The following is a 57,452-nucleotide window of genomic DNA, read 5'->3' as shown; positions in this document are numbered from 1 at the left end:
TGCACGATGGAAAGCGAAAGAACAGAGCTTCACCCGAAATGATCTCCAGCGGAGGCGCGCTCGAAAAGCTGCGGTTCGTGCAAAAGGCCTCGCAGGGCTGATCAGCGATTCGCAATCCAATTCGTGATCAGGCGGGCGAGTGCCAGCCCGGCCACGAGCGCGCAAACCGCGATGACGATGGTCGCGAAGTGGAGCATGGGAAACCTTCGCCATGCGGATTCGCGCGGTCAAGTCGCCCGGAGCTGTTTTTCGAATCGCCAACCGGCCTTGATTTTTCAACATTAGCCTGTCGCCCATGAAGATCGTTTTCCGCCTGAATTACCACACCGTTCCCGGCCAGTCGCTCTGGTTGAAATACTCAACCGTGCTGGATGAAAAGGGCGTCCGTTTTGACCAGATCGTTCCACTGCATTGGCTCAACGATGGACAATGGGAAACCAGCGTGAACGTGCGCGGTGCCGGATGTTTCCGGATCGAATACAACTATCAGCTTCGTCAATCCAACAACGGCGTCGAACTCGACGAATGGGAACCGGCGAGAGTCGCGGAGATCGATCTCGACACCCATGAGGCGGTCGTCCTTCTCGACTCGTGGTGTTCCCCCGGGACTGTGGATTATGCCTTTGAAACCAAGGCCTGCGTGGCGGTCCGCCCGCTTCACGAATCTTTTACCCAATCTGTTATTCCGGAGAGTGCGAATCACACGTTCCAACTCCGCATGGCCGCCGTGCCCGAGGGCAAGGTTCCCTGTTTGACCGGCAGCGTGAGCGAACTCGGCAACTGGGGTTGGCACTCCGCCGTCCCGCTCGAGGAAATCGCTCCGGACGTCTGGCAGAAACATGTCTATCTGCCCGCGGATTGGATGATCGATTACAAATACGGTTTGTTCGACTTGAAATTGAACTGTGTGGTCAGCATGGAGTTGGGTGAAAACCGCAGGCTGACTTCGCACTCCCATGCCTCCCGCCAATGGACTCATATCCATGATGAATGCTATCGCCGGGATACCGCCGGGCTGTTCCGCGCGGCGGGTGTGGCGATGCCGGTGTTCTCGTTGCGCAGCGACAAAAGCCTCGGCGTCGGCGAGTTCGCGGATCTCAAGCCGTTCGCCGATTGGGCGCATGACGTCGGCCTGAAGCTGATCCAGATCCTGCCGATCAACGACACCACCTCGTCCCACGACTGGACGGATTCCTATCCGTATTCGGCGATCAGCGTTTTCGCACTGCATCCGATCTATCTGCGGATCGAGGACCTCGGACTCGCCATGCCGGCGGCGTTCGCGCAGGAACTTAAGTCAGCTTGCGAACTGTTGAATCCTCTCCAGCAGGTGGATCACGAGGCGGTGATGAAGTTGAAGACCAAACTCACCCGCAAGATTTTCGAAAAACACCGGCTCGCGATTGTTGCCAGCGCCGCCTTCAAGGATTTCCTAACAACCAATGCCGCGTGGGTCGTTCCCTACGCCTTGTTCTGCGTCAAACGCGACCATTTCGGCACCGCCGATTTCTCCCACTGGGGCGACTGGGCGATCTTCGACCGGACACGGGTCGATGAACTCACCGAGGCGGCCCATCCCGAGTGGCCCGAAATCGCCTATCATATCTGGCTCCAGCACGAGCTCGACAAACAACTCGCCGACGCCGTCGCCCACCTGCATTCGCGCGGACTCGCGCTCAAGGGAGATCTGCCGATCGGCATCGACCGTCAATCGGTGGACGCATGGTCCGCGCCCCATTTGTTCAAGATGGACGCGCAGGCCGGAGCGCCGCCGGACGCCTTCGCCGTGAAAGGCCAGAACTGGGGATTTCCCACTTACAACTGGGAGGTCATGCAAAAGGACGATTACGCCTGGTGGCGTTCGCGGTTCGCCCAACTCAGCCATTACTTCGACGCCTATCGGATCGATCACATCCTCGGCTTCTTCCGCATCTGGCAGGTGCCGTTCGACCACGTGGAAGGCATCATGGGCTTTTTCGATCCGGCGATGCCGATCCAAATCGATGAAATCCGCAAGCGCGGCATCGACTTCGATTACAATCGCTACTGCCGTCCCTACATCCGCTGGAATGCGCTGAAGGAACGCTTCGGCGATGCGGCGCAGTATGTGAAGAACAGTTTCCTGCATGATTGTGAAAACGGTTATTTCCAACTCCGCGAGCAGGTTCTAACGCAACGGCGCATCGATGATTATTTCAAAGAACATCCGCACGATGATTTCATCCGCGAAGGCCTGATGGACTGCGCGAGCGACGTGTTGTTCTTCGAGGTGAAGGGTTCGAACGGCACGCAGTATCATCCGCGGATGTCGATGCAGGCGACGCATTCCTACCAGGACCTCGATCCCGACATGCGCTGGCGGGTGGAGGATCTCTACAACGACTATTTCTATCGGCGTCAGGAGGATTTCTGGCAGGGCCAGGGCTACGCGAAACTTCCTGCTATGCGCCGGGCCAGCCCGATGCTGCTCTGCGGCGAGGACCTCGGCATGGTGCCTGCCTGCGTGCCGGGCGTGCTGAAGGAGCTCGGCATCCTTTCGTTAGAAATCCAGCGCATGCCGAAGACGCACGAGATCGAGTTCTTCAATCCGCAGAACGCACCTTACATGAGCGTCGTCAGTCCATCGACCCACGACATGTCCACGCTGCGCGCGTGGTGGACGGAGGATGCGCAAACGACGGCCCGGTTCGCGTGGCAGATGTTCGGCATTTCATTTCCCGAGTCCGAACTCTCGGGCGAGGTGGCGACCAAGATCATCTGGCAACACCTGCAATCGCCCGCGATGTGGGCGATCTTCCCGCTCCAGGATTTGCTGGCGATGGACGAGGCGATCCGCCATCCGGATCCGGAAGAAGAGCGGATCAACGTGCCGGCGATCATCCCGTTTTATTGGCGCTACCGGATGCATCTCCGACTCGATGAACTGGCCGCCGCGGATGGATTCAACCGCAAGTTGAAGCGATTGATCGAGGCCGCCCGCCGCTGAGAGGCCGTCTTAAAATTTTCGGAAGTCGGTTCAAATTCTATCGAAGATAGTCAAATTCTATCGAAGATAGATGACTCGCGCGGAGCCGCAGGGGCGCAGAGTCAGAAGTTTATTGATTTTGCGGGGATTTTCTCTTCCCCAAAAAACATCTGCGTCCCTGCGGCTCTGCGCGAGAACAGGAATTCATCATTTTTCAGGCAGCCGCTGAGGGGGCTTTATCGCTCACCTGAGCGGGATTCATCCGCATTTTTCAAGACGTGCCTTGACCCCGCAACGCCGGGGGGAATACCGTCCCGCCGATTTCCCCGTGTCAGCGCACGATTCCCGATCGCCATCATGAACATTCACGAATACCAGGCCAAAGAGCTTTTCGATCGTTTCCAAGTCCCTAGCCCCAGCGGCCGGGTTGCCAGCACTCCCGAAGAAGCCGCTGCGGCTGCCAAAGAATTCGCCGGAGCGAAATTGGTGATCAAGGCGCAGGTCCACGCCGGTGGCCGCGGAAAGGGTCATTTCAAAAACGGCTTCCAAGGTGGCGTCCATCTCATCGAGTCACCCGAGCAAGCCGCCGAGTTCGCCGGAAAAATGCTCAATGAAACTCTCGTCACCGTGCAAACCGGTGAAGCGGGCAAACTGGTCAGCAAGGTGATGATCGCCGAGGCCGTGGACATCACCCACGAATACTACCTCGCCATCCTGATGGACCGCGCCACCTGCCGCCCGGTCATCGTCGTTTCCACCGAAGGCGGCATGAGCATCGAGGATGTCGCGCACAACACGCCGGACAAGATCGTCCGCCAGTTCATCCATCCGCTGCTAGGCCTCCAGTCTTATGAAGTCCGCAAGCTAACAGCCGCACTCGGTCTGACCGGCGACATCGCCAAGCAGTTCGCGAAACTCCTCGGAAACCTCTACAAGCTCTTCATCTCCTGCGATTGCGCGATGTTGGAAATCAATCCGCTCGTTACCACTCCCGACGGCCGCGTGCTCGCGCTCGATGCCAAGTTCGGCTTCGATGACAACGCGCTCTACCGCCACCCGGACATCGTCGCCATGCGCGACAAGTCGGAAGAAGATCCTCGCGAAGTCGCCGCCTCCGAATTCGAGCTCAACTACATCGGCCTCGATGGAAACATCGCCTGCCTCGTCAACGGCGCCGGTCTCGCGATGGCCACCATGGACATCATCAAGCACTTCGGTGGCGATCCTGCCAACTTCCTCGACGTGGGCGGCGGAGCTTCCAAAGAGCAGGTGACCGCCGCGTTCAAGATCATCCTCGGTGATCCGAACGTGAAGGGCATCCTGATCAACATCTTCGGTGGCATCATGGACTGCAACGTCATCGCGGAAGGCGTCATCGCCGCCGCCAAGGAAACCGGCCTGCCGATTCCGCTCGTCGTCCGCCTCGAAGGCAACAACGTGGAAATGGGCAAGGCCACCCTCGCCGCCTCCGGACTCAACATTGTTTCCGCCGACGACATGGCGGACGGAGCGAAGAAAATCGTCGCCGCAGTCGCCTGAAAACTTCAAACTGAAATCTAGCAACTTTTTCTTATGGCCATCCTCATCGACGAAAACACCACGCTCCTGGTCCAGGGGATCACCGGCAGCTTCGGCGCGCGTCACGCCTCCCTCTCACTCGCCTACGGCACCAAACTCGTCGCCGGCGTCACTCCCGGCAAGGGCGGACAGAAGTTTGAAAACGTCGTGCCGATCTTCAACACGGTCTCCGAGGCCGTGAACGAAACCGGAGCCACCGCTTCCGCCATCTTCGTGCCACCTCCATTCGCCGCCGATGCCATTCTCGAAGCGGCTGATGCCGGCGTGGAACTCATCGTCTGCATCACCGAAGGCATTCCCGTCATGGACATGATGCGCGTCAAGGAGGCCCTCCGCGGATCCAAGTCGCGCCTCGTCGGCCCTAACTGCCCCGGCCTCGTCACTCCCGGCCGCGGTGAGAAATCGCACGGCGGCTGCCGCATCGGCATCGCTCCCGGCTACATCCACAAGCGCGGCAACGTCGGCGTCGTTTCCCGTTCCGGCACGCTCACCTACGAAGCCGTTTTCCAACTCACCCAGCTCGGGTACGGCCAGAGCACCTGCGTCGGCATCGGTGGCGATCCGATCAACGGCACCAACCACCTCGAAGTGTTGGAAATGTTCAACAACGACCCGGAAACCGAAGCCATCATCATGATCGGCGAAATCGGCGGCAACGCCGAAGTGGACGCCGCGCGTTGGGCCAAGGAAAACTGCAAGAAGCCCATCGCCGGATTCATCGCCGGAGCCACCGCGCCTCCGGGCCGCCGCATGGGCCACGCCGGTGCCATCGTCGGGGGTGAGGAAGACACCGCCCAAGCCAAGAAGCGCATCCTCGCCGAGTGCGGCATCGCCGTCGCGGAAACTCCTTCCGACATGGCGAAGACCCTGCTCGAGCGCTGGGGCAAGTGAGCTGACATTCTATCAAAAAGGGCGGGGCGCAAGCTCCGCCTTTTTTTGTTGGAGTACAACCAACTGGAGCGCGGAATTCATTGCGCGCGAGTCTCTTCAAAGTAGCTGTGGGCGTCTCGCCCCAGACCGTTGCGGGAGCGTCTCGCTCCCAGCCTTTCCGTTCCGAAAAGAGTTCACCGCAGAGCCGCAGAGCCGCAGAGCCGCAGAGCCGCAGAGGTCGCGAAGGGACGCAGAGGAAGAAGAGAGTGGATGTTGATAGTGGATCGTTGATGGAAAGAGGAACCATTCTTCACTTCGACGTTCGATGTTGGGCGTTCGATTTTCGATGTTCAACGGGCCTGTAGTGCACGGTCTGCGACCACCGCACTTCACTCTCTTCCATTCCACGATCATGTCTTCCAAGTGCTTCTCGGTCGCGAGTTTTGAAAGGGTCAGCAGTTCGGGCTTGGTTCCGACTTTCCAGATGGCGTGTTGGATGGGCATGGCAAGAGGCTAAAATCAACGGAAGTGCTACAACCGATCCATCGACCAAAATTTCAAACCGGCTTGGCCGCTTGGAGTTTTTCAAGAATCGCTTCGGCCAGAAACCGGAAATCGCTCTCGCAATCCTTAACGCTGGCATTGTGTGCACCGATGGCTCCATCAGCCGCTTTCAGGTGAAAAATTGGCTTTCTCGCCTCCATCGCCATCGGCATTAGACTTCGATAATGCTTCAGAAGGCCCAGACAATGTTCATCAAGACCATAATCTAGAGGCAATTGATTGGTTCCACCAATCACTGAGGTATTGAACGTCTCCGGAATTCTCTGCGACCATTTGTCGTATGCTTTCACCGGACGGCTGTCCCTGATTCCAAACTGAAGCACAACGTATCCCAGTGGAGTCATGCTCCCCACCGGAAGGTCGAGAGACGGCTCTGGATTCTTCAGTCTTCGCTCGCCCCATTCTTCTCGCCACCGCCTCAAGGTCGGCCCGAGGTTTCTTAGACCTTGGATGGAAAACAGATCGGGTGCCAGTGGCACCACCACCGCATCTGCGGAAATGAGCGCGGAACGATTGATCGCTCCAAAGTTCGGCCCGACATCGATCAGGATGATATCCGCACCAAAATCCGCGGCGGCCGTTCGAGTGAGACGGTGGAACGCACTCGTCACCCGGAAAGCCGCTTCGTCACGGTCCAGGCACTTGATCCACGATTCCGACAGTTTTGATTCGAAACTGGAAAGGTTCAGATCTCCCGGAATCAATCGCAACCTGCTCGTGATGGACTGCACGGGAGCTGGTCCGATGTCTCCCAATCCCCGGATCAGCGGGCTAATTGAGGCCATGATACTTTTTTTGCTATCAAAGTCAGGATCCCAGAGTTTCTCCAACTCGGATTCCGAAAGAAACATCGAGGTCACGTTCGCCTGCGGATCGAGGTCAGCCACCAACACTTTTCTGCCCATATCGGCAAACATCCATGCGAGGTGATAGATTAACGTGGTTTTCCCCACGCCTCCCTTGTTGTTGAAAAATGCCAGGGTTTTCATCGGTGTGGGTGCTTGGGGATCTCCGCCAGGAAATGATTGATTTCGAATTGAAATGACGGCTCCGGACTGCAGTTCTCTTCCATCGCGCGTCTGGCGCGGGCGATACCACGGCCGAAGCGGTTGACATAACCCAGCACATGCATGGCCTCCGCGATGATAGGGTTTCGGTAGGCATTCACCTGCGGGAAATTCTCAGGCGAAGCATCGCCATACAAGCCACCGGGATTCTGAATCTCAATCCGGTCGCTGAATTGATAGAATCGCACCGGGCTCGTCGATTGATAGTCGCGGTGCAGTACCGAGTTCATCAGAAGCTCGCGAACCGCCTCCGTCGGATAGTCAAAAACCGCCTGCTCGCGCAGTTCTGATACCACAACGGGTTTCTGCGTGAAGCGGCCCTTGAGGAAACTGTCCATTTCCGAGAGCACCGTGATCAGACTCCCCGTGAAGGTTTTTTCAGCGACTACCTCGTCAGCCAAACCGGGACCATCGTATTGAACAAACTGAATCTTCGCACCGGGAAAAAGATCCAGTGGGTCATAGGCGAACACCAGCATCCCGGCGTTTGTTGGGCAGTTTCGTTTCAAATTGTAAAACCGCAGGGCCGCCAGTTGTTCTTCCAAAGTCCGGTGATTCTCCGCAATGACCTCCGCCGCCACCGCTTCCGGGCGGTAGGTTTGACGGAACGTTTCCAAATCCAACCGCTTCAAGTCGCCTTCCGGGCATGGGGTGGCATCGAAGGTCGGGAAATTCGAGGTGCGGCGCTCCATCATTACCCTTTCTTCCGCCTCGCTGGCAGTGTCTTTGCGAGGTCCCACCCGGATATGGACCCGTCCCTTGTAGCGGACAGGAGGCATATCCTGCGGACGCACTTCCACCACGAGGACATCTCCGTTTCCTCCTGGGTGCGGAACTTTCGATACGTTCAAGACCGGCATCGGCATGATCTGCCCGTCGGAACGGAAGGACGCGAACTTTTGAAGCAGCTCGTCGGTGATCGAGAGACGGAATGACGGATCTTTCTCGTCGATTCCGATCAAGAGGTAGCCGGGCTCGCCCCGTCCCGGCATGTCGTTGGAAAACGAACAGATCGCTTCCCGGAATTTGTCCAGATCCGTTGTCGAACGGGTCATCTCGACGCGGTCCAGTTCGCCACATTCGAGCAGGGATTTAAGAAATTCGGAATTCATGGACGGGCAGACTCTTTCACGGAGGCGATGCGATTGGAAGGCTTCCGTGATCTTTCCCCCTCAACCCGATTTCCAGCGGTCAGTTCCGCCACAACTGCTTCGAAGAGATGGGTGGCGGAGGCGCGGGCGGTGGCGAGTTGGGTTTCCAAGGAGTCCACCAAGGTCATCGGCCACGATCCGCCGTTGTTCGGCAAGGGGAGGTATTCCCAGTATCGTTGGATAAACTTTGCCACCGGAAATCACTGGTTGAGCAGTGGTGTTGTCACGCTCTCTGAGATCAGTCGTCTTTAGCAACCAAATCAAGAAATCCATCGAAACGTGCTTTTCATCAAAAGTTGTGATGAACGCATTGTCAGTCATGAACGACCATGGGCTTCGGCGGATCGGAGTCCGCCGCTCCATGGGGCGAGCTTGCACGGTTTTTTTCACCGGGCAGCGTCGGAAAGCGCTCACACAGAATTTTTTACACCCCCCGAACTGGAGCGAGACGCTCCAGCCACTTTGCGGAAATGTATCCGTGTTGCGAACTGGACAGATGACGGAGCCTTGATAGGTTATCCAGTCATGAAAGATTCCGCCCATCGAGATGCGAAAAGCGGCAGCGCATTGGCCGACTTCGTTCTCATCGTGGTTTGCCTCTTCGGAATTGGCGGATTTTTTGCTTTCGAAAGTGTCCACAATGATTGTCATCTCAGAAAACTCCAGCCACTTGCCACTGCCACCGCACTCGAACAGGCAGCGAATTATTTTTATACGGAATATGGAAAGTTGCCGGATGTTGGAGAGCGGATGACAATCGATTCGCCGGAAGGCGTGAAGCTGCTGACTGTTCTGCTAGGACTAGAAGGCCAATCGGCGAACAAGCAGAATGCCTGTGACATCAAGTTCCTGTCCGTCAGGGAAGGCAAAAATCACAAAAACGGCCTGATCCACCATGCCACGGGAACCTCCGTCGAAGGACTCTATGACCCGTGGGGAAATCCCTACACCGTGGTGCTCGATACCGACTACGACGAAAAGCTCCACTTCAGCGTCGGTTCAAGAACCGTTGATCTGCAAGGCCGCCGCTCCGCCGCTTTCTCGCCGGGGGCGGATGGGAAACTTGGGACTGCGGATGATGTGAAAACCTGGTGAGATTCGATCACGGGGGTTCGGGAGAACTGCTAGAGCGGGTTTTCGGAATGCGAAGTTACAAGGAGCGGCGGACTCCGATCCGCCGAAGCCCATGAAGTGGCGATGGCCAGAGGAGAACCGCGATTCATCGGCTCCCATGGGCTGTGGCGATTCGGAGATCGCCACTCCTTGTTCTCGCGTTGCGGCGAGACGCCGCAACCACGTCCGTTGTCCGCCAGATTCGTTAGAAGACGCTCCGCACGAGGCCGCCTTCGGCGCGGATGCAGGAGCCGTTGATGACTGCGGCGCGGGGGCTGCAGATGAAGGTGACGATGTCGCCGATTTCCCGAGGGTTGATGAGGCGGGCGATCAGCGAGGTCGGACGGTTTTCCGCCATGAACTTCTGCTCCGCTTCCTCCAGCGAAAGACCGGGGAAAACATTCTGCATGAATTTCTCCACGCTCTCGGTGCGGGTGGGTCCGGGCAGCACGGAGTTCACCGTGACCTGCGTGCCTTTGGTCAGTTCCGACAGCGAGCGGGAAATGCCGAGCTGCATGGTTTTCGTCGCGCTGTAGTGCGCCATCTCGGGTGCCGGGCTGACTCCGGATTCGCTGGAAATGAAAACGACGCGGCCGTGACCGCGCTCCAGCATTCCTGCCAGATAGTGGCGGGCGAGACGGACGCCGCTCATGATGTTGATTTCTATCAGCTTTTGCCAGGCCTCGTCGGTTTCGTCGAAGAAGCCGACGGCTTCGTAAATGCCGAGGTTGTTGACGAGGATGTCCACTGCGGGCAGTTCGCGGATGGTGGTGGCGCAACCTTCCGCCGTGCCGTTGTCGGCGACCGATGGCACGAGATCGGCATCCGGCACTTGGGACCGGATTTCAGCGATGGCCTTTTCCACGCTGGCGGATGTCCGGCCGTTGATGACGACCTTAGCTCCTTCCGCCGCGAGCGAACGGGCGATTTCCTGACCGATTCCTCCGGAGGCTGCGGTGACGAGGGCGACTTTGTTTTTGAGATCGAGATTCATGATTGGATTCAGGGTCACTACACTACTGAGAAGTCGTCAGAGAAAGGAGAAATTAACCACGGATTTCACGGATAAGAAAGTTTGGATTCCAGCGTTTGGAGCCTTTGCTCCGATTTCCGTTCTCACAATGATCAAATCCCATCTAATCCGTAAGTCTTATCTGTGTTAATCCGTGAAATCCGTGGTTAAAAATCTTTGATTCTCCCTAATGCTGGGACGACACTCCTGCCACTTTTTTCCGCGTAAACCGCGGATAAGGGACCCCTAAGTTTCAAGGAGCGGCGAGACGCCGCAACCACGTGGGCTGTCCGATGGTAGAAATGGACGAGGGCGTCCATTCTCCTTATTTCAGATCCGCATCCGGTCTCAAGGCATGCCTTCCGAAGAGCAGCAGCGGGATGCCGACCGCCAGCGAAAGCAGCGCCACGACCGGCCACGCGCGGGCCGGCTGCAATGGAAAGGGGCCTGCCCTGAGAGCGGCCATGTATTCGCCATAAAGCGCGCCAGCCTCGTCCTCGTCGGTCTCATCGACGGCCACCCGCACGCCGCCGATGGCGTTGCTGTAATACCAGAAGAGCTGCACGAAATGCTCGTCGAGCACGAAGGCCTCCATCCCCCGCGATTCGAGGAAGGACCGGAACAGGTGCGCGTCTTCCGGCACGGTGAAGGTGGTGATCGTTTTCATGGTTTCATCCGATAGAGTCCGGTGAGTGGGAAATTGAAGAGCATGTCCTGCTCCGCCGCGCCGCCGCCGATGTTGTGAATGACGAGCGGCACTCCGCCGTCGGTCTTCCTGTCGCTGACGATCATGACGTGGGGCAGGTTCGGCGGAACGGTGCAGGTGACGATGTCGCCGGGAAGGAATTTCGCGGAATCGTTAGGCGCGGGCAGCGGCAGTTGCCAGCCCTGGCGCTTGAGCCAGGTTTTCAAATTGGGAACGCGGCGGTGGTCGATGTTCTTGTCCGGTTTTGACAGGCCCCAGTCTTTCGGGTAGGCGGAGAAATTTCCGGCCATGTCCTCGTGAACGAGTTTCTGGAGATCCTTCGACAAGCCGTCGCGCATGGCGCGGATGACGACATCGGTGCAAACGCCGCGGTCGGAAGGAACATCGCCGTTAGGGTATTCCAGCGTGGTGTAGTGGGAATCATAATAAAGCGTGACACCGATCTGCTTGCGGGCCGAGGCAACGAGTTTGTCTCCTGTCTGCGCGTGAAGCGGAAGCAGGGTGAGCAGCAGGAAGAGGAAAGGTTTCATGACGCGGGATCCGAACATTTTCACACGGCTTGTTTTTTCGCGAAACGGGGAAACACCCGATAGATGGCCCAGACGAGAAGGATGAATCCGGCGTCGTACCAGATCCAATCCTCGGAAGGAATATAATAGCGCCCCACCACATCGTCGCGCCATGGGTAGAGCCACGCAATTCCGCCGGAGATGGCATCCGCCGCGAGGTGCAGCGCGTAGGCGATCCAGCAGGCGATCGCCACCGGGATGCGGGAGCCCTTTTTGCAGGTGTATCTCGTGAGGGGCACGAGGAAGGCGATCGCGATCGCCGCCCAGACCGTGTGGGACCAACTGCTTTGGCGGGATTCCAATGACAGGTGCGGAGAAAGGATGTCAGGGAGAAACCCGAAGGTCCCGATGGCAACGAGGTTCCAACCGGAAAACATCCGCGGGCGACCGGCGGCCATTGAGATCCTATCAGCGAGCAGGCAGCCGCAGACCGGCAGCAGGCTGTGGGTTCCGATCATCATGTTTCCATGGATGCCCTATCCGATCGCGTGATGCACGCTCAAACTTTCAATCACCCGGCTTGGTCATCTCCACCTTGCGGAACTCAACTTCGGTGCCTTCCGCCTGAAGCGCGATTTTGCCGGAGCTGGCGGTGCAGTTCGTCCCGTGGTTCACGAGGACGCCGTTCACATGGACGATGATTTCCGCGCCCTTGCACTGGATGGTCATGGTGTTCCATTCGCCGAGGGGTTTCTCGGAGTCGTCGGTGAGGTTCTTGATGTTGCGTGCGTCATCGGGACCGCCGCCGAATTTCTGGCCGTCCTTTTTCGGCCGGCGTTTCTCCATGTCCGGGACCTCGATGTTTTCCTGGATGCACCAGAAGTCGCCGGCGTTGTCATGAAGCATCTGGACTTCGATGGACTGCGGAAACATGTCGTAGAGGGCGCGCGGCTTGGACGCATGGACCAGGACCCCGCAATTTCCTCCGTCCTTGGGGAAGCGGTATTCGACGGTGAGGGTGTAGTCCGAGTAGGTTCTGTTAGAAACAAGATGGCCTTCCGGTTTGCCCATGCTGACGAGCATTCCGTCGCGGACGATGAAGCTGGGAGAAATGGCGGGGTCCTTGTCGGCCTGCGGGACATCGGGGGTCCAACCGGCGAGGTCCTTGCCGTTGAAGAGGGAAACGGGACCTGCGGCGGCGAGGGTGATGGTGGCGAACAGGCAGAGGATGGATTTCATGGAGGTGGGAAATTACGCGGTGGATCGAGGGACTATTGCGGCGGGATGAAGAACATGGACGAGACGTCCATTCCCCCTATCAGTCCAGGCCGAGGTGGGCGCGGGCGGCGGCGAGGATGTTTTCGCTTTCTTCCTCGGTGTAGGGTTGTTTCCCGTCGAAGGCCCAGACGGTGCCGGGCCACGCGGGATCACCGGTCGAGCGGCCGATGATCTGGATGTGCATTTGCCGGACTTGGTTGCCGATGCAGCCGATGTTGAGTTTTTCGGGCTGGAAATGACTGGCGATGAATTCGCAGACCTTCCGCTGGGCGAGCATCACCTCGACGTATTGCCCGGGCTCAAGCTGGTGGAGATCCTCGATGCCCTCGACTTCGGGGATCAGGATGAACCAGGGAAACAGCGCGTTGTTTTTCAAAAGCAGCCGGCAGCCGCCGATTTGTCCGATTTCAAACCCGCCGGAGGCAAGGCGCGGGTGGATTTCAAATGCCATGGGGAGATCAAGGCAGATGGATCGCGGGTTGTCACTCCTTGAGCCACGCGCCGTTGGGGGCTAACAGCATATCGAATGCGTTTTCCGACGCCTCGTCTCAAAAGCAGGCATGAAGATTCCCAAGCATCAACAACACCGCGATCCATCCGACTTCCTGCGGGTCCGCGTGGATTCCACCAACTGATCCAAAGAAACGTTCCCTGTGTCATCGGTGGAAATCGAGTCCCGCCTCCCCAATAAAGGGGCGGGACTTCTCCCCGTTCCGATTCCTAGAATGAGAAGGCCAGTCCACGCTCGCTTCTCCCCTTGACGGCGGGCACTGAAACGATTTGCTCAGTCGTCTGAAACCCACCCGCGGACGCCCGCCTTTCCCTACATGAAACCCATTTGTCACACGCTTCCGGCGGTGCTTTTGTTCGCCTGTCTGCTGCCGGTTTCGGCGGTGCCGGTCATTTCCGCGATCAGCCCCACGCCGGGTAGCCAGGTCGCCGGGCTGACATCGTTGCAAATCACCTTCAGCGAGCAGGTCGGCGGCGTGGACACCTCCGATTTATTCATCAACGGCGCAGTCCCCCAAACGGTCGGCGGCACCGGCGCGGGTCCCTACACCTTCACGTTCAACCAACCACCACCCGGCACGGTGGGCGTGGAATTCGCGGGCGACACCGGCATCGCCGGTATTTCCGGATCAGGACCGTTCGTTTCTCCATCGTCTTGGAGCTACACGCTGGTGGATACTCTTGCGCCGACGACACCGTCGCAGTTTCCGTTTCCGGGTTCGACTGCCGGCACTCTAACACAGGCGGAGGTGGCATTCAGCGAGCCCGTCACCGGCGTGGATGCCGCCGATTTCAAGGTCAACGGAGTGGCGGCGACCTCGGTGACCGGCTTTGGCTCCGGGCCCTACACGTTCACATTTTCCCAACCGGCGGCCGGTGCAGTCAATTTCACTTGGGCAGCAGGCCACGGCATTGCGGACCTCGCGGGAAATCCATTCGGCGGTGCCGGCTGGAGCGTTACCCGCAGCGCGTCCGGCGCGGGGAATCTGATCATCAACGAGTTCACCGCCATCAATTCCTCGACCTATCTGGACGCCGAAGGTGACAACGAATCGTGGGTGGAAATTCAAAACACGGGTGCCTCCACCGTCAATCTCGGCGGCTGGGCGCTGACTGACAACCCTGATGCGCCGGGTAAATGGATCTTCCCTAACCGCACGCTGGCGGCCGGTGCCTATCTGGTCGTGTTCACGTCCGGAAAAGACCGACGGCCGGTTTCGGGCGAGTTGCACACGAATTTCAAACTCGGCGTCAACGGCGGCGATCTCGCGCTCGTGAGTCCCGACCGCCCCGTCATGTTCGCGACAAATTTCGCCGGATACCCGGCGCAACGGTCGGGCTTCAGCTACGGCCTGTCCGGTGGCGTCGGCCGCTATTTCACCCCGCCGACACCCGGAGCTGTTAATTCCGCAACCACTCTAACGGCGGTGGCGACAACTCCGACCTTCACCAGCGCCCGCGGATTTTACGATGCGCCCTTCCAGCTCATGCTCGGCACGGCGACCGTCGGCGGGTCCGTACGCTACACCACCGACGGCAGTGAACCGACGGCCACCACGGGCACGGCTTACAGCGGGCCGATCACCATCAGCGCGACCACGGTGTTGCGTGCCGCCACATTCGCGGCGGGATTCGTGCCCAGCGCCACGGTCACGCATACCTATATTTTCCAGAATCAGGTGATCAACCAGTCCAACACGCCGGCCGGATTCCCGACGACCTGGGGCACCAGCAGCGGATTCACTAACAACATCGTACCAGCGGACTACGGCATGGACCTCGATCCACTGCGCGTGACCCCCACTAACTCCGCCACGGCCCAGGATCCGGTGAAAGTCCAGCGCTACAATGACGGACTGCGCGAACTTCCATCGCTTTGCATCGCCACTCCTAACAAAAGCATGTTCGAGTCGACCGGCATGTATCACTCCAGCCACGTGACGGACAAGAATTTCGCCGCTCTTCCCTGCTCGGTGGAAATGATCCTGCCCGACGGCACGACCGCGTTCGCGACCACATCCGGGCTGGGCATGCATGGCAATGCGAGCCGCGAGCCGGTGAAAAATCCGAAGCACGGATTCAAGATGAAGTTCAAGCCCGAGTTCGGCCCGGGAAGCCTGGATTACCAACTCTTCCCGGAATCCGCTGTGAAATCCTATGATGACATCGTCATTCGCGCGGAGTTCGGCACGAGCTGGCGGCACTGGTCGGATGTTAACGGAAATGCCAACGGCTCCTTTCAACGCAGCCGCTCGACCAGCATTCGCGACCAGTGGATGAAGGACACGATGTTGGAAATGGGAGGGGTCGCGGGCCACAGCCGGCTCACCCACCTTTACATCAACGGATTGTATTTCGGCATCTACGATCTCACGGAAGATCCGTCCTCGGCATTCGGCGAGAATTTTCTGGGAGGCCAAAAGACGGACTACGACGTTTACGATCAGGGCGTGCTCGCGGAAGGCACGTCAACGGTTTATACGGCGATGACATCGCTGCCGAACGCGACGTTGAATTCAACTTACGAGCAGTTCAAAGGCTATCTCGACATGCCGGCGTTCATCGACTACACGTTGCTGCATTTCTACGTCGGCCACCAGGACTGGGGCCTGAACAAGAACTGGTCCGCCATCCGCCAGCGGTCGGGCGGGACATTCACCACGGAAGGCAAATTCCGCTACATCCCGTGGGATCTCGAATGCATCCTGCTCAACACCGACATCAACCGCGTCCCTAACGGAGGAACCGGAAGCAGCACCGACGTCCCCAGCGGCCTGCACACCAAGCTGGATAACAACCCCCAATACCTCCTCGACTTCGCCGACCGCGTCCATCGCAACATGATCGCTCCGGGCGGGGCTCTAACGATCGCGAAAAACACCTCCCGCTGGCTGAAATGGCAGGCGATCGCCGACAAGCCCATCGTCGCGGAAAGCTGTCGCTGGGGCGACTACCGGCGCGACGTGCATCCGTATGCCGAGGGCACCTACGCGCTCTACACCCGCGAGTCGCAATGGCTGGCCGAAAACACCCGCGTCACCGACACTTATTTCCCGACGCGCCCCGCCATCGTCATGGGACAACTCAGTACGGCCGGTCTCTATCCGACCCTCAACGCGCCGGAAATCCGCAATGCCGGTGTCGCCGTGGGAACGTCGCTGGTGTCGCCGGGCTATCAGATCACTATGGCACTCCCCGTGGCGGGCAGCGGAACGACCAGCGCCGGAATCATTTATTACACCACCGACGGCACCGACCCACGCATCATCTACAGCGGCGCGGTGAGTTCCGGCGCTTTGCCCTACACAACAACTCTAACCATATCGTCCGCCACCACGGTGAAAGCCCGTGCCCTGAACGGCACGACCTGGAGCGCGCTCAACGAAGCCACGTTTTCCACGGACAACTCGCCACCATTAGTTAGAATCACCGAACTGATGTATAACCCTCCCGGCGGTGACAACCACGAGTATCTGGAAATTTTCAATGCCGGTCCGCGGACCGTCGATCTGAACGGCTGGTATTTTGCCGGTGTCTACTACGTCTTCCCGCCCGGTTCGTCGATCGCGCCGGGCAGCCACATGATCATCGCGGGTAACGGCAGCCCGTCCGGTTGGAGGACTAAATACACAGGCGCGACACCGGCGGCTTACTACAGCGGCACCCTTTCGAACGGCGGGGAAACCATTTCCCTACTGGACGCCGCGGGCAACGTGATTTCCTCGGTCAACTACAAGGACAAGTCGCCGTGGCCGGTCAGCGCTGATGGCGGTGGCTATTCATTGGAAATCGTCGATCCGCTCGCCGATGCGAACAACGGAACCAACTGGCAGCCGAGCGCGGCATTGGGTGGAAGTCCGGGCACGGCCAATTCCGCACCCGTCGCTCCGGTCATCACGACCCAGCCACTCGATCAGATCGTTCTCCAAGGAACTCCCGCGTCATTTGTCGCGGCGGCCAGCGGCAGCGGTCTCGGCTACCTATGGAAATTCGGTCAAACGGAAATCCCCGGAGCAAACTCACCCACTTTTACAATTCCGAGTGTGCTTCCTGGTAACGACGGAGTTTATCGCTGCGTCGTCTCGAATGCCGGCGGCTCGGCCACCACGAACTTTGCCGCGCTCGTCGTCAAGCAGACGTATTCACAATGGATCGCGGACACCGCACTTATCGGCCCCGACACGACCGCAAACGGGGATCCGGACCACGACGGCATCGTCAATATCGTCGAGTTTTACCACCACCTCGACCCGACCGTGCCGGATACCGGATCAGGGCGCGCCGCCATTTTCAACCTGGATAGCAATCCCCTGCCCGGCAACTCCACGGTCCGGTTCGCCTGGCGCGAGAATCTCCGCGCGAGCCTTGGCTCCATGGTCTTTGAGAAAAACTCCAACCTCAATAATCCTTGGTCCGCAACGACCCCATCCCTGCTGGAAACGATTTCCACCGATCCTGTCACCGGTGACAAACGGCTGCGTGCCACGTTTCCGATCGCGCCGGAAGAGATTCGCAATTTCTTCCGCATGAAGCTGAGCCATTGACCTCGTATCCCTTGATTCCGTGATAGATCCGCCCGTCCGAACAGGTAGGATGGGGCCGATGAAATCAGGTTTCTTGTGCGCCTCCGGGCTGTTCCTCACTGCCGTATCCGCCTCTGCTGCCACCCGTGTGCTCCAGGCCTTCGAAGGCGATGGCTTCGGAGATTGGAAAGTCGAAGGCGATGCATTCGGTCTGGCGCCGGTCCCCGGAAATTTCGATGGCTTGACCGCGAACCTGACCGGCTATTCCAACGACTCGCTGGCCTGTTCAGCCCATGGCGGAGACCCCGCGACCGGCTCGCTGACTTCGCCGGATTTCAAGATCACGGAAAATTTCATCGGCTTCCTCATCGCAGGCGGAAATCACCCCGGCAAGACGGGCGTGCGGTTGATCGTGGATGGAAAAACCGCGATGGAGGCGACTGGCGCAAATTCGCTGCAATGCAAACCCGTCATCTGGGATGTCTCCGCACTGAATGGGAAAACCGCGAACCTGCAACTCTTCGACACGGTGACCGGATCATGGGGCGTGGTCGCCGCCGACCATTTTATCCTAACTGATTCAAACAAGCCCACCTTCCCTTCGACCACCAGCGGCGGACTGCCCGATCTGATTTCCAGCGACACGATTCCCGGCCTCACAATCCCCGAAGGCACCAAGGCGACGGTCGTCGCGGATTTCAAAAACCAGCAACTCACCTCCCCCACCGCGCTGACCTTTGGACCTAACGGCGAAATCTACGTTGCCGAGACGCACCGTTTCCGCCATGGCGTGCCTGATAACCGCGACCACCTCTATTGGTATCTCGACGACATTTCCTCCCGCACCACCGCCGACCGCCTCAAGATGTATGAGAAGTGGCAGAACAAGGAGGCGAACACCTCCATGAAGTTCCTAACGGAAGAAGAGGATCTTGTCCGCGTCCTTTCCGATCCGGATGCGAACGGCGTGTTTCAAAAGCACGGAGTGTTCGCCGGGAAATTCAATGACGCTCTGGACGGTCCCGCAGCCGGGGTTTTCGCTTACGAAGGCACGGTGTTCCTCGCCTGCATTCCGAAAATCTACGCGCTCCGCGACAAGGATGGAAACGGCGAAGCAGAGGTTCGCGATGTGATCGAGGACGGCTTCGGCATCCACGTGTCATTTTCCGGTCACGATCTCAACGGCTTCGCGCTCAGCCCTGACGGCCGGATCTACGGCACGCTTGGCGACCGCGGCATGAACATCGTGACCAAGGAGGGCAAACACTATGAATTGCCGGATGAAGGCTGCGTGTTCCGTTTCGATCCCGACGGTTCGAATTTCGAAGTCGTCCACTCTGGCCTGCGCAATCCGAAGGAAATCGCGTTCGATGAATTCGGCAACGGCATTTCGGTGGATAACAACTGCGACCAGGGAGACAAGTCGCGTGTCGTCTATGTTGTCGATGGCGGCGACTCCGGCTGGAACATGGGCCATCAAGGCCTTCTGGTTCACCACAACCAAATGGGCATGGAGGAACGCCCGCCCGCCCGCTGGCTGGCCGAGCGCATCTGGGAGATGCCCAATCCCTCGCAACCCGCCTACATTCTGCCACCGGTCGGCCACATCACGTCCGGTCCTTCCGGCCTCACTTATCACCCCGGCACCGGATTCCTCGAAGCCGAAGCGGGGCGCTTCCTCGTTTGCGATTACAAGGGAGGCGCGGCCAACTCAGGGATCTGGTCTTTCAAGGTCGAGCCATCCGGTGCCGGCATGAAAATGGTTGCTCCCCGCAAACTTAACTGGGGCGCGGCCGTCACCGACGTTGAATACTCGTGGGATGGAAAGCTAACAGTCACCGACTTCATTGGCGGTTGGGCATCGCATGACGACGGCCGCGTTTACTCGGTCGCCGCGGACAAGCCATTCCGCGCCGAAGAATCCGCCGGAGTTCCAGCATTGATCAAAGAAGGATTTGAAAAACGCACCGCCAACGAGCTTGCCGGCCTGCTGTTCCACCCGGATATGCGCATCCGTGTCCGTGCGGAACTCGCCCTTTCCCGCAAACCGGAAGGCCTCCCACTGTTCACCAAGGCCGCCACGCAAACCAAGAACCGCCTGACCCGTCTCCACGGAATCTGGGGCCTCGGAATCATCGCCCGCCGCGGAGCCGCCGTGCTTCCGGGCGACGCTAACAGCAAAGCAGGCGATCCCGTCCTTCGTGAAATAGCCCGCAGGGCACTATTTCCGTTTCTCGCCGACAGCGACATCGAAGTTCGTGCCCAGACCATCAAGGCACTCGGCGAATCCGGCCTGAAAGCCGATGGCATTCCGTTTGAAAAACTCATCGCCGACAGCTCGCCACGCGTCCAGCTCTTCGCCGCGATCGCCGCTGGACGGATGAAATCCACCAGCTCGGTTCCCGCCATCCTCGCGATGTTGGACAAATCCCCCGATCTCTATCTGCGCCATGCCGGATCGTTCGCGCTGTCATTGCTGGAAACACCTGCGCAACTCGCCGCATTGAAAACCAATGCCAGCGCCAGGGACCGGATGGCCGCCGTCATCGCGCTCCGCCGCTCGAAATCTCCCGAGCTCGCCGGATTTCTAACCGACTCCGACCCCGCCATCGTCGATGAAACCATCCGCTCGATCAACGACCAGAATATCGTCGAAGTCCGCCCCCAGGTTGGAGCCATGCTGGATCAGGCCGTTAACAGCCAACATACCACCATGATCTGGCGGCGGATGCTGCACAGCGCCTTCCGCGCCGGTGACGAGGTGAACGCCCGCCGCATCCTCAAGGTCGCCCTCGATCCAAAAACTCCGGAAGACTCCCGCAAGGAGGCATTCCGCCTGCTCGGCGAGTGGACCACGCCGCACCCGGTCGATCAATCCACCGGCCGGATGGCCCCGCTACCCGCTCGTAATCCAGAACTGATCCGCAAGGTGTTAGGAGGTAGCATCACCCCGCTCGTGCAAACCGATGGAAAATTCCTCGAAGCCGCGCTGTCACTGATCCAGAAGAATAAGCTCGATCTCTCCACCGTTCCTGACGACGCCCTCCGCTCGCTCGTGCTCAATGAGAAGGTTCCGGGCCTGGCCCGGGTCGAAGCGCTGAATCTCTACTCGACGCGCAAACCGGCAGGCTTTGACGCACTGCTCGCCACACTCGCCACCGGCAAGGATGACGACCTCGCCATCGGCGCGCTCGCCAGTCTCGTGAAATCCTCTCCGGATGCCGCGCTCGAAGGATTGGCGAAATCCACCGCCAGCGGCAGCGCCCATCGCAAGCAGGAAGCATGGAAACTCGCCGGCGGAATCACCTCGCCCGCGGCTGCGAAACTTTTCGTCACCGGACTAACGGATTTACAAAAACAAAACGGAGTTTCCCCCGCCGCGCTCGAACTGCTCGAGGCCGCAGGAAAACGGAACGAGTCCGAGGTCAAAACCGCACTCGCCGCATTCACCGCCGCACAGGCCGCATCCACCGATCCGCTGGCTCTCTATCTGCCATCACTCGAGGGTGGCGATGCGGAAAAGGGCGGCCAGGTTTTCGAATCCCATCCCGCCGGCCAATGCATGCGCTGCCACGCCAGCGGTCACGGCGGCGGAGATGCCGGGCCGAATCTATCAGGCGTCGGGCTTCGCGGGGACCGGAAGTATTTCCTCGAATCACTGATCAATCCCGGAGCCAAGGTCGCCATGGGATACGGCATCGCCAGCGTCACCCTCAAAGGCGGGAAATCCGTTGCGGGCATCCTCATCGCCGACACTCCCGACCACGTTGATTTCGACAGCAGCGGCAAGGTCCTTCGCGTTTCCCGGTCCGACATCGACACGATGACCGTACCGATGTCCGCCATGCCGCCGATGTCGGCCATGCTCTCTGCCGGGGAAATGCGCGACGTCATCGCCTGGCTTTCCGAACAGAAAAAAGACAATCGGGAAGAGAAAAAACGTCCGGCTCCGGAGAAGGTTGTCCCTTGATTTCCATCGGTCGCTTTCGGGTGATTTGAAAAACTTCTAAGAAAAAAGGTTCTCGGGAGTCCTTACATGGACAGCCGACCCCGACCTTTTTTCCCGATGAATCCGACACAAGACCCACGAGACTTCGCGACTGAAATCCAAATTCCGCGGAAGCGTTCGTTCTGGCAGAAACTCGGCGGCGGCTCGTTGTCGATTTCCCTGTTTCTCCATGTGATCCTGCTGGCCGTCGGCGTCATTTGGGTATTCCAGATCATCCCGGAGGAGCAGGATAAAGTGATCCCTTTCATGCCGAAGTCCGGTGGAGGTCCTCCGGCCTCCGAGTCCCAGGTAAAGAAACAAAACGCCCGGATGATGCAGGCGAATTTGTCGCGTCTGGTAGCCAACGGCACAGTCAGTCCCATCGTCCTTCCCGAAATTGAGAACTCCTCCCAAATGACCTCAATGGGCTCAATCAGCCCCGAGGGAATTTCCGGCCGTCTCGAAGGAACTCGCGGCGGAGAAGGAAACGACCACGGCCCGGGAGTCGGTAACGGCATGGCTCCGGGAATGAGCAATGGCACCGGATCGAAAAATCCCTTCGGAGCGCTTGACATGACCCCCGATGCACTGGTCGGCACCTTCTACGATCTCAAGCAAACCAGCAACCGCGAGCAGACCAACATGACCGACGACGAGATGCGGGTGGAAGTCCGCGACATCGTGAGACGCGGATTCAAGGAGAAGACCTTTGAGAAATATTTCAAGGCTCCGTCCAAACTCTATCAGACAAAATTCCAGATCCCGATCATGAGCGCCGATGGAGCGCCCGCCGCCTTCGATGTGGAAAAGGAAGTGCAGCCGAAGCGCTGGGTCGTCGTCTATCGGGGATCGGTGAAGGCGCCTCATTCGGGCAAATTCCGTTTTGTCGGAGCCGCGGACGACCTGTTGGTGGTGAATTTCAACAACCGCCCGGTATTCGATTACGGATACACGCTCGCCAGCACCGGCACCCACCTTTTCAACCGTGGCAGAGACATGGATGGCACCACCGAGAACAGGGAGCTCGCCAAGGAAGTCCGCAGGCTGAGCCCGATGAGGATTCCCATCACGTTCTACAAATACGCACAGACCCCCAAATACAACGAGAACATCGGTGGCATGGCGGTTGGTCCGGAGTTCGAAGCGAGAGAAGGCCAGACGTATCCGATAGAAATTCTCATCGGCGAGATTCCCGGTGGTTACTTCTCCGTTTCACTGCTGATCGAGGAAATCGGAGTACACTATCAGAAGGACCCCGGCGGCGCGCCCATTCTGCCGCTGTTCCGCCTTGATCAATCTCTGCCGAATCCCGAGATGAAAGGTGAGGCACCGCCTTTCGACCCGAGCGGCCCTATCTGGAAATCGATGGGCAGCGCTGTAAAGCAGGATATCTAACATGTTATTCCTCCGGCTTGCCGAGGGCGAGCAGGATGATCGACGGCACCGGAATCGGCTTTTCCACCAGCAAGTCCTGCAGGAGATTCCGCAACCAAGGCCGTGACGCGGTGATGCTTTCAACGACGATCGCATGCTCGCCTGATTTTCCGATGATCCGATAGCGCTCGATCTGAATCGTGACGAGCAGCTCCTCCCCCTCCAACAGGAGTTCCGCTGAAATGGTTTTCTCGCGGCTGCGGATTCGGAGATCGGTGAGTTTCCCATAGCGATCCATCCGTGAGGCGAGCAGCGATTTCGCGGCGGTGGAGGTGAGGCTGTCTTTGATGCCACTGAACATGAGCTGAAATTAGGCGGTTCCGGCGAGGTTTCAACAGGGATTCATTGCCAGAGACCTTCCGCAGTTGGTAGAAGCAGTCATGAGCGAATCCCCCGCCTCCCCGCAGATGCCCGCTTGGACGGAGCCGCTCATCAAGGCGCTGGAACTGACCCATCACCAAAGCGCGGAAGAGGTGCTCCAGCGCGCCGAGCTCGCGGCGAACCGGCTCGCACCCGACACGCGGCGGATTTGGAAATGGATCCTGGCGATGGAAGGATTCGCGGTGCTCGCACCGATCGCCTGGCTATTGGTGGTACGGCTCGGCCTGCCGATTTCCTACGCGGCCTATTCGGTGATCGTCTGCACGGTCCTGGTGGTGGGCATCTGCTGGTGGCTGCGGTGGCGGGGAATGCAGCAAACCTGGGCACGGGCTCGGATGATGGCTGAAATCGCCCGCTCCGCGATGTCCACGACGGGCCTCGCCGGCGATGTCACGGTCGATGCTCTGGGTGGCGCACCGGCATTGCAACCGATCGCAAAATGGATTCTCGGCGATCATCCGCTTCCGGAAATTTCTCCCGACGAGGCGAAGGCGCGGTATCTCACCACCCGCATCAATGATCAGCTGAATTATTATCGGAGGAAACACGATGAAGCGATCCGCGACCGCAGACGGCTGAGCGGTTATGTCACGCTTTCTCTCGACGGGGCCTTGTTCCTCGCCGTAGCGGGCGTCGCACTTTCACTGAGCCACACCGCGGAGCGATGGCTGCGTCTGTCGGGTTCCGATTACATTCTCGGCGTCGTCGGATCCTCGCTGCCGCTGGTGGCGATCCTGATGCAATTGTTGGGATCTTACCTCGAACTCAACCGCCGGGCCGGACGCTACGCCCAACAAGCCGAGTTTCTGGATTCGGTCAAAAAAAGGTTCGAAGATCCGATGACTGCGGACCAACTCCGGACCGCGATGCAGGAAGTCGAGCGGGTTCTGTTGAGCGAGGTGGTCGAGTGGTTCTATCAGGCACAACATTCGGAGCCCTATTACCGGTCGAAGAACAACGCGCTCGAAGCATCGGAAATCCGCGACGTGCTCGCGGCGGGTCCGCGGTCGTGGAAACAGAAACTCATGGTGTGGTTCGGAATCAGCGCGGGATTCATCGGCCGGGTGGTGTTCGGCCGCGTGCTGGTGGTGGCGCTTTCCGTGGTGGTCACCACGGCCTTCATCGCGTTCTGCATTCCCAAGGATTCGGCGGAACTGAGCAAGCTGCGGCTCGAAGACGGGCGCCTGCTTTCATCGCCCGGAGCGGACGGCTGGCAACCCGTTCCCGAACAAGCGGAGAAGGGATTCATCCTGATCGCCCACGGCCTTCACGATGGAGTCGATACCTCGGGCAAACTTGGCACCAAGCCTCACTGGATGACCCGGATGGAGGACACCCTGCGGCAACACCTTGGACCTAACACACCCGACATCTGTCTCGTGGACTGGCATCTGGCAGCCATCCCGGCGGTTTTCTCGGGATTCGGATTTGAACCCGACCGTGCCAGCGCCGGTCAGGACCATCTGATCCCTAGCAGGCCTCAGGCGTGGTTGCAGGATGTGGCGGCGATTCGCCCACAGGCAGAGGAAATCGGCGAACTGGTGGGCTTCAAGCTCGCCAGAGCGTTGCGCGCCGGAATTCTGAAACAAGACCAACCGATGCATCTGATAGGCCACAGCGCCGGAGGCTTCGTCGTCCTCCAAGCCGCGCTGGTCCTCAGACAACTCGGCCTCGCTCCCAAGGACCTCCGCATCACCATGCTCGACACCCCGATGCCGGTGATGCTGGAACAACTCAAGCTCCTGAGTGACGACGTGCCGGTCGATTTCTACTGCACCTCCGCCTTCACCACCGGCATTCCTGAATCCGGCTTCGGCCGCTATTTCACCAAGTTCAATATCACACCACCCGCAGGGACCGATCCCTACACCGGCGCCCACTCCTTCGCCCACCAGTGGTATATCGACTCGATCACCGCAGGTTCAAAAATCGGATTCGGACTCTCGCCGTTCTCGGTGAAACGTTGACTTTGCCCGGACTATCCTCCTGATCCAACCGCTTTCCATTTTCCCACGCGCGTTTCTGTTTTGCAGCCATCCGCTCTTCTTGATATAGAACCACGATTGGTCCGCTTCTTGCAGATTGTATCCCCTCCCCTTCCCCATGCCTGATCCCCTCAATAAACTCAAAAGGCATCTGGCGGACCACGTCACGGACGACGCTCGCGAGTATGACTTCGATGTTGACGACAAACCCGAAGCCGAAGTCATTGCCCCTTTCATCACGCTGAAGATGGCGTTGGGCGAACTGGACCGGAAGATCAACCAGAAATGGGCGGACGCCGATCAGGAAGCGATCCGCCGGCAGCGCTTTCACCGCCGCAGTGCCACGGTCGCAATCGTATTCGGACTGGCCGCGGTATTTCTGGTGTTGATCCAACTCGGCCTCCAGCTAACAGACGAGTCGCTCGTTTCAGTCGCCAAAATTTTGGAAATGATTGCCGTGATCGTCGCCACCATCGCCGCGGTGCTCGGGATCGGCATCAAATCCGACACCAAGTGGTTCATTCAGCGCCATATCGCCGAGCGCCTGCGGGCGTTGCGGTTCCGGGCGCTCGGCCATCCCGACCTCTGGTGTTCCAAGCCCGGCGATTGGGGACAGTGGATCGACGGCGAAGTGAAAGCCATCGTCAACACCCGGACCATCAAGGAGGTGAAGGCCTGGGCCGGCACCCTTCACGCGGCACCGGAAGACACGCCCCCCACGACCTGCGTGCCGGATGCCGACAACATCAAGGCATTGGAATACTACTATCTGTACAAACGGGTGATCTATCAGGCCAATTATTTCGGCGAGAAGTGCGGGCCTTCCGCAGACCACGCCAAACATCAATCGGCACTCAGCCAGTTCATGCACCGCCATCACGGATTCGCCCTTTTCCTGACTTCGGTTATCATGGTGGCCATCCACATTTTCGCCGAACACAGGGCCCCGCATGAATCGCCTCCGGTTAGGCACACCGAAGTCGCCTCCCATGAACCGCCGGCCCCGAAAATATTAGATTTCCGTGAAGCGGAAAAAAACCTGCTCACCACCTTGCCCAAGGCGGATTCATCGTCTCCGGCAGAAGCGATTTCATCTTCTCCACCAACGCACAAATCCGGATGGGAAATCCTCGCGGTGTGGTCGCTTGTGCTTGCCGGAATGATTCCGCTTTTGAGCTTCGGTATCAAAGTTTGGAAATCCGCCTTCGAACCTGCCCGCAGTTTGGCGCTGTGCGTCGCCAAGGAGTCATCGCTCCGGCGTGAAGCCATCATCCTGGACACTCAGGACATCAACTTCCCACAACTCCTCGAAAACATTGCCGACATCGAACACTTCTTCGCCCACGAGCACGCCGAATGGCTCCGCCTCATGCTGGAAACCGACTGGATGCCGTGAGGCGGCCCGCGGGCCAAACCTTGCAAAAGGAGTGGAAGCCACCCACGATGCATCTGCCAATGCATCGGTCCCTCCATGAGCTTTGACACCTTGGCTCCGTTCTACCGGGCGATGGAATTTTTCACCGCAGGTGGAAAACTGCAGCGCTGCCGGGTGGCGTTTCTCGGGGAAATTCCGATGCCGCGCAAGATCCTCATCGCCGGCGAGGGTCACGGCAGGTTTCTACCGGAATGTGTGAAGCGCTTTCCGGACGCCCGGATCGTGGTGGTGGATTTCAGCGCGAAGATGTTGGAAATCGCGAGGAGCAAGGTGGCTTCGGACCGCGTCGAATTCGTCCACGCAGATTTCCTGGAGCTGGTGGGCCCTAGCGGCGAGTTCGACCTCATCGTCACGAATTTCTTTCTCGATTGTTTCGTTGGGAAGGATCTCGCGTTGGTGGTGGCGAAACTCGGAAAAATGGCCGCGCCTCGTGCGGACTGGCTGTTAGCCGACTTCGAGATTGCTCCTGAAGGAGCCGCCCGATGGCGCAGCCGGATCATCGTGGGGATGCTCTATCGGTTTTTCCGCGCCGTCGCCGGGCTCCGGGCAAACCAGCTTTGCCCACCGGATGAGGAAATCACCAAAGCCGGATTCGCCCGCTACCAACGCGAGACCTACGACTGGGGCCTACTGAAAAGCGAGTGGTGGCGGCGTGGATCTTAACGGGGCGCGAAATCTCCCGGCAGATCATTTCGCGGCTTTGATGTCCATTACCTTGTCAGTGGGTATCCAATGATCGTAGTTCCCTTCATTCACGACCAGCCAGTTCGGTTGCATGGCGATCAGGGTGCCGTTGATCTTGAATGCCGGCTGCGTGCTCAGCGGCCAGGTAATCACCGTAACATCTACCAACTTTCCAATCGGCGGGGCTCCGGGATCCGAGCCGGGAGCCGCAGCCGCAGCAACCTTTTCCGTATTCATCAGGAAACCGACGCACAGGGCGCCCCCAACAACCGCAGCGTAGATAAGATTTGTTTTCATGGCCTTCGAAGATCACCCGCGTTCCAGCCCTTGTCATCTTGAAAAATCCGGCTTCACCCCGCACCGCCACGCCACCTATAACCATGGTTTGTTGAAAAAAAGTGGTGGGCCGGCGGAAAATGTAATGGCGGTCTGTGAGCGTCGCCTCCTTGGCATTGTTCCTTCCCTCCGACCGCTACTCCTGTTACTGATTCCATCGGTTATCTGAATCCTAAGGCACCGGCATCCTCCCATGCACCCTCCCAAGATCTTCATTTCCGCCACCAGCGGCGATCTGCGTTCCATCCGCCAGATCGTCAAGGAGGCATTGCTCACCATTAACTGCCACCCGGTCGAGCAGACGAACTTCGAGCCGGACGCCCGCACGGTGGAGAACATGCTGCGGGGAAAAATCGGCGATTGCCAGGCACTCATCCACATCTGCGGCATACGTTACGGGGCGGAGCCGGACATCGCCACCTTGCCGCCGGGCACCCCGCGCCGGAGTTACACGCAGTTGGAATATCACATCGGCCGCCAGCTTCAGGAACAGCGCGGTGACGACCACTTCCGCGTCTATACCTTTATCTGCCTCGAGGATTTCCCTTATGATGAGGCACCAGACGCCGAGCAGCAGGAAAAGCGCGATCTCCAAAAGGCCCACCGCTCCCGCCTCTTCGATGATCCCCACCTCCGGGAAAAACCCAAGGACGGCGACGATCTCAAGCTTCGAGTCCTCGCGCTCCAAGAACAGGTCTTCGCTCTCCAGCAGGAACAAGCCGAGGTGAAAATCGAAGTCCTCCGCAACCGACACCTCGGCCTCAAGATCGCCACCGTTTTTCTGCTCCTCCTAGGCGGCATCTACGGTGGCATCCGGCTCCTTCAGCGAGGACAGGAAATCGTAATCGCCAAGCAGGACCGGCAAACCGGAATGCTGGAGTTTCACGCCGACCTCCTCAAGGAAGCCGTCGTCCAACTCGAAAAACTCACCGAGGAAAAAAAACTGCTTGGCATTAGGATCAACAATCTGCCCCGCGAAGACGTTGAGAAAGAACTTGCCGTTCGCGTCGGAGTCTCCGCCGTGGAACTCCGCCTCAATATCGAGGCCGGGAAGCGAAGCCACGACGCCCTCGTCCGCGCCCGCGCCAACCTCTTGGCTGGCAAACCCGCCGACGCCATCACCGCCGCCGAGGAAGTCGAAAAGGCCGACTCCGCCGCCATCGCCCGCTTGCTGGAAGCACTCAACATCAAGGCCGACGCCTTCTATCAGACCGCGGAATATGAGAAATCCCTCGCCACCCACCGGCGGATCTCCGGACTAGCTGATCAAACCGCCGATCCGCTTGCCTGGGCCGATGCCCAGCACGGCGTGGCCATCGACCTGAGAGAACTGGCCCGCTATTCCGAAGCCGCACCCTTGATGGAGCAGGTCATCACCATCAAGGAACAGGAACTTGGCCCGGACGATCCCTCCGTTGCCATGTCCGTTCGCAATTTGGCCGAAATTTTGCAAATGCAGGGAAAACTGGCTGAATCCGCGATTCTCTGTCGCCGCGCACTGGAAATCGACGAGACGAAGTTGGGCAAGGACGACCCGGCTGTCGCCAAAGATCTCAACCAACTGGCGAGTGTGCTTCAGGCCCAGGGCAAGCTGCCGGAAGCGGAGCCACCGCTCCGTCGGGCCCTGGAAATTGCCGGGGCAAAGCTGGGAAAGGATGACCCGGACGTCGCCAGAGGCCTCAACAATCTGGCAGGCTTGCTGAAAGCCCAGGGCAAGCTGGTGGAAGCGGAGCCCCTCTTCCGTCAGGCACTGGAAATCAGCGAGGCCAAGCTGGGCAAGGAGCACCCGGATGTGGCCGTCGAACTCAACAATCTGGCCGACCTGCTGGAGGCCCGGGGCAGGGCGCGTGAAGCAGAGCCGCTCTTGCGGAGATCCTTGGAAATCGGCGAGGCGAAACTGGGCAAAGACCATCCGGACATTGCCACCCGACTCAACAACCTCGCGACTCTGCTGCAAAGCCAAGGGAAACCGGCGGAGGCGGAGCCACTCTTCCGCCGGGCCATCGCAATTGATGAGTTGAAACTGGGAACTGCCCATCCAGGACTTGCTACTGATTACATCAACCTGGCTTCCTTGATGCATGCCCAAGGCAGATTGACCGAAGCCGAACCCCTTTTCCGACGGGGGCTGGAGATCAACGAGACGGCTTTGGGAAAGGACCATCCGAGCGTGGCCAAAAGCCTCAATAATCTGGCGAATTTGCTGAGAGTCCAAGGCAAACCCGCGGAGGCGGAACCGCTCTTCCGCCGGGCGATCGAAATTGGCGAGGCCAAGCTCGACAAAGATCATCCCGACCTCGCCATCTGGTTCCTCAATCTAGCAGTCTTCCTCAGGGACCAAGGCCGCCCCGCGGAGGCGGAACCATTCTACCGCCGGGTGATCCAAATCGCCCTGCACCACCGGAAGCGGTATGGAGAGGCAGTTCCGAATGAGGACAAGATGCTGGAGAAATATGCGGAGCTTTTGCAAAAACTCGGCAGGAGCGAACCGGAAGTCACTGGGGAAATCCTCCACCTCAGACAGGAAGCGGGGCTGGAATAGAGTTAGATTCGGGAAAGTTCCGCGCGCCTGAGGAGATCGGGTTGCGGCGGGATCAGTCACCGCCCAGCCGCTTTACCAGCAGCTTGGCATTCTTCGATTGCTCATTCTCTTCTCCCAAAACCTTCTTCCACCCCTCCAAAGCTCGTTTGGCAAATTCCAAGCCATGCTGCCGTTTCCCTTGGGATTCCAAACACAGCGCGAGATTGAAAAAATTTGCAATCACGGTGAGATGTTCTTTGCCAAGAACCTGCTCCTGTATTGTCAACGCGAGGCGATATTCATTCTCCGCATCCACGTATTTGCCTTGGGAATGCAAGACCGTACCAAGAGTCATTCGGCAAAATAACGTATCGGGGTGTTCCGCGCCAAGTACGCGTTCCATGGCAGGCAACACGCCGCGGTATTCCTTCTCCGCATCCGCATGTCTGCCTTGGGAAGCCAGGTCCCCTGCAATCTCTGTTCGGGTGATCAAGGTATCGGGATGATCTGAGCCGAGTTTACGCTCTTGATCAGTTAGTATCGCGCGATGTTCCTTCTCCGCCTCCAGATTTTTGCCGCGGGCATTGAGAATATTGGCAATCCCTCCCCGGACCTTGAGAGTATCAGGGTGCTCCGCGCCGAGCACGCGCTCCATGGTGGGCAACACGGCACGGTATTCCTGCTCCGCTTCCCTATATTTGTACTGGGAATAAAGGGCTCCTGCGAAGTTTACGCGGCTCGTGATGGTATCGCGGTGCTGCGGGCCGAGTATACGCTCCCGGATAGCCAGAACGGTGTGGTATCCTGTCTCCGCCTCCAAATATTTTCCTTGGGAAAGCAAGGCACTAGCGAGGTTCATCCGACTCATGAGAGTAGCGGGATCCTCCAAGCCCAAGACACGCTCCTCGATGGTCAGGATGGCACGGTGTTCTCTCTCAGCCTCAGCGTATTTCCCTTGGGTATAAAGAGCATTGGCCCAGAGGCTGTGCGAGCGGAGAAAGAATATGACTTTCTCCGAATTAGTTTCTTTCTGACCCGCTTTCCAGACACATTGGGAGACGCGGGCTTGCTCGTCGTATTGCCCGCTCAAATAGAGAAGCCAGCCAATATCGTTTTGGACTTCCACCCACTCCATAAGATCTTGCTCTTCACTGGTGAGGGCGGCGGCGGCATAGTAGTGGGCGAGGGCGCGTTCGTACTGGACCTGCTCGGTGGCGGATTGACCGGCAAGAACCAAGGCTGCGATGGCGTCCTTGATCGGTTGGCCGGCGGCGGCAAGCGAACGATCTTTTGCACGGAGGGCGGCAGCTTCGGCCTCCGCGAACTGTTGGGTGACGAATAAAGCGTTGGCCCGGTCAAGTTCCGACGTATCCGTTTGGAGGATGAGCTTCTTCGCGAATCCGGGTAGTTGCTTGGCCAACGTCCCGGGCGGGAGTTTCAGGCCTTCTTCAAGGCTCACGTAGGCGCGGGCTATTGGGTCTTCTTGGGGGGCGACTTGGTGCGCCTCGGCGACGGCTGCGGGAAGGGCACGGACGGCGGCAAGAAGCTGTGCGTTCTGCTGGGCAATGTGATCCAGCGTTTCGACGGTGCCTTTCTGTTTTAAAACCATCCAGCCGATGCCGCCGAGGGCGAGAAGGAGAAGGCCGACGATGGCGGCGGCCCACTGGCGGGCGCGGCGGCGGAGTTTGGCGAGGTCGTCGCGAAGGCGGAGGACAATGTTTTCGGTGTGGAGGAGGTCGGAGCTGCCGTGATAGAGATTGCCGTGGGCGCGGACCTGGATCCGGTAGGTTTCCTGGAGTTGGCGGAGTTCGGCAGGCTCGGGATCGGCGGGATCGACGGGGTGATTTTCGTCGAGGATGATGTACCAGACAGGCTTGCCTTTCTGGCGAGCGTAGAGGGCTTCGTATTGGGTGTAGGAGATTTGGCCGAAGTCGGGATCGGGCGTCTTCGGGCCGTCGCCGTAGCGGTAACCGACGATCTGAATGACGGCTTGGGATTGATCGACCCATTTCCGCAGGACCGCGAGGAGGTCGCCGGTGTCGGTGGGGGCGATGTCCTGCCACTTGGGCTCGTAGCCGAGTGAGATGAGGGTCTTGGCGACGAGGTCGCGGGCGGAGTGGAGTTCCCTGCTGACCGCGGAGATGAAGATCACAGGGCGGGAACTCAGCATGCTGGAACTCTGTCAGATTTCGCGCAGCGTGGCAAGAGATGGGACGGCCCGGGGTGGCCGAAGGAAAAACCGGCGGCAGTGCCATGCTACTTGCAGCGGAGACGGACTCACAGAGCGAAGCGAACGAGGAAGCTTTTCCGCATTGCCCCACAGTATTAGTCCCGATGGATTGATTTGTCTCCACCGTATCAGTTGCCCTCAAAGGTCCTTCGTCTTTTTCGCTTTTGGCTGTATTGCTTTTGGCTTTTTCTCCGGGTCCGGTGGAGCGTCGGCAGTGAGTTGATTGGAATAGCGAACGATGAACTCGTAGGGACTCCACGAATAGGACAAGTGGACCGCGACCGTTCGATCTTCGTTGTGAAGACGATCCTTGATATGCCACGTCCAGTTGCCTTCCGTGTGGCCGCCGTCGCCGGATCTCTCAATTTTCCCGTATTTGGCGGAGAGGGATTTGAACAGTTTCTCAAATAACAGATTTCTCAGCGGAACGCCATTCGCACCATTGCCCGGCGGGATGGTGAGGTAGACGGTGCCGACTGCAAACGTGACTCAGTGAACTCGAGTTCGATCCGGTCGACCGGGTAGTCAGCGAATGTCCCGCCCACGCATATGAGTTTGGTCGCGGACATTTCCTTAGTCTTCACGTCCGGCCTCTTCAGCATCAGCTCCTCGGCTCTCGCAGGTGTCGAGGACCATGGGATGTCCAGAAATTCGGATGGAGGCTCCGCCGCGTCGAGCGAAGCTGTTGCCACGAGCGAAACGACGATCTGCGATAGGAACGACTTCATGATGTTTTTAATGGTTTCCGCCGGACAGCGTGTGGTTCAGCGGGGATACTGGGAATCCGGGTTAGCTGCGGCAAGGAGGGAATCGATGGATTCCCGTTCATTCACGACAAGCGGGGTGGAACTTTGATGCGGATGGATTGAGCAGGCTCCCAACGCGTCAGGCATGGCTTGGCCGGCGCGGGTTGTTTACTTGGTCGGTTTCCCAACGGTTAATGTCACGGGCTTGCCTCCGAGTCGGGCGATTTCGATGGGAGTGTCCAATGGGTAATCACCGCTCCGGGCGGTGACAGTGAAATGGTCGGACAACTGCGTGGCGCGCGGCAGGATGGAGGTGGACGAGCCACCCGCATAACTGCCGTTCGGAATCTGCGGGCGGATCATCGTCTGGATAAAGACGTCGTCGCCTCCTGCGGGCTCGATGCGGCTGGCGATCAAAGCGACGCTGCCCTCGCGCGAGCCGCTCGTGTCCGCGTCGGGAAGCGTGACCGAACTGTGGCCCGAGGACTCATCCACGGAGATGGATCCTGCGGCTGCCGTGCGGATCGAAAGCAGCGCGGCGCAAGCGTCCTTGTCGGTCCCTACGTTTTGAAGCGTCAAGCGGAACCCGGCAGGCGGCGCTGGGGCGGTTCGGTTGCAGCCGAGGAGCAAGAACGGCGTCACTCCAATGATGAGGACAAATCGGGGGATGTTCATATGACTAACAGTGTGATGGTTCAGCGAAGATATTGGGAATCAGGATGAGGTCCGGCAAGGAGAGAATCGATTGGATTCCCGTTCCTTGACGACAAGCAGGATGGGACCGGATGGGAGTCGACGGGCGGGTATCTGGCGATGATCCCCGCGCGGGCCGGGGAGGACTTATGGAGTGCGGGGGGAAGCGATAGCGCCACACCGCTTTGGATTCTTGCGTGGATGCGGGGCGATGGAAAACAAGGGGAGCCGGTTTATCCAAAGCGGTGTCGCCGCTGCGCTTTGCCACCGCAGTCCATGGGAAGTGGCGAAATAAATTTCGCGGTCCGGCGAATCCGGCTTATGAAATCCGGCATGCCGTTCCGACTTGAGAGTGACTACCAGCCTGAGGGTGACCAGGCGCAGGCGATTGCGAAGCTGACGAAATCGCTGACCGCGGGAAACCATCACCAGACGCTGCTGGGGGTGACGGGGTCCGGGAAGACGTTCACGATGGCGAACCTGATCCGCAACCACGGCAAGCCGACGCTGATCATGTCGCACAACAAGACGCTGGCGGCGCAGCTCTACTCGGAGTTCAAAAATTTTTTCCCGCACAACGCGGTGGAGTATTTCGTTTCTTATTTCGACTACTATCAGCCGGAGGCCTACATCCCGCGGAGCGATACCTACATCGAGAAGGATTCGTCGATCAATGACGAGATCGAGCGGCTGCGGTTGAGCACGATGGGTTCGCTGCTGACGCGGCAGGATACGATCGTGGTGGCGTCGGTTTCCTGCATCTACGGCTTGGGCTCGCCGGACGACTATCAGAACATGATGGTGCCGACGTGGGTGGGGCAGAAGCTGACTCGGGAGGAGTTTTTGAATTCGCTGGTCGGGATGTTGTTCGAGCGGAATGACATCGCTTTCGGCCGGGGAAAATTCCGGGTGCGCGGGGATGTGGTGGAAGTTCATCCGGCGTATCTCGACGAGACGGCAATCCGGGTGGAGTTCTTCGATGACGAGGTGGAGCGGATCACGAGCATCCACACTCTAACCGGCCACACGATCGACCGGCTGGAGAACCACACGTTTTTCCCGGCGAAGCAGTTCGTCACGCCAGGCGACAAAATGAAGCGCGCGATGGTATCCATCCGCGAGGAGGCGAAGGAGCAGGTGACTAAGTTTGAGAAGGAGGGCAAGCTGATCGAAGCGCAGCGGCTGCGGATGCGGACGGACTATGATTTAGAAATGATGGCGGAGATGGGATTCTGCCAGGGCATCGAGAACTACTCGCGCCACATTACGGGGCGGGAGCCGGGTGCTAGGCCTTACACGCTGCTGGATTTCTTTCCGCGGGATTTCCTGCTGTTAGTGGACGAGAGCCACGCGACGATCCCTCAGGTGGGCGGGATGTATGAGGGCGACAAGAGCCGCAAGACGGTGCTGGTGGATCACGGATTCCGCCTGCCGAGCGCGCTGGACAACCGGCCGTTGCGCTTCGAGGAGTTCATGCAGATGACGGGACAGCGGGTCTATGTTTCTGCGACGCCGGGGCCATTCGAGATCGTGAATTCGCGGCCGGAGAACAAGAACTACATTCCGGTAAAATCGAGCCGCGAAGAAGGCGGGCTCAATTTATTCGACCTCAAAAAACTCCGCGTGAAACCCAGTGGCAACGACGAGCCGGTGGAAAAATTCGATCCGTCGAAGCGCGGCACGCCGTTGGTCGTGGAGCAGATCATCCGGCCGACCGGATTGCTTGATCCGGTGTTGATCCTGCGGCCACTGAAAGGGCAGATCGACGAGACGATCGAACTGTGCCGCCAACGGGTGGAACGGCACGAGCGGGTGCTGGTGACCACACTCACCAAGAAGACGGCCGAGGACCTGAGCGAGTATCTGCTAGGGACCGGACTGAAGTGCCGCTACCTGCACTCGGACATCGACGCGGTGGAGCGCGTGGAAATCCTGCGCCAGCTCCGTGCGGCGACTTTTGACATTCTGATAGGAATCAACCTGCTGCGGGAAGGCCTCGATCTGCCGGAGGTTTCGCTGGTCTGCATCCTCGACGCGGATAAGGAGGGATTTCTCCGCAACGAGACGTCGATGATCCAAACCGCCGGCCGCGCCGCACGCCACATCGGCGGGGAGTGCGTGCTTTTCTGTGACAAGGTCACTGATTCCATCCAGGCACTCATCGATGTCACGGAATACCGCCGCAGCCGACAGCAGGCGCACAACGAGGAGCACGGGATCACGCCGCAGAGCGTGAAACGAGCGCTGCAGCACAGTTTGCACACCCACGAAAACGCCCGGCAACACGCGGATAAACTCAACAGCTCGCTCGTCGCCGAGGATGAGACGACTTACGACAAGCTGCGGGTGATTTCCGAGTTAGAGGAGGAGATGCGGGAGGCATCGTCGCGGTTGGAATTCGAGCGAGCAGCCCATTTGCGAGATCAGATCAGCGCGTTGAAAAACAACACTCCGGCCCCGCCGATGAAGGCGGTCAAGTATCCCGCCGGAAAAAAAGGCCGAAGCCGCAAATGACTGCGGTCTTGACCCTGAAGCCCTTTTCATGCATGGCTTTGGCGTGTTTCATCCGAAAACAGACCGGCCTTATTTCGATGCCTGGCTGCGCCGGACCGGCCGGCAATTTGCGGTGAGCGGGCGTTTGACGCAGACCGCCGCCGCTCTATCCGCTACGGAGGGTGGCACGGTGGAGGAATGGAGATCGCGTCTGAGAACCGTGCTGGAAGGCGGCGAGGAGCCTTCGCTGGACCTGCTGGTCCGGATCGACACGCTGCTGGCAGGGCCGTCGCGGAAATTGTGCCGCGACGATTGCCAAGGATCGCTGTTCTAATTCCCAGCCGGAGGGTCGGCGGGACTTTTCATTTCGAGACTGTCTGCAAATTTTTCAGGCCCGGGCTCTTCTTGCGTTTTTGACTTATACGCTTATAGGGTTATATCTGATTGAATAATTAATCCTGTTGTGATAGAACCCTGCTAACCGATTGTATTTATCCCGCGAGAATGCATCGATTCCACTCAAAATCCGTCATCCGGCGCCTCAGATTCGCCGCGTTTCTGTTATGCCTGAGGTATGTGTTGCCGGTGGCAACGGTGATCCTGCTGGCGATCTCGCTCCTGAAGAACGACCATCATATGATAAATGTCGCGTTGTCGATGGGGGCGGTGACGATTTTCAGCATCATCGTCCAATGCATCGTGGCGACCCGCGCGCTTTGTCCGTTGTGCATGACGCCGGTATTGGCCTCGAAGGGGTGCTCCAAACACCGGAATGCCAAGACCTTGCTGGGAAGTCATCGTTTCCGGGTGGCGGTGGCGGTGTTGTTCAAAGGATCGTTCACCTGCCCCTATTGCCATGAGTCTTCCGTGTTGGAAGTCCGCCCGAGGCACGGGATGAATTACGGCAGCAATTCCCGGAGTTGACAGGTTGGCTGCTTCCGTAAAGTTTCCGCCCATGAATTTCGTCACGAAATCCTTGCGAGCCATCATCCCAACCGCGGCCGGACTGGCACTTGCAATCTCAGTCCCCGCCCGCGCAGAAAACGCCATGCCTGAAACACCATCCGACGTCGCCGCCGCCCCCGCCGATGCAGCCAAAACCGCATCCGGCCTTGCCTCCAAAGTCCTGCAAGCGGGCAAAGGCGACAAGCATCCGGCAGCAGCCGACACCGTCACCGTGCATTACTCCGGCTGGACCACCGATGGAAAATTGTTCGACAGCTCCGTGCAGCGCGGCCAGCCGACCAGTTTCCCGCTCAACGGCGTGATCAAAGGCTGGACCGAGGGCCTCCAACTCATGGTCGAGGGCGAAAAGCGCCGCTTCTGGATCCCTGCGGAGCTCGGCTACGGCGAAAATCCCGGCGGCGGTCGTCCCGGCGGACTCCTCGTTTTCGATGTCGAATTGATTTCCATCAAACAGGCTCCCAAGCCCCCCACCCCACCCGCAGATCTCGCCGCCGCTCCTGCGGACGCTGAAAAATCAGCTTCCGGCCTCACCTCGAAGACACTCACGAAAGGAACCGGCAGCGCGCATCCGAAGGACAGCGACACCGTGAAACTCAATCTCTCGCTCTGGAGCACCGAGGGCCAACTTCTTCAAAGCACAGCCCAGCAGGGCGGCGGCCCCGCAGACATTCCTTTGGATTCCCTCCGTATCGGCGGCCTCGCCGAAGGCATCAAGCTGATGGTGACCGGAGAGAAGCGCCAAATGTGGATTCCCACGAAACTGGCATTCGGCGAGCATCCGCCGGAAGGTGTCCCCGCAGGCGGCTTGGTCGTGGAAGCGGAATTGGTTTCCATCAAGGAAGGCATCCCGGCTCCCGCCACTCCCTCCGATGTGGCTGCGGCTCCTGCCGATGCGGAAAAAACCGCGTCCGGCCTCGCCTCCAAAGTTCTCACAAAGGGAACTGGCAGCGCTCATCCGAAGGCCACGGATACCGTCACGGTCCACTACTCTGGCTGGACCACCGATGGAAAACTTTTCGATAGCTCCGTCAAACGCGGGGAGCCCACCAGCTTCCCACTCGATGGCGTGATCAAGGGCTGGACCGAAGGTGTCCAACTCATGGTGGAAGGCGAAAAGCGCCGCTTCTGGATCCCTGCGGAGATCGCCTACGGTGAGAATCCCGGTGGTGGCCGTCCCGGCGGACTCCTCGTTTTCGACATCGAGTTGATCAAAATCGGCAAATGACTTCGACCAGCTTCAGGCTTTCCGCCTTGGCGATGCTGATCGGAACTTCCTCATGTGCCCCATCCGCGCATGAGGCTCCGGCGAAACCGCCGGTTGCGGCGAAGGAAACTCCCGCCGCTCCGCACAAATCCGTGCGGATGAACGGCCGGGGCAAGATCACGTCGATTTCCATCCCGGATTTCTTCACGCTCCAGCAATCCGGCAAGGTCCTGCTGTACGACGCCCGTCCGGCGTTTTTCTATCATCTGGGACACATTCCCGGGGCCATCAGCATGCCGAAATCCGGTTGCGATGCGGAAATCGCCAAGCGTGAATCCGAAATCAAGGCCTCCATCGCCTCGAAAACACCGATCGTCGTTTACTGCACGAATCTCCTCTGCCCTGACGCCCGCACCGTCGCAATCCATCTGGCGGACAACGGCTACTCCTCTTCCACGCTGACAGGCGGCTGGGAGTCGTGGAAGGAAGCCGGCCTGCCCACTGAATAACTTCTAACTTATACCGATATCACCATGTCTTCGTTCTCCAATGTCACCGTCGATGCCAAAGCCAATGTCTATTTCGACGGCCGCGTCGTTTCCCACACCGTACATTTCGCGGACGGCACCAAGAAAACCCTCGGACTGATTTATCCCGGAAAATTTCATTTCGGCACTGCCGCTCCGGAGCGGATGGAAATCATTGCCGGCGCCTGCGAGGTGATTCTGGACGGTACCACCGAGGTCATCACGATCGAGGCAGGCACCGCCTTCGACGTCGCCGGTAACAGCGGATTCACGATCAAGGTGATCGACGGCATTTGCGAATACATCTGCTCGTTCCTTCCCGCCTGATGCCGAGCGCCGGTCGCATTGGAAAGCTGGCCCTGGCCATCCTGACGATGGTCTCGTTAGGGTCGTGCGGCATCCGGCTGCCCGACGTTCCCAAGCCGTCCTATCAGGCAGCGGCGCGGGATCCGGATTTCGTTCCGGACAAGGGCAGGAAGAACCCGGATGTGCTGGTCTGGTTGATTTCCGACAAGCTGCACACCGGGATGGTGTTCCCGTACGACTGGCTGATCGAGTCCGGCTTTATTCCTCCGAAGGGATTTGGAAATCCCAAATACGTCACCCTGAGCTGGGGCAATCGGACAGCCTACGTGGAAAAAGGCCTGCACTCGCCGGGGAAATTTTTCATGGCGCTCTTCACGCCATCGCCCTCGGTGATGGAGCTCATCCCGGCGAATTGGAACGTCACCGAAGTCTGTCCCTATCAGCGGATCTGGCGGAAGCTCGTCGCCCGTGGAAGAGGCAGGGATGTCGCAGCGTTCCTGAACAATTGCAGCAAACAAGGTTCCGATGGCAGGCCGATCGTCTGCGGCACGTCAAGCTGGGGTGGTGGCGTTCTACTGGAGTCCCGGCATGTGTATTTTATCCCGCGGATTTGCAATATCTGGACGGCCCAGGTCATCGAGTCGATGGGCGGAAAAATGAATCCATGGAACGCCGTGCTCGCGGACGGGCTGATCCGACAGGCGGAGAAACCGCCGAATGATTTCGAACAAATCTGGTGGGGCGGCGGCAATCATAACCTAACTCCCGAAGAACAATCGACCCTCGCGCCGCTTGAGCCATTTTCCACCGGGGAGATTCAGCACGGCGGGACCACCGGTGTCCAGCAGGCCAAGCCCCCGATCTAATAAATCTCGCGAAGGTGACGGAATGCCGTGGCCTTGCAGAAATTTCCGCAGCGCGGCTCGCTGCAGTGCGATCGGCAGTGATCGGAGGACCGGCAGATGCAGACGTCCTTGCGGATCGAGGACTTTCACCTGATCGAGCGCCCAGGATTCCAGCTGGTCGAGTTCTTCGGTTTCGGCAGCTCCCCGAATAAGGGAAAAAGCTGCATCACGGTTTGAGATTTCCGCCAGAAGCGGCAGAACTTCATTTCGAAGGCGGTTCCTAACGGCAACGGGCATGGCATTGCTCGCATCCTCACGCCAGCGATGGCCGTTCGCCACCAACCATTCCGTCAGTTGTTCCCGGCGCACCCCTAACAGCGGCCGGATCAGTTGCAGCGCGACACCGGATTTCGTCGTCAGTGTTTGCTCCGCTTTCATACCCCTGAGGCCGTGGGAACCACGCAGGAGATTCCATAAAACCGTTTCAGCCTGATCGTCCGCGTGATGCGCGAGAAGGATCCGCGAGCAACGATGTTTTTTCGCGCAATTCCCGAAAAATTCGTGCCGTGCGTTTCTCGCCGCGGTCTCCATCGATTCGCCGTCGGAATTCATCTGCGCCGTGACGTCGATCCGTGCCGTTTCAAATTCGAGTCCCAGATTTTTCGCCAGACGGCCGACGAATTTCGCATCTTCCGTCGATGCACGCCCGCGCAGGCCGTGGTCAAGGTGGCAAACCACGACATCCTTGAAACCCGCCCCAACCAACAAATGCAGCAGCGCCACCGAGTCCGCCCCGCCCGAGACACCGACCAGCCAGCGCTTGCGGCGCGAGGCCGCGGCAAACCAAGGGATGTTTTCAGCGAGCAGCACGCAGCTTTTTTGCCTGTCATTCACCGTCCGGACAAACCCCATTTTCGGAGCGGTTCACAGGGACGACTCCGGCGGGACATAGGCTGCTCTCGCCGTTTTCACCTCACCATGGTGCTTCTCCGCCCAATGAAAGAGCGGGACGAGAATTTCCAATAACGACTCGCCCAGCCCGGTGAGCGTGTATTCCACCTTGGGCGGGATACTCGGATAGACCTTGCGGGTGATCAGGCCGTCCTGTTCCAAGGTCCGCAGGGTTTGCGCGAGCATGCGCTGTGAAATATCGCCCACCGCCCGCTTCAGGACGGTGAACCGCATCGTGCCGCGGGAAAGCGTCGCCAGAACCAACAGGCTCCAGCGATCGCCGATGCGATCCAACACATCACGGACGGGGCATTCAAGAGCGTGATCGCTGCCTTTTTCGACAGGTGGAAAGTTCAGTTGCATGGAGGCAATAGGTTGGATTGCGGGACGGTTACTCCGACGTAACCCAATGACAAAAAAGACCCCTCTTGTGGGAAATCTCCAGACTCGGTATCTTTTAGTAACCGACCCCGAAAAAGTTACCGGGTTCGGTCCATCCCGTCAAACCACAACACCATCATGAGCACTCGCCCCACCCTACTTGTCACCGGAGCCTCCGGCCAACTCGGCCACTTGACCGTCGAATTCCTCATCTCCTCTGGAAAAGGCCGCATCATCGCCGGATCCCGCGATCCGGAAAAACTCGCGGATCTCGTCGCGAAAGGAGCGGAAGCAAGGGCCGTTGATTTCAATCGCCCGGAAACACTCGCCACCGCCTTTGAAGGAGTGGACCGACTGTTGATCGTCAGTACGGATTCCATCGACCAGCCCGGCCGCCGGCTCATCCAGCACACTGCCGCCATCAAGGCTGCAAAGGCAGCCGGGGTGAAACACATCCTCTACACATCCGCCGTCAGCGCGGCCCCGGATTCCGCCTCCATCGCCCTCCTGGATCACTACGAAACCGAGCAGGCCATTGTCGCCTCCGGACTCAGCCACACCATCCTGCGCAACACTCTCTACGTTGACAGTCTGCTGATGTCGTTGCCCCAAATCCTCGCCTCTGGTCAATGGTTCCACGCCGCCGCAGATGGCAAGATCGCCTTGGTTACCCGTGAGGATTGCGCGCGCGCAGCCGCTGCCGCGCTAGAATCGGATTTCACCGGTGATCAAATTGTCGAGATCAGCGGTCCAGAGCTGCTGGATCGCAACGAAATGGCGGCCATCATCAGCGAACTGTCCAGCAAACCCGTGGCCGCCATCGGCATTGACGAAGCCAGCCTGACGGATGCTCTCAAGAAGGCAGGCATACCGGACATTTTCGCCCGCCTGCTCGCCACCTTCGATACAGCGCAGGCAAACGGAGAACTTGAAGTCCTCACCACCGCGGTGCGTGATCTCACGGGCAGGGAACCCACGTCGGTCCGAAGCTTTCTCGCTGACCACATCTAACATAGATAACTCATTAAAAGCCATCGCGCCCCTGCGGCCCGGTGGCTTTCTTTTTTCCGAACACTGATCTCGGGCGATTCCATGCCTGATTCCGTACTTGGCACCAGCCGCGAATCCCACAAAACTCCAGCCATGCAAACCGCTCCATTTCTCAAGGATCTCTTCGACCTTTCCGGGAAGACCGCTGTCATCATCGGCGGGACCGGTGAACTTTGCGGAACGATGGCCGTCGGCCTCGCCCGTGCCGGAGCGGAAGTCGTGCTCGGCGGACGGATCCCGGAAAAGGCCGAAAAGCGGCTTGCGGAAATCGAGTCCTACGGCGGAAAAGGTTATTTCGTCCCGGTCGATGTAACGTCGCGTGAGTCTCTCCACGCTTTGCTGGAAACCGTCTTGGATCGTTCCGGCCAGGTGGACATCCTGATCAACGGTGCGGGAACGAATTCCCCCACCCCGTTTCTCGAAATCCCGGAAGAGGAATACCAGAAAATCATCGATACCAATCTGTCCGCCGTTTTCCGGGCGTGTCAGGTTTTCGGACAATACTTCGTCGATGAAGCCCGGCCCGCATCGATCATCAATCTCGGCTCGATTTCCGGACTCAATCCTCTTTCCCGCGTCTTCACCTACTCCGCGTCGAAAGCTGCGGTGCACAATCTCACCCGCAACCTCGCCCGCGAATGGGCGGACAGGGACATCCGCGTGAACACGCTCGTTCCCGGCTTTTTCCCCGCCGAACAAAACCGCAAGGTCCTCGACGAAACCCGAGTACTCGACATTCTCCGCCAAACCCCCGCCTCGCGTTTCGGCAACGCCGACGAACTCATCGGCGCGACGCTTCTTCTCGCCTCCGCCAAGGCCGGATCGTTCATCACCGGCATGGAAATGATCGTGGACGGCGGGTTCCAGGCGATGTCGATCTGACCCCTTCGTTTACGCCCTTTCCTAGCGCTTGCACCCGTCCGAATGCTGGTGTATCGCCTCCAGCCCGGCGGGTGATCCCGCCCTACCCCTTCCTATATGATCAAGTGGATTCTCCAAAAAATCGTCGGCAGCAAGAACCAGCGCGAAGTGCGCCGCATCCGTCCGACGGTGGCCCGTATCAATGAAATCGAGGAAGCTCTGCAACGCGAGCCCGTTGAGAAACTCCTCGAATTCACTGCGACGTGGCAGGCCCACTTGGCCCGCTATCATGTGCTCGATGCTCCGGCGAGACCGATGATCCAACGCATGGACGATGCGGAACTCCGCACCACCGCCGAAGCACTCGAAGCCCGTCTCGCGCCGCTGCGTTCGGAATTCCCGTCGCTGCCGTCCACCATCCTCGCGACGTTCGAATCCATCGAAGCGGCGAAGGCGGCGTTTCATGAAATCGAAAGCGAATTCGGAAAATCCCGTGCCCGCTACCTTGAGCGGATTCTTCCCGAAGCCTATGCCGTCGTCAAAAACGGAGCGCGTCGTCTTTGTGGTCAGGAGATTCTCGTTAGCGAGCGTCCGTTGACTTGGGAAATGATCCATTTCGATGTGCAGCTCATCGGCGGCATCGCTCTTCACCGCGGCATGATCGCGGAAATGCAAACCGGTGAAGGCAAGACCCTGGTCGCCACCCTGCCGGTCTATCTGAACGCACTAACAGGCTTGGGCGTCCACGTCGTCACGGTCAACGACTACCTCGCGAAACGCGACTCCGAGTGGATGGGCACCTTGTTCCGTTTCCTCGGCCTAACCGTCGGTTGTATCCAGAATCAAATGCCTCCGTGGGAGCGCCGCGCCGAATATTCCTGCGACATTACCTACGGCACCAACGCCGAGTTCGGCTTCGACTATCTCCGCGACAACGGCATGGCGTCCACCAAGGACGAGCAGGTCCAGCGCCGCCACTACCTCGCCATTATCGACGAAGTGGACTCCATCCTCATTGACGAAGCGCGGACCCCGCTGATCATTTCAGGCCCTTCCACCCAGTCGTCCCATCAGTTCGACAAATACAAGCCGCTCGTCGAGCTGCTGGTGAAGAAGCAAACCGAGCTCTGCAACAACCTCGCCGCCGAAGGCAAGCAACTGCTCGAAGCAGGAGATCCGACCAGCGCCGGACGCGCGCTTTTCAAACTGAAACTCGGCCAGCCGCGCAACCGCCAGCTCATGCGTTTCATGGAAGACCCGGAAATGCGCAAGCTGTTGGAGAAAGCGGAACTCTCCTTCCACCAGGACGCGCAGAAGAAGGAACTCTTCGAACTCAAGGAAGAGCTCTATTTCGTCATCGACGAAAAAGGCCACGACTCCGACCTGATGGAGATGGGCCGCGAATATCTATCACCCGGCGATCCGGAATCCTTCACACTTCCCGACCTCGGCACACTCTATGCCGACATCGACACCGACCGCAGCCTGGACGAGGAACAAAAGCTCGCCGCCAAGGACGCGCTCCAGGTCCGCATGGATTCCCAAGCGGAAAAAATCCATAACATCTCACAGCTTCTCAAGGCGTATTGCGTTTTCGAAAAGGACGTCCAATACGTGGTCAAGGACGACAAAGTCATCATCGTCGATGAAAACACCGGCCGTGAAATGCCGGGCCGCCGTTGGTCCGACGGACTCCATCAGGCGGTCGAAGCCAAGGAAAACGTTTCCATCGAAAAGGAAACCCAGACCTTTGCGACTATCACGATCCAGAACTATTTCCGCCTCTATGAAAAGCTCGCGGGCATGACCGGCACCGCCGAAACGGAGGCCGCCGAGTTCCACGACATCTATCGCCTCGACGTGCTGCCGATCCCGACCAACACATCTAACATCCGCGTCGATGAAAACGACCAGGTGTTCAAGACGCGCCGCGAAAAGTTCAACGCGGTCATCGCGAAAATCGAGGAAGCCCACGCCAAGGGCCAGCCGGTTCTCGTCGGCACCGCGTCCGTGGAATCGTCGGAAACGCTTGCCCGGATGCTCAAGCGCGCGAAAATCCCTCACTCCGTCCTCAACGCGAAATTCCACGCGCAGGAAGCTGAAATCGTTTCCGGAGCTGGCCAGCTCGGCGCTGTCACCGTTTCGACCAACATGGCCGGGCGCGGCACCGACATCAAACTCGCCCCTGGTGTTCCCGAAGCTGGCGGACTTTTCGTCATCGGCACCGAGCGCCACCAATCCCGCCGGATCGACCGCCAGCTCCGCGGCCGTTGTTCCCGTCAGGGAGACCCGGGCCGTTCGCAATTCTTCATTTCCTTCGAGGACGACCTGATGCGGAATTTCGCCGCCGCCGACCGCATGACCCAGATGATGGAACGTTTCGGCATGAAGGAAGGTGAAGCCCTCGAACATTCTTGGCTCAACCGCTCCGTGGAAACCGCCCAGAAGCGCGTCGAGCAACGCGACTACACCGGCCGCAAGCGCGTGCTCGATTTCGACGACGTGATGAACATGCAGCGCGAGGTCGTTTACGGCTATCGCAACGAGGTTCTAACTACCGAGGTCCCGCGCGACCTCGTCAATGAGATCATCGACGAAACGATTCCCGCCAAGGTTCACGAATACATGTCGGATCGCGATGACCGCGAGCCCGATTACAACGAACTCATGCACTGGGTGAACGCCACCCTGCCGGTTAGTGTGACTGCGGATGATTTCCTCAACGCTCAGAATGAGGAGGCCATTTCCGCGCTGCTCGTGGACAAGGTCAAGGCCGTCTACGAAACCCGCGTCGGCGATCTGCCGATGGAAGTGCTCGATCAGGAAGAACGCCGCATGGTGCTCGTCGCCATCGACAAGCAATGGCAGGCGCACCTTTACAACATGGACGCTCTCCGCGAAGGCGTCGGCCTCCGTGCCCAAGGTCAGAAGGATCCGCTCATCGAGTATAAGAACGAAGCCTACAACCTCTTCGTCACCTTGATGGACTCCATCAAACAGGAAGCCCTTCAAAACCTCTTCCGCTCCGCCGCGAATCTCGAAGCGTTCCTCCAACAGCTTCACAACGCGCCGCAACAACTCCACGGTGGTGAAGCCGCGTTGACTCAGGACAATGTCGGCGTATCCGGCAGTTCCGCGAATCTCGATCCGTCCTCGATGCCTTCCCCGGCAGGAACCACGCTCAAGCTCAACCTGCCGAAACGGAAGCCAAGTTTCTCCATCGAAACCACCGGCCGCAACGCCACCTGCCCCTGTGGTTCCGGCAAGAAATTCAAGCAGTGCTGCGGTAAAGACGAGGAGACATAAGAGTGTCGGTCACGGGTGACGGCACGTCAGCCCTGCTCAGTGCTTGAAAAAGCCCGTCTCAAGGGCAAGATCATTGGCAGTGAAAACGAGCCAACCACCACAATTATCCGTTATCCCTTTGATCAGCGAGGAGCGGATGGCACGAATACTATCCTCTCGGCGCTCGATTTCCTCCGAAGAAGCCTATCGCCAGATATCGGAGCATCTTGGCCGCCCCCTTTCGCCCGGTAGAAAGAAAATCTCCGTCAATGGGCAAACGGTTTGGGTCTCTTGCTAAACTCTTCGGAGGCTCCTCACCTATCCGCAATGGCAAAGCCCCATCCAAAACCCATCGATCCATCCGAACTCGCGGATCTGGCCATCGCCACGATGGCTTCCGCGAAGTTCCCGATGCTTGCAACCCTTGACGGCGAACAGCCTCGCTTGAGGCCGGTGTCACCGGTGGGAACGGAACGCTTCACGGTTCACATCGCGAATCTCCGTTCCTATGGAAAAACCTGTGAAATCGCCGCGAACGACAGGGTCGAACTCTGTTATCTGGCGGACAATCACGATCAGGTCCGCATCACCGGCACCGCCGGAATCGTCACCGATCGTGAAGTGCTGGAATCGATCTGGAACAAGAATCCCCTGCTCCGCTCCTACCTCGGTTCCATCGACAATCCCGAGCTGATCATCTACCGGATCACTCCGAACCGCGTCCGCTTCATGAGGGAATGGGCGCTGGAGTATCACGAAGTGTCCGTCGATTGATTTCCCCATGCGTCTCGATCGTTTTCTCATCCGCCGCGGCATTCATTCCGGGAAGGAAGTCGTGCGTTTGTTAGCGGATGGTCGGGTGAAACTGGATGGCGAAATCGAAACCAACGGCCTGCGGAAAATCGACCGCTTCAGCTGGATCGAACTTGATGATGAAATCCTCCAGTCGCACGAAGCCATCTATCTGATGCTTCACAAACCGGCGGGTTATCTCAGCGCGACGACCGACCCGCTTCATCCGACGGTGATCGAGCTGATCGATCACCCGTTGCGTGCCGAGCTTCATCTCGCCGGCCGCCTCGACCGGGCGAGCACCGGCTTGCTTTTGCTGACCAATGACGGCCGCTGGTCGAAACGGGTCACGGAACCCGTCGAAGAAATTCCCAAGATTTACCGGGTAACGACGCGCGAAGCAATTTCCCCGGAAACGGCGACGCTTTTCGCAGCAGGAATCTATTTCGCTTATGAGGACTTGACCACCCGGCCTGCGGTTTTGGAAATTCTCAGTGAGCGGAAGGCTCTTCTCACGATCCACGAAGGCCGCTACCATCAGGTGAAGCGGATGTTTCATGCCGTGGGAAACCAAGTGCTCAGCCTGCACCGAGAACAGATCGGCCCGTTGGTGCTGAATGAATCCCTGCCGGAAGGAAAATACCGCCACCTCTCCGCGGATGAGGTTTCGTGGTTTTCGCGGGCTTGAATTTTCCCGACTGACCGGGACTTTACACCGTGCGACATTTGCCGAAGATCGCGATATGCGATTTGAAAAAATGTTTCCCCAAATCATCGCCCTTGCCATGGCCTCCACTTGCTTGAATGCGAACGCGAGCAATCCCGTGTTCCCCGGCTGGTATGCCGATCCCGAAGGTATCATTTTCGAAAATACCTGTTGGATCTATCCGACGTTCTCCGCGCCCTACGACAAGCAACTGCACTTTGACGCATTCTCCTCCACCGATCTGGTGAAGTGGACGAAGCATGAGAACATTCTCAGCACCAAGGAAATCAAGTGGGCGAAGCGCGCGATGTGGGCGCCGTCGATCATTCGCAAGGACGGAAAGTATTATCTGTTTTTCGGAGCGAACGACATCCAGAACGATCAGCAGGAAGGCGGCATCGGCATCGCCGTGGCGGACAAACCCGAAGGCCCCTACAAAGACTATCTGGGAAAACCGTTAGTGGATAAATTCCACAACGGCGCGCAACCGATCGATCAATACGTTTTCAAAGACGCGGACGGCAGCCACTATCTGATCTACGGCGGCTGGCGGCATTGCAACATCGCCAAGCTCAACGCCGATCTCACTGGCTTCGTCCCGCAGGCCGACGGCACGGTTTTCAAGGAGATCACTCCGCAAGGTTATGTCGAGGGACCGTGCATGTTCATCCGCAACGGGAAGTATTATTTCATGTGGTCCGAAGGCGGCTGGACCGGCCCCAACTACAGTGTGGCCTATGCAATGGCGGATTCTCCGTTCGGGCCGTTCACGCGGATCGCGAAAATCATCCAGCAAGATCCCGCCATCGCGACTGGAGCCGGGCACCACTCGGTGATCCACATCCCGGGCAAGGACCGCTGGTTCGCGGTTTACCATCGCCGGCCGTTGACGGAGACCGATGCCAACTCGCGGGAAACCTGCATCGACGAAATGCACTTCGATGAAAAAGGCCTGATCCAACCAGTCAAAATCACCAACGAGGGCGTGAAGGCACTGGAAATCAAATAGAAAGCCTCTCCTTGGTCCCGTCATATTGGTATGCCGGGTGCTCTATTCAATCACGACCCATGGAATCTGAAATCGCAGGCTGGCTGAGTGTGGTATTCCGTTTCGTCCACGTGCTGGCCGCGATTATGTGGATCGGCAACTCGCTCCTCTTCACGTGGATGGAGCTGAACCTGATCGCCCCCCAGCCTGACGAAACCGGGGAAAAGCCCGACCTGCTCGGACATCTCGATATGCTCCACGGCGGCGGCGTGTTCCATCTGCAGAAAAGGATCATCAACCCGCAGGCCATTCCCGTGCCGTTGCACTGGTTCATGTGGCAGTCCTATACGACGTGGATCAGTGGTGTGCTGCTGCTGGTTTCCGTATTCTACATCCACGGCGGAGCGGCACTCGTCGATGCGACGAAGACCGACCTAACGGGCTGGCGCGCCATCGCCCTCAGCGCGGGCGGCATCGTCGGCTGGTGGCTGATTTACAACACCCTCTGGAACACCAAACTGAAGGATCATCCGAAGATCACAGTCCCGCTGACGCTTGTCCTGCTCATCGCGGCGGCTTTCCTCTTCAAACAATATTTCAACGGCCGCGCGGTGTTTCTCCAGATCGGCGCAATGCTGGGATCCTCGATGTCGTCGAATGTATTTTTCCACATCATCCAGAATCAGAAAAAATTCATGAAGTCGCTGCTGGCCGGACTGCCGCATGATATGAAATACGGCAAGCAGGCGAAAACCCGCTCAATGCACAATCACTACATGACCTTCCCGGTCCTGTTCATGATGTTGAGCGCGCACTTTCCGCAACTCACCAGCGCCGCACAAAACGTGCCGATCCTCGCTGTCATCCTCATCGCGCTGATGGCGGTGAAGCACCTGATGAACTCACGGTATTATTTCAAGCACTGGCTCGCCTCGATCTTCGCGACGTTCATCCTTGCCTGTTTTCTCATCGGTTCCCTGCTCGCGATGCCCGATCCCACCACCAAGGCATCCGGAGTCAGTGATGGAGCCAAACTGTTTGTCAGCCAGACCTGCGCGAACTGCCACCTTGCCGGAGGGTCGCCAATCGCTCCTGATCTGAAGGGGATTTTCGGATCCACCCAGATCATGGCGGATGATTCGAAAATCCTGGCGGACGAAACCTACCTGCGCTCCTCGATCAAACAGCCACAGCTTCATGTGGTCAAAGGATTCGCCCCCGCCATGCCGGCGCTTCCCCTAACTGACGAGCAGGTCGATCAACTGGTCGCCTATTTGAAATCGCTCTGACTCACTTCGGCAGACCGCTGGAAACCGTTTCCCAGTGCTGTTTGAACTCCGGACTTCCCTGCGAGAGAACCCCCGCAACCGCTAGGGCGCGTTCTCGGTTTCCGGCGAGCCAGTCGTAGGAAATCGCGCATTCATGCCGCCTTACCCGCTCGAACTCGCTCTTCGGGATCGCTACGAAAATCCGGTGGAGTCCGATGATCGCATCGGCGGAGAAATCTCCCCACTTTGCGGAGCGGCTGGTGCCGGCGGTGTCCAGAATCAGGAGTCCTCCCTGCGGGTCGATCGAAATTTTACGAGCGGTTTCTCCTGATTTCAGAGAAAACTCCCCGGTCATCGGTTGCTTCGCGAGATCCTCCTCCAGGTCTGATAGAAACACTGCGGAAGACTCGGCCACCATCAGCAGCGAGGCACGCGTAGCCCCTTCCGGATCCGCAGGCAATGATTTGATAAACGCGACGGCATCGGAAAACCGGCAGTCGGCGGCGAATTCGCCGAGCTTCGCCATCACCGCAGTTAGATCCAATGCCTCGGACGCGGAGGCCGCTGGTGGTGTCGGGGCGGGCTTGGGAGCTGCTAGCAGTTTCGCGTGTTTCGCGAGATCCAGTTGCCACGCCCGCACGTTGAACCGGGCGCGGCCCCGGGTTTTCAAGGTAGCGACAATTTTGTCGAGCTCGGCCACCGCGGACTCACATCCGGCCACGTCGGCAGGGAGTTTTTCAAACACCGCTTCGGAAAGTCGCGAGCCGTCGTCCAGATAGTCCCGTGCAAATTTTTGATAGAGTTCGAGCCACGAGTCGTCCGCAGAGAGTTTGGCGGAAGCGACAGCGCCGAAATAGGCCTTGGCTTCGTTAGACATTCCTTGTTCCCAGTTTTTCAAACCCGCAACCATCCATGCCATGACATGCGGCGCGTCACCCGTTGCAGTATCCAACTCTTTCGAGGAAACGGCGGGCAGCCCTTGCGATTGGTCCAGCACCTTGATTAGGAAATCATTCAGCCGCGTGGCATCCTCGGTCAGCGAGCGCGCGTGAAGGGCGGTTGCTTTCGCCTCCACCTTGGCCTTGGCGGATTCGCCATCGAGGAAATGAGCGACCACCGCCTCGACTCCGGCCCATGTCCGGGTCGGCTCCTGCACTGAGGGGTTTTCGCGCAGCTTCACGAATTCTTCAGCAGCCTTGCTGAATTCACCCGCTTCGACGGCAGCCCGTGCTTCGCGGTAGCTCTTTGCAATCTCGGTGGCGGAAGTGTTAACAGTATCCGGATCCGGTCCTTCGGGAGACGGCAGATGAACCACCGGCGTCTTCGCTTCCGGTTGCGGCTCCTTGCGCGTCACCCACCAGATTCCGCCTGAAACCGCACCTAACAAAACAACCGCTGCGGCGGCCAGCGTGATCCGCTCCGTCTGCTTTTTCATCGCCCGGCGTTTGGCGGCGCTGCCGGACGTTTCAGTGACTCCCGAGCCGTTGGTGACCAATCGTTTCAACGCCCCCTGGAGCATCGCGATCATCTCTTCATACGACGAAAACCGGTTGTCGGGCGAATAGGCCATCGCCTTCTCGACAATCGCACAAGTGCCTGCTGATAGGGTCGGCTCCAGCTCGCCCAGCGGGATGACTTTTTTCTTCGCCTCCCGCAGAACGCTGGTTCCCATCGATTCCTCGCCACACGATGGCTGTCCCGCCAGCGCATGATAGAGAGTCGCGCCGAAGGCATAGATGTCGGAGCGGAAATCCTCCGGATAGCCTTCGATGGTTTCCGGCGGAACGTAGTAGGGCGTGGCCCAGATTTCCGTGGCCTGCGCCTTGCCGCCTTGGGTCACGAGCGCGAGACCGAAGTCCACGATCTTCGCATGTCCCTCCGCGTCGAGCAGGATGTTTCCCGGCTTGATGTCGCGGTGGATCAATCCGGCGGCATGCGCGGCCTTGAGTCCTTCCGCCACCTCGATGGCCAGCGGCAGCATTTCCAGTTCGGAAATTTTCCCCTTCTCCCGGATCTGATGTTCGAAATGCCCGCCCGGCACCAACTCCATCGCGATATACAAGCGCCCGAACGCCTTCCCCGTCGTCAGCACGCGAACGACATTCGGGTGGCTGAACGACGCCGTGATCCGCGCTTCTTCCTCGAACGCAGTGACCCGCCGCTCATCCGACGAATACTCCTCGCTGAGAATTTTCAACGCCACCTCGCGGTCGAGCGTGTGGTCGTGGGCGACGAAAACCATACTCATCCCGCCCACCGCATGACGGCGGACCAGCGTGTAGGGCCCGAATTCCCGTTTCACCCGCGTGTGCTTGCCGCAGGACGGGCAGGTGACGTTGGAAAAGGGAGCGACCGCAGCGACGTTCATCGGACTTCCGCAAGAATGGCAATAGGCGATGGTCTCTGAGCGCTCCGGCATGGGCATAGGCTATCTACGGCGTGCTTGGGTGAAAACTTGAAACTTGCGGCACATTTTCTGCCGGAGACACTGCCGCCGTGGAAATCCTAGTCGAAGACAGTCCGGGCGAGCGCATCGACGCCTTTCTCGCCGCCCGCCTTGCCGATCTGTCGCGCTCGCGCATCCAGACCCTCATCCGCGAGCAATTCATCCAGGTCAACGGCCACCCCGCCAAGCCCCGCGACGCCGTGAAACTCGGCGACCGCATCACCGTCGTCCTCCCCGAAGCCGTCCCGCTCGACAACGCCCCGCAGGACATCCCGCTCGACATCATTTACGAGGACGATGACCTCGTCGTCCTCAACAAAGCCCCCGGCATGGTCGTCCACCCCGCCCCGGGAAATCCCGACGGCACCCTCGTCAACGCCCTCCTCCATCATTGCAAAGGCAAACTCTCCGGCATCGGCGGCGTCGAGCGCCCCGGCATCGTCCACCGCCTCGACAAGGATACCTCCGGCTGCCTCGTCGTCGCGAAATCCGACGTCGCCCACCAATCCCTCGTCACCCAGTTCTCCGAGCGCAGCTCCATGGAGAAACTCTATCTGGCAGTCACCCAGGGCGTCCCCAAGCCGGAAAAGGACAGCATCTTCACTCACATCGGCCGCCACCCAGTGAACCGCCAGAAGATGGCCGTCGTCAATCCACCCGGTGGGAAAACCGCCATCACCGATTACGAAATCCTGGCCACTGACGCCGCCAGCATCACCGCCCTCGTCCTCTGCCATCTCCACACCGGCCGCACCCATCAGATCCGCGTCCACATGCACCATAAGGGGACCCCGTTAGTCGGCGATCCCATCTACGGCAAGCCCAGCAAAACCTCCGAACTAACCGGCCGCCTCATGCTCCACGCCTGGCGGCTTGCCTTCGACCACCCCGTCACCAAGAAATCGCTCCGCTTCGAAGCCCCGATTCCGCCAGAGTTCCAGCCATGGGTGGAAAAAGCGGCGAACCGGGTGCGGTGAGTGTTTTAGGAATGCCACGCCGGTAACTAGCTCGAATTCAATCAGACGTCTTCCCCGGCTTCGCCGTCTCCGCCTTGATCGGTTTCTTTTTCAATTCGCCAGGTAAGTGGTGGGAATCTTGAAAATGTCCCGGAAATAACGCCGCAAGTCGGGCACTCGATCCATAAGCATCGTCCGCCGCCTCCGATTGCGCGAGACTTTGCCGAGCAGAATGGACATCTGAAAAAAAGACGATTCATGGAGAGGAGCACTCCCATGATACCACCCATCAGACAGAGCGGAATCAATATGGCCGATGCCACAAAACTCAGACCTTTGGAGACCGTCGAATCAGGGAATACAAAACCGACGAAAATGCAGATGAATAGCAGCGGGACTAGTGCGCCAATCTTGATCCACAGCTTGAAGGATGGCGGTTTCATGATTTTCTTTACCGAACGTTAGGGTGGTGGCCCCGGCGGCGGGAAGCTCGAATTCAATTTGAGAAGTTATCGCCGGTTTCCACGCATGACTTGTTAGCCATCTTCATTTTGATTGGTATTCGATGGCGACCCCTCGGTCGGAAGGTTCCTTCTTGAATGCGCGGGCACCGCCTTCAAGAGTCACGACGATCTTGAAGTCACCTGCCCAAGAAACCTTCGCAGATCCGCTGTCGATGATGAAGGCGCTTCCGGACTCATTCGGCAACGCGTCACCCAGATTCAAGATCGTTCCTTGTGTGTTGAAACCTGTAGTCGCGCCACAATTCCGGGAGAACAGGACGATCTTCTTGCTTCCGTCGGGCGATACCACTTCCGTGATTGGTTCGTTGGCGCACTCGGTTCCGGAGCAACCAAGGAAAAAGAGCGCCAGACAGATTGGGAAGAGTCGGATCATTTCTCGCCTAACGTTTGATGTGCGGCACGGGGGAGATTGAGCGTCCAGAGAGAAGCGAATTAGGGGCGTTGTACGCCGTTACGACCACTGGCTTGTTCAGCCTCCTGATCTATTGGAGATCCCAGATCATAGGATCGAATGTGGACAGATTGTGACCGCGGATCACTCGATACAACAAATCCACAGAAATCCGAATCACCCTCGGGAATCTGCTCTCCCGGCCCAGCTTCAACCTCAAATGGCTTCTCTCCCACAACCGAAAACACAACTACTCCATCCCGCTTCACTCGGACCAAGGAAGGGTAATGTTGACCTGGATCACCAACAGTCAGAGAATAGTCCTTCGACGCAAACGGCGGCTTTCTGTCCATTCTTGAACCACGAGGGCGGTGATTCTCTATGCAACCCGCGACGCCGCAAATAGTGAATACGCCGAACAATATCACGCCTGATTTCATGTTTGATATCTCTGCCGTCAAAGAGCACGCAACCCTATCAGCGGGAGCGAGCGTCGATCACGAGGTTGAGGTTGGAATTAGGGAAAAGCATGTAAACAGGGCCGCTGATAGGGGTTGCTGTGTCTCGACTTGTTCGCTTCATTGGATCAGAATGGTTTCTTCGACGAGGCACCACGAATTGGGATAGGTTGATCAATCACCCAGCTTACGACCAACAACGAAAAGAATGCCGCTACACTCCCAATCATCAGATAGTTCTCCCAGTGCCAATAATCGGAATACGACTGTTCGGTAACGGAACTCCCAACCTTGTCCACATACCGGCCTTCGACTTCCTTAATGGGACCATTGGGCCACTTCGATGTTCCGTAGAACATGAGGATTGCGGCCACTCCCGCCGGGATCGCAAACGAAAAGCCTTGGATCATAGCTTTCGTCTTTCGCGGGAGGTTGCGGAGTCTCGTGAACATTTTTTCTGCCCAACGTCAAAGAGCACGCACCGCCGCCGTTGAGCAGCGAAGGAAAAGAAACTGAGGAGCTTCACGGCGGTTGCTGTGTCTCGACTTGTTCGGATTCTTCATTTGTCGGGGGAGGCGGCATCGTTGATGTCGGCGAGAAATCCAGTAAGAATACATCGGTGACTCTTGCCGCTCTCGCGCACCTTGGCCTCCACTTGCTCCTTCTCCAAGGTTGTTGCGGCGCGCAGGGCGCTCAGGAGGCGGGGCGCGTCGGGGAAATCCCCCTCGCACATGGCGAACTCCGCGCTGATCTCGGTGATGGCTTCGTTGTAGGCGATCCATGGATCTCCGGGATCGTGGTCAGGAGTGGCGGGTCTCTGAATGCGGTAACAACCACGGACGACGAGCCGAAGGAACTCGCGCTTACGGATGTCGGCTTCACGCTTGAGGATGATACGTTGCATCCGCGAGTCCCTATCCTTGGTGAAAGTGTGGGCGACAAGTCCTCCGATCAGAATACCAACGAGCGCGAAGGTAAAACTCGTCCAGTCGGAGTTAGTGGTATGGGCGAAAATTGTGATCACGGATTGTTAGGCGGCTTGATGGGAATCGTGGTGGGGATACCGTTATTGCTTCTGGTCTTAAATTCCCTTCCGAACAGTGTATTCTGTCTGAGCCCGACGATATCTCTCCGGGTTTGCCGGGGCAAGTCTGCGAATCGGCCGCTTTGCGGTTGCTGGAGCAGAGAGGGTTGGGGATCTCCTTCGGTTTGACCGATAAATTGGATGCGCGAGAGGTCGGTGGATGGCGATCTAACGGATATCTCCGAATGGGGCGATGGGGCGATGGGGCGATGGGGCGATGGGGTGGGGCGATGGGGCGATGGGGTCCGACACAACCCCCTCTCGCCGCGCCGACGTCTCAAAACTTCGGAAATCTTCTCGCCCTATCGCGGATTCAACAAACTTCCGAACTTTGTCCCATCGCAGCGCACGGGTACCCTTGGGAAACCTAGTACTTTTTAAAAAGTCGTGCTACCTCTTGCACACCCGTCCCGTCTGTGGTAGGGTGGGTCACGAACGAACTACCGAACTGCTGAGACAACAAAGGAACCGCATGCCTGTCGTGATCAAGCGCGCCGCCTCACCAATCGAATCCGTCACCCTTTTGGGCGCCAAGGAGGTCGGCCCCAGCATCACCGTTGTGCCGTTCGGTAGCTGCCTCCTGTTCGGCCTCCCCGGTGCCCGATCCCTCGCTATCCCGCGAGCTGTCGCCCATACCTTCGCCCTAGCGCTCCTCGAAATGTTGGGTGAAGCATGATTGCGTGGCTGACCG

47 protein-coding genes are annotated in these 57,452 nt (G+C 58.6%); 27 read left to right on the top strand and 20 right to left on the bottom strand.

Annotated elements, in window-relative coordinates; genetic code table 11:
* The first annotated feature begins 295 nt into the window (after nt 1-295).
* The 3 genes from ABIQ96_RS06235 to sucD all read left to right on the top strand — a co-directional run bounded on the left by ABIQ96_RS06235 (nt 296) and on the right by sucD (nt 5,434).
* A complete protein-coding gene (locus ABIQ96_RS06235; RefSeq protein ID WP_348213701.1) occupies nt 296-2,986 on the top strand; it encodes a 4-alpha-glucanotransferase in 2,691 nt (896 codons plus the stop codon).
* Between the two features lie 336 nt (nt 2,987-3,322).
* Nucleotides 3,323-4,504, top strand: coding sequence for an ADP-forming succinate--CoA ligase subunit beta (sucC, locus tag ABIQ96_RS06230; RefSeq protein WP_348213700.1), 1,182 nt, complete (start codon nt 3,323-3,325; stop codon nt 4,502-4,504).
* A 33-nt stretch (nt 4,505-4,537) separates the two neighbouring features.
* The gene (sucD, locus tag ABIQ96_RS06225; RefSeq protein ID WP_348213699.1) at nt 4,538-5,434 is read left to right on the top strand and encodes a succinate--CoA ligase subunit alpha; all 897 of its coding nucleotides are present in this window, start codon (nt 4,538-4,540) and stop codon (nt 5,432-5,434) included.
* Between the two features lie 536 nt (nt 5,435-5,970).
* On the opposite strand, the gene ABIQ96_RS06220 is transcribed toward sucD, so the two are convergent.
* The 3 genes from ABIQ96_RS06220 to ABIQ96_RS06210 are packed head-to-tail and all read right to left on the bottom strand — an operon-like array spanning nt 5,971 to nt 8,389.
* A complete protein-coding gene (locus tag ABIQ96_RS06220) occupies nt 5,971-6,966 on the bottom strand; it encodes an AAA family ATPase (protein ID WP_348213698.1) in 996 nt (331 codons plus the stop codon).
* Entirely contained in the window at nt 6,963-8,156 is a 1,194-nt protein-coding gene (locus ABIQ96_RS06215) for an ATP-binding protein (RefSeq protein ID WP_348213697.1), read from the bottom strand. Before ABIQ96_RS06215 ends, ABIQ96_RS06220 begins: the two co-directional genes overlap by 4 nt.
* Nucleotides 8,153-8,389 (bottom strand): hypothetical protein, encoded by a 237-nt coding sequence (locus tag ABIQ96_RS06210; protein ID WP_348213696.1) that lies wholly within the window; start codon nt 8,387-8,389, stop codon nt 8,153-8,155. The genes ABIQ96_RS06215 and ABIQ96_RS06210 overlap by 4 nt, the downstream gene beginning before the upstream one ends.
* A 331-nt stretch (nt 8,390-8,720) precedes the next feature.
* Here ABIQ96_RS06210 and ABIQ96_RS06205 point away from each other — a divergent pair, with 331 nt between their 5' ends.
* Nucleotides 8,721-9,290 (top strand): hypothetical protein, encoded by a 570-nt coding sequence (locus tag ABIQ96_RS06205; RefSeq protein WP_348213695.1) that lies wholly within the window; start codon nt 8,721-8,723, stop codon nt 9,288-9,290.
* Nucleotides 9,291-9,513: 223 nt separating this feature from the next.
* On the opposite strand, the gene ABIQ96_RS06200 is transcribed toward ABIQ96_RS06205, so the two are convergent.
* The 6 genes from ABIQ96_RS06200 to ABIQ96_RS06175 all read right to left on the bottom strand — a co-directional run bounded on the left by ABIQ96_RS06200 (nt 9,514) and on the right by ABIQ96_RS06175 (nt 13,264).
* Complete coding sequence (locus ABIQ96_RS06200; RefSeq protein ID WP_348213694.1) at nt 9,514-10,302, bottom strand: SDR family oxidoreductase; 789 nt, start codon at nt 10,300-10,302, stop codon at nt 9,514-9,516.
* A gap of 343 nt (nt 10,303-10,645) precedes the next feature.
* The gene (locus ABIQ96_RS06195; protein WP_348213693.1) at nt 10,646-10,987 is read right to left on the bottom strand and encodes a DUF2007 domain-containing protein; all 342 of its coding nucleotides are present in this window, start codon (nt 10,985-10,987) and stop codon (nt 10,646-10,648) included.
* Nucleotides 10,984-11,556, bottom strand: coding sequence for a DUF1287 domain-containing protein (locus ABIQ96_RS06190; protein ID WP_348213692.1), 573 nt, complete (start codon nt 11,554-11,556; stop codon nt 10,984-10,986). Before ABIQ96_RS06190 ends, ABIQ96_RS06195 begins: the two co-directional genes overlap by 4 nt.
* A 20-nt stretch (nt 11,557-11,576) precedes the next feature.
* Nucleotides 11,577-12,056 carry a metal-dependent hydrolase gene (locus ABIQ96_RS06185; protein WP_348213691.1) on the bottom strand — a complete coding sequence of 160 codons (480 nt, stop codon included), beginning with the start codon at nt 12,054-12,056 and terminating at the stop codon, nt 11,577-11,579.
* Nucleotides 12,057-12,102: 46 nt separating this feature from the next.
* A complete protein-coding gene (locus ABIQ96_RS06180; protein ID WP_348213690.1) occupies nt 12,103-12,774 on the bottom strand; it encodes a DUF1080 domain-containing protein in 672 nt (223 codons plus the stop codon).
* Between the two features lie 79 nt (nt 12,775-12,853).
* The gene (locus ABIQ96_RS06175) at nt 12,854-13,264 is read right to left on the bottom strand and encodes an HIT domain-containing protein (RefSeq protein ID WP_348213689.1); all 411 of its coding nucleotides are present in this window, start codon (nt 13,262-13,264) and stop codon (nt 12,854-12,856) included.
* A 376-nt stretch (nt 13,265-13,640) separates the two neighbouring features.
* Between ABIQ96_RS06175 and ABIQ96_RS06170 the strand changes: the two genes are divergently transcribed.
* From ABIQ96_RS06170 to ABIQ96_RS06160, 3 genes are all read left to right on the top strand, one after another.
* A complete protein-coding gene (locus ABIQ96_RS06170) occupies nt 13,641-17,867 on the top strand; it encodes a lamin tail domain-containing protein (RefSeq protein ID WP_348213688.1) in 4,227 nt (1,408 codons plus the stop codon).
* Between the two features lie 58 nt (nt 17,868-17,925).
* Complete coding sequence (locus ABIQ96_RS06165) at nt 17,926-21,816, top strand: HEAT repeat domain-containing protein (RefSeq protein ID WP_348213687.1); 3,891 nt, start codon at nt 17,926-17,928, stop codon at nt 21,814-21,816.
* Nucleotides 21,817-21,912: 96 nt separating this feature from the next.
* Entirely contained in the window at nt 21,913-23,229 is a 1,317-nt protein-coding gene (locus ABIQ96_RS06160; protein WP_348213686.1) for a hypothetical protein, read from the top strand.
* Between the two features lie 4 nt (nt 23,230-23,233).
* Here the strand turns inward: ABIQ96_RS06160 and ABIQ96_RS06155 are convergent, their stop codons facing one another.
* On the bottom strand, nt 23,234-23,569 hold the full coding sequence (locus tag ABIQ96_RS06155) for a hypothetical protein (protein ID WP_348213685.1): 336 nt from the start codon (nt 23,567-23,569) through the stop codon (nt 23,234-23,236).
* Nucleotides 23,570-23,648: 79 nt separating this feature from the next.
* Here ABIQ96_RS06155 and ABIQ96_RS06150 point away from each other — a divergent pair, with 79 nt between their 5' ends.
* The 3 genes from ABIQ96_RS06150 to ABIQ96_RS06140 all read left to right on the top strand — a co-directional run bounded on the left by ABIQ96_RS06150 (nt 23,649) and on the right by ABIQ96_RS06140 (nt 27,732).
* Complete coding sequence (locus tag ABIQ96_RS06150; RefSeq protein ID WP_348213684.1) at nt 23,649-25,616, top strand: hypothetical protein; 1,968 nt, start codon at nt 23,649-23,651, stop codon at nt 25,614-25,616.
* 136 nt (nt 25,617-25,752) lie between these two features.
* Complete coding sequence (locus tag ABIQ96_RS06145) at nt 25,753-27,030, top strand: hypothetical protein (protein WP_348213683.1); 1,278 nt, start codon at nt 25,753-25,755, stop codon at nt 27,028-27,030.
* Nucleotides 27,031-27,105: 75 nt separating this feature from the next.
* Nucleotides 27,106-27,732, top strand: a complete 627-nt coding sequence (locus tag ABIQ96_RS06140) for a class I SAM-dependent methyltransferase (RefSeq protein ID WP_348213682.1) — start codon at nt 27,106-27,108, stop codon at nt 27,730-27,732.
* A 24-nt stretch (nt 27,733-27,756) separates the two neighbouring features.
* On the opposite strand, the gene ABIQ96_RS06135 is transcribed toward ABIQ96_RS06140, so the two are convergent.
* Nucleotides 27,757-28,050 carry a hypothetical protein gene (locus ABIQ96_RS06135; RefSeq protein WP_348213681.1) on the bottom strand — a complete coding sequence of 98 codons (294 nt, stop codon included), beginning with the start codon at nt 28,048-28,050 and terminating at the stop codon, nt 27,757-27,759.
* Between ABIQ96_RS06135 and ABIQ96_RS06130 the strand changes: the two genes are divergently transcribed.
* Together ABIQ96_RS06130 and ABIQ96_RS06125 are read left to right on the top strand one after the other, a co-directional pair.
* Nucleotides 28,049-28,258 carry a hypothetical protein gene (locus ABIQ96_RS06130; RefSeq protein ID WP_348213680.1) on the top strand — a complete coding sequence of 70 codons (210 nt, stop codon included), beginning with the start codon at nt 28,049-28,051 and terminating at the stop codon, nt 28,256-28,258. The two genes, ABIQ96_RS06135 and ABIQ96_RS06130, sit on opposite strands and share 2 nt — an antisense overlap.
* 24 nt (nt 28,259-28,282) lie before the next feature.
* Entirely contained in the window at nt 28,283-30,631 is a 2,349-nt protein-coding gene (locus ABIQ96_RS06125) for a tetratricopeptide repeat protein (protein WP_348213679.1), read from the top strand.
* A gap of 52 nt (nt 30,632-30,683) precedes the next feature.
* On the opposite strand, the gene ABIQ96_RS06120 is transcribed toward ABIQ96_RS06125, so the two are convergent.
* The 3 genes from ABIQ96_RS06120 to ABIQ96_RS06110 form a co-directional block, all read right to left on the bottom strand.
* Nucleotides 30,684-32,780, bottom strand: coding sequence for a tetratricopeptide repeat protein (locus ABIQ96_RS06120; RefSeq protein WP_348213678.1), 2,097 nt, complete (start codon nt 32,778-32,780; stop codon nt 30,684-30,686).
* Between the two features lie 479 nt (nt 32,781-33,259).
* Nucleotides 33,260-33,568 carry a hypothetical protein gene (locus ABIQ96_RS06115; RefSeq protein WP_348213677.1) on the bottom strand — a complete coding sequence of 103 codons (309 nt, stop codon included), beginning with the start codon at nt 33,566-33,568 and terminating at the stop codon, nt 33,260-33,262.
* 186 nt (nt 33,569-33,754) lie between these two features.
* A complete protein-coding gene (locus tag ABIQ96_RS06110; protein ID WP_348213676.1) occupies nt 33,755-34,261 on the bottom strand; it encodes a hypothetical protein in 507 nt (168 codons plus the stop codon).
* 351 nt (nt 34,262-34,612) lie between these two features.
* Here ABIQ96_RS06110 and ABIQ96_RS06105 point away from each other — a divergent pair, with 351 nt between their 5' ends.
* The 7 genes from ABIQ96_RS06105 (at nt 34,613) to ABIQ96_RS06075 (ending at nt 40,641) form a co-directional block, all read left to right on the top strand.
* On the top strand, nt 34,613-36,793 hold the full coding sequence (locus tag ABIQ96_RS06105; RefSeq protein WP_348213675.1) for an excinuclease ABC subunit UvrB: 2,181 nt from the start codon (nt 34,613-34,615) through the stop codon (nt 36,791-36,793).
* A gap of 28 nt (nt 36,794-36,821) precedes the next feature.
* Nucleotides 36,822-37,106, top strand: a complete 285-nt coding sequence (locus ABIQ96_RS06100; RefSeq protein WP_348213674.1) for a hypothetical protein — start codon at nt 36,822-36,824, stop codon at nt 37,104-37,106.
* 170 nt (nt 37,107-37,276) lie between these two features.
* The gene (locus ABIQ96_RS06095) at nt 37,277-37,696 is read left to right on the top strand and encodes a hypothetical protein (RefSeq protein ID WP_348213673.1); all 420 of its coding nucleotides are present in this window, start codon (nt 37,277-37,279) and stop codon (nt 37,694-37,696) included.
* Nucleotides 37,697-37,727: 31 nt separating this feature from the next.
* On the top strand, nt 37,728-38,963 hold the full coding sequence (locus ABIQ96_RS06090; RefSeq protein WP_348213672.1) for an FKBP-type peptidyl-prolyl cis-trans isomerase: 1,236 nt from the start codon (nt 37,728-37,730) through the stop codon (nt 38,961-38,963).
* Nucleotides 38,960-39,451 carry a rhodanese-like domain-containing protein gene (locus ABIQ96_RS06085; RefSeq protein ID WP_348213671.1) on the top strand — a complete coding sequence of 164 codons (492 nt, stop codon included), beginning with the start codon at nt 38,960-38,962 and terminating at the stop codon, nt 39,449-39,451. Before ABIQ96_RS06090 ends, ABIQ96_RS06085 begins: the two co-directional genes overlap by 4 nt.
* A 24-nt stretch (nt 39,452-39,475) precedes the next feature.
* Nucleotides 39,476-39,796, top strand: coding sequence for a pyrimidine/purine nucleoside phosphorylase (locus ABIQ96_RS06080; protein ID WP_348213670.1), 321 nt, complete (start codon nt 39,476-39,478; stop codon nt 39,794-39,796).
* The gene (locus tag ABIQ96_RS06075; RefSeq protein WP_348213669.1) at nt 39,796-40,641 is read left to right on the top strand and encodes a DUF2459 domain-containing protein; all 846 of its coding nucleotides are present in this window, start codon (nt 39,796-39,798) and stop codon (nt 40,639-40,641) included. Before ABIQ96_RS06080 ends, ABIQ96_RS06075 begins: the two co-directional genes overlap by 1 nt.
* On the opposite strand, the gene tilS is transcribed toward ABIQ96_RS06075, so the two are convergent.
* Both tilS and ABIQ96_RS06065 read right to left on the bottom strand, forming a co-directional pair.
* A complete protein-coding gene (tilS, locus tag ABIQ96_RS06070) occupies nt 40,534-41,532 on the bottom strand; it encodes a tRNA lysidine(34) synthetase TilS (RefSeq protein WP_348213668.1) in 999 nt (332 codons plus the stop codon). The two genes, ABIQ96_RS06075 and tilS, sit on opposite strands and share 108 nt — an antisense overlap.
* A gap of 12 nt (nt 41,533-41,544) precedes the next feature.
* Nucleotides 41,545-41,934: a helix-turn-helix domain-containing protein gene (locus ABIQ96_RS06065; RefSeq protein ID WP_348213667.1), complete on the bottom strand. Its 390-nt coding sequence runs from the start codon at nt 41,932-41,934 to the stop codon at nt 41,545-41,547.
* Nucleotides 41,935-42,090: 156 nt separating this feature from the next.
* On the opposite strand from ABIQ96_RS06065, the gene ABIQ96_RS06060 reads away from it, so the two are divergent.
* The 7 genes from ABIQ96_RS06060 to ABIQ96_RS06030 all read left to right on the top strand — a co-directional run bounded on the left by ABIQ96_RS06060 (nt 42,091) and on the right by ABIQ96_RS06030 (nt 50,923).
* Nucleotides 42,091-42,963 (top strand): SDR family oxidoreductase, encoded by an 873-nt coding sequence (locus ABIQ96_RS06060; RefSeq protein WP_348213666.1) that lies wholly within the window; start codon nt 42,091-42,093, stop codon nt 42,961-42,963.
* A gap of 132 nt (nt 42,964-43,095) precedes the next feature.
* Nucleotides 43,096-43,884 carry an SDR family NAD(P)-dependent oxidoreductase gene (locus tag ABIQ96_RS06055; RefSeq protein ID WP_348213705.1) on the top strand — a complete coding sequence of 263 codons (789 nt, stop codon included), beginning with the start codon at nt 43,096-43,098 and terminating at the stop codon, nt 43,882-43,884.
* A gap of 96 nt (nt 43,885-43,980) precedes the next feature.
* A complete protein-coding gene (gene secA / locus ABIQ96_RS06050; RefSeq protein ID WP_348213665.1) occupies nt 43,981-47,169 on the top strand; it encodes a preprotein translocase subunit SecA in 3,189 nt (1,062 codons plus the stop codon).
* Nucleotides 47,170-47,475: 306 nt separating this feature from the next.
* Nucleotides 47,476-47,922 carry a pyridoxamine 5'-phosphate oxidase family protein gene (locus tag ABIQ96_RS06045; protein ID WP_348213664.1) on the top strand — a complete coding sequence of 149 codons (447 nt, stop codon included), beginning with the start codon at nt 47,476-47,478 and terminating at the stop codon, nt 47,920-47,922.
* 7 nt (nt 47,923-47,929) lie between these two features.
* The gene (locus tag ABIQ96_RS06040; RefSeq protein WP_348213663.1) at nt 47,930-48,628 is read left to right on the top strand and encodes a pseudouridine synthase; all 699 of its coding nucleotides are present in this window, start codon (nt 47,930-47,932) and stop codon (nt 48,626-48,628) included.
* Nucleotides 48,629-48,698: 70 nt separating this feature from the next.
* On the top strand, nt 48,699-49,655 hold the full coding sequence (locus ABIQ96_RS06035) for a glycoside hydrolase family 43 protein (protein WP_348213662.1): 957 nt from the start codon (nt 48,699-48,701) through the stop codon (nt 49,653-49,655).
* Between the two features lie 59 nt (nt 49,656-49,714).
* Nucleotides 49,715-50,923: a urate hydroxylase PuuD gene (locus ABIQ96_RS06030; RefSeq protein ID WP_348213661.1), complete on the top strand. Its 1,209-nt coding sequence runs from the start codon at nt 49,715-49,717 to the stop codon at nt 50,921-50,923.
* Between the two features lies 1 nt (nt 50,924).
* On the opposite strand, the gene ABIQ96_RS06025 is transcribed toward ABIQ96_RS06030, so the two are convergent.
* Nucleotides 50,925-53,321 (bottom strand): serine/threonine-protein kinase, encoded by a 2,397-nt coding sequence (locus ABIQ96_RS06025; RefSeq protein WP_348213660.1) that lies wholly within the window; start codon nt 53,319-53,321, stop codon nt 50,925-50,927.
* A gap of 77 nt (nt 53,322-53,398) precedes the next feature.
* Here ABIQ96_RS06025 and ABIQ96_RS06020 point away from each other — a divergent pair, with 77 nt between their 5' ends.
* The gene (locus tag ABIQ96_RS06020) at nt 53,399-54,325 is read left to right on the top strand and encodes an RluA family pseudouridine synthase (protein WP_348213659.1); all 927 of its coding nucleotides are present in this window, start codon (nt 53,399-53,401) and stop codon (nt 54,323-54,325) included.
* 41 nt (nt 54,326-54,366) lie between these two features.
* On the opposite strand, the gene ABIQ96_RS06015 is transcribed toward ABIQ96_RS06020, so the two are convergent.
* The 3 genes from ABIQ96_RS06015 to ABIQ96_RS06005 form a co-directional block, all read right to left on the bottom strand.
* Entirely contained in the window at nt 54,367-54,747 is a 381-nt protein-coding gene (locus ABIQ96_RS06015) for a hypothetical protein (RefSeq protein ID WP_348213658.1), read from the bottom strand.
* Between the two features lie 103 nt (nt 54,748-54,850).
* Nucleotides 54,851-55,201 (bottom strand): hypothetical protein, encoded by a 351-nt coding sequence (locus ABIQ96_RS06010; protein ID WP_348213657.1) that lies wholly within the window; start codon nt 55,199-55,201, stop codon nt 54,851-54,853.
* 1,035 nt (nt 55,202-56,236) lie between these two features.
* A complete protein-coding gene (locus ABIQ96_RS06005) occupies nt 56,237-56,701 on the bottom strand; it encodes a hypothetical protein (protein ID WP_348213656.1) in 465 nt (154 codons plus the stop codon).
* Nucleotides 56,702-57,452 lie beyond the last annotated feature (751 nt).

The organism is Luteolibacter sp. (assembly GCF_039920825.1).
Taxonomy (GTDB): domain Bacteria; phylum Verrucomicrobiota; class Verrucomicrobiia; order Verrucomicrobiales; family Akkermansiaceae; genus Luteolibacter.
This window is presented reverse-complemented; position numbering and strand designations above follow the sequence as displayed.

What these genes read in the sequence shown, in the direction of transcription:
- ABIQ96_RS06235 (WP_348213701.1), top strand. Translation starts at nt 296, where the DNA reads ATGAAGATCGTTTTCCGCCTGAATTACCACACCGTTCCCGGCCAGTCG.
- sucC (WP_348213700.1), top strand. Translation starts at nt 3,323, where the DNA reads ATGAACATTCACGAATACCAGGCCAAAGAGCTTTTCGATCGTTTCCAA.
- sucD (WP_348213699.1), top strand. Translation starts at nt 4,538, where the DNA reads ATGGCCATCCTCATCGACGAAAACACCACGCTCCTGGTCCAGGGGATC.
- ABIQ96_RS06220 (WP_348213698.1), bottom strand. Translation starts at nt 6,966, where the DNA reads ATGAAAACCCTGGCATTTTTCAACAACAAGGGAGGCGTGGGGAAAACC.
- ABIQ96_RS06215 (WP_348213697.1), bottom strand. Translation starts at nt 8,156, where the DNA reads ATGAATTCCGAATTTCTTAAATCCCTGCTCGAATGTGGCGAACTGGAC.
- ABIQ96_RS06205 (WP_348213695.1), top strand. Translation starts at nt 8,721, where the DNA reads ATGAAAGATTCCGCCCATCGAGATGCGAAAAGCGGCAGCGCATTGGCC.
- ABIQ96_RS06200 (WP_348213694.1), bottom strand. Translation starts at nt 10,302, where the DNA reads ATGAATCTCGATCTCAAAAACAAAGTCGCCCTCGTCACCGCAGCCTCC.
- ABIQ96_RS06195 (WP_348213693.1), bottom strand. Translation starts at nt 10,987, where the DNA reads ATGAAAACGATCACCACCTTCACCGTGCCGGAAGACGCGCACCTGTTC.
- ABIQ96_RS06190 (WP_348213692.1), bottom strand. Translation starts at nt 11,556, where the DNA reads ATGAAACCTTTCCTCTTCCTGCTGCTCACCCTGCTTCCGCTTCACGCG.
- ABIQ96_RS06185 (WP_348213691.1), bottom strand. Translation starts at nt 12,056, where the DNA reads ATGATGATCGGAACCCACAGCCTGCTGCCGGTCTGCGGCTGCCTGCTC.
- ABIQ96_RS06180 (WP_348213690.1), bottom strand. Translation starts at nt 12,774, where the DNA reads ATGAAATCCATCCTCTGCCTGTTCGCCACCATCACCCTCGCCGCCGCA.
- ABIQ96_RS06175 (WP_348213689.1), bottom strand. Translation starts at nt 13,264, where the DNA reads ATGGCATTTGAAATCCACCCGCGCCTTGCCTCCGGCGGGTTTGAAATC.
- ABIQ96_RS06170 (WP_348213688.1), top strand. Translation starts at nt 13,641, where the DNA reads ATGAAACCCATTTGTCACACGCTTCCGGCGGTGCTTTTGTTCGCCTGT.
- ABIQ96_RS06165 (WP_348213687.1), top strand. Translation starts at nt 17,926, where the DNA reads ATGAAATCAGGTTTCTTGTGCGCCTCCGGGCTGTTCCTCACTGCCGTA.
- ABIQ96_RS06160 (WP_348213686.1), top strand. Translation starts at nt 21,913, where the DNA reads ATGAATCCGACACAAGACCCACGAGACTTCGCGACTGAAATCCAAATT.
- ABIQ96_RS06155 (WP_348213685.1), bottom strand. Translation starts at nt 23,569, where the DNA reads ATGTTCAGTGGCATCAAAGACAGCCTCACCTCCACCGCCGCGAAATCG.
- ABIQ96_RS06150 (WP_348213684.1), top strand. Translation starts at nt 23,649, where the DNA reads ATGAGCGAATCCCCCGCCTCCCCGCAGATGCCCGCTTGGACGGAGCCG.
- ABIQ96_RS06145 (WP_348213683.1), top strand. Translation starts at nt 25,753, where the DNA reads ATGCCTGATCCCCTCAATAAACTCAAAAGGCATCTGGCGGACCACGTC.
- ABIQ96_RS06140 (WP_348213682.1), top strand. Translation starts at nt 27,106, where the DNA reads ATGAGCTTTGACACCTTGGCTCCGTTCTACCGGGCGATGGAATTTTTC.
- ABIQ96_RS06130 (WP_348213680.1), top strand. Translation starts at nt 28,049, where the DNA reads ATGGCCTTCGAAGATCACCCGCGTTCCAGCCCTTGTCATCTTGAAAAA.
- ABIQ96_RS06135 (WP_348213681.1), bottom strand. Translation starts at nt 28,050, where the DNA reads ATGAAAACAAATCTTATCTACGCTGCGGTTGTTGGGGGCGCCCTGTGC.
- ABIQ96_RS06125 (WP_348213679.1), top strand. Translation starts at nt 28,283, where the DNA reads ATGCACCCTCCCAAGATCTTCATTTCCGCCACCAGCGGCGATCTGCGT.
- ABIQ96_RS06120 (WP_348213678.1), bottom strand. Translation starts at nt 32,780, where the DNA reads ATGCTGAGTTCCCGCCCTGTGATCTTCATCTCCGCGGTCAGCAGGGAA.
- ABIQ96_RS06115 (WP_348213677.1), bottom strand. Translation starts at nt 33,568, where the DNA reads ATGAAGTCGTTCCTATCGCAGATCGTCGTTTCGCTCGTGGCAACAGCT.
- ABIQ96_RS06110 (WP_348213676.1), bottom strand. Translation starts at nt 34,261, where the DNA reads ATGAACATCCCCCGATTTGTCCTCATCATTGGAGTGACGCCGTTCTTG.
- ABIQ96_RS06105 (WP_348213675.1), top strand. Translation starts at nt 34,613, where the DNA reads ATGCCGTTCCGACTTGAGAGTGACTACCAGCCTGAGGGTGACCAGGCG.
- ABIQ96_RS06100 (WP_348213674.1), top strand. Translation starts at nt 36,822, where the DNA reads ATGCATGGCTTTGGCGTGTTTCATCCGAAAACAGACCGGCCTTATTTC.
- ABIQ96_RS06095 (WP_348213673.1), top strand. Translation starts at nt 37,277, where the DNA reads ATGCATCGATTCCACTCAAAATCCGTCATCCGGCGCCTCAGATTCGCC.
- ABIQ96_RS06090 (WP_348213672.1), top strand. Translation starts at nt 37,728, where the DNA reads ATGAATTTCGTCACGAAATCCTTGCGAGCCATCATCCCAACCGCGGCC.
- ABIQ96_RS06085 (WP_348213671.1), top strand. Translation starts at nt 38,960, where the DNA reads ATGACTTCGACCAGCTTCAGGCTTTCCGCCTTGGCGATGCTGATCGGA.
- ABIQ96_RS06080 (WP_348213670.1), top strand. Translation starts at nt 39,476, where the DNA reads ATGTCTTCGTTCTCCAATGTCACCGTCGATGCCAAAGCCAATGTCTAT.
- ABIQ96_RS06075 (WP_348213669.1), top strand. Translation starts at nt 39,796, where the DNA reads ATGCCGAGCGCCGGTCGCATTGGAAAGCTGGCCCTGGCCATCCTGACG.
- tilS (WP_348213668.1), bottom strand. Translation starts at nt 41,532, where the DNA reads ATGGGGTTTGTCCGGACGGTGAATGACAGGCAAAAAAGCTGCGTGCTG.
- ABIQ96_RS06065 (WP_348213667.1), bottom strand. Translation starts at nt 41,934, where the DNA reads ATGCAACTGAACTTTCCACCTGTCGAAAAAGGCAGCGATCACGCTCTT.
- ABIQ96_RS06060 (WP_348213666.1), top strand. Translation starts at nt 42,091, where the DNA reads ATGAGCACTCGCCCCACCCTACTTGTCACCGGAGCCTCCGGCCAACTC.
- ABIQ96_RS06055 (WP_348213705.1), top strand. Translation starts at nt 43,096, where the DNA reads ATGCAAACCGCTCCATTTCTCAAGGATCTCTTCGACCTTTCCGGGAAG.
- secA (WP_348213665.1), top strand. Translation starts at nt 43,981, where the DNA reads ATGATCAAGTGGATTCTCCAAAAAATCGTCGGCAGCAAGAACCAGCGC.
- ABIQ96_RS06045 (WP_348213664.1), top strand. Translation starts at nt 47,476, where the DNA reads ATGGCAAAGCCCCATCCAAAACCCATCGATCCATCCGAACTCGCGGAT.
- ABIQ96_RS06040 (WP_348213663.1), top strand. Translation starts at nt 47,930, where the DNA reads ATGCGTCTCGATCGTTTTCTCATCCGCCGCGGCATTCATTCCGGGAAG.
- ABIQ96_RS06035 (WP_348213662.1), top strand. Translation starts at nt 48,699, where the DNA reads ATGTTTCCCCAAATCATCGCCCTTGCCATGGCCTCCACTTGCTTGAAT.
- ABIQ96_RS06030 (WP_348213661.1), top strand. Translation starts at nt 49,715, where the DNA reads ATGGAATCTGAAATCGCAGGCTGGCTGAGTGTGGTATTCCGTTTCGTC.
- ABIQ96_RS06025 (WP_348213660.1), bottom strand. Translation starts at nt 53,321, where the DNA reads ATGCCGGAGCGCTCAGAGACCATCGCCTATTGCCATTCTTGCGGAAGT.
- ABIQ96_RS06015 (WP_348213658.1), bottom strand. Translation starts at nt 54,747, where the DNA reads ATGAAACCGCCATCCTTCAAGCTGTGGATCAAGATTGGCGCACTAGTC.
- ABIQ96_RS06010 (WP_348213657.1), bottom strand. Translation starts at nt 55,201, where the DNA reads ATGATCCGACTCTTCCCAATCTGTCTGGCGCTCTTTTTCCTTGGTTGC.